This is a genomic window from Staphylococcus sp. MB377 (assembly GCF_001922505.1).
GTDB classification, from domain to species: Bacteria; Bacillota; Bacilli; order Staphylococcales; family Staphylococcaceae; genus Staphylococcus; species Staphylococcus haemolyticus.
The window spans coordinates 57,672-101,220 of the sequence record NZ_MAON01000061.1; the positions used below are offsets into that span (position 1 = coordinate 57,672).

37 protein-coding genes and 2 pseudogenes (1 of these 39 running past the window's edge) are annotated in these 43,549 nt (G+C 32.9%); 2 read left to right on the top strand and 37 right to left on the bottom strand.

Going from position 1 to position 43,549, the window contains the following annotated elements; translation table 11 throughout:
• The 20 genes and pseudogenes from rseP to ylqF all read right to left on the bottom strand — a co-directional run.
• Positions 1-1,214: the 5' portion of an RIP metalloprotease RseP gene (rseP, locus tag BB045_RS10630; RefSeq protein ID WP_070442319.1), read on the bottom strand. 73 nt of this gene lie to the left of the window's left edge; 1,214 of the gene's 1,287 nt are visible here — the first part of the coding sequence; it begins with the start codon at positions 1,212-1,214; the stop codon falls past the left edge of the window.
• A 210-nt stretch (positions 1,215-1,424) separates the two neighbouring features.
• Entirely contained in the window at positions 1,425-2,207 is a 783-nt protein-coding gene (locus BB045_RS10635) for a phosphatidate cytidylyltransferase (protein WP_070442317.1), read from the bottom strand.
• A gap of 3 nt (positions 2,208-2,210) precedes the next feature.
• The gene (locus BB045_RS10640) at positions 2,211-2,981 is read right to left on the bottom strand and encodes an undecaprenyl pyrophosphate synthase (protein ID WP_037551640.1); all 771 of its coding nucleotides are present in this window, start codon (positions 2,979-2,981) and stop codon (positions 2,211-2,213) included.
• Between the two features lie 225 nt (positions 2,982-3,206).
• Positions 3,207-3,761, bottom strand: a complete 555-nt coding sequence (gene frr, locus BB045_RS10645; protein ID WP_070442314.1) for a ribosome recycling factor — start codon at positions 3,759-3,761, stop codon at positions 3,207-3,209.
• Between the two features lie 17 nt (positions 3,762-3,778).
• Positions 3,779-4,501, bottom strand: coding sequence for a UMP kinase (pyrH, locus tag BB045_RS10650; protein ID WP_011275942.1), 723 nt, complete (start codon positions 4,499-4,501; stop codon positions 3,779-3,781).
• Positions 4,502-4,637: 136 nt separating this feature from the next.
• Positions 4,638-5,516: a translation elongation factor Ts gene (gene tsf / locus BB045_RS10655; RefSeq protein WP_070442311.1), complete on the bottom strand. Its 879-nt coding sequence runs from the start codon at positions 5,514-5,516 to the stop codon at positions 4,638-4,640.
• A gap of 164 nt (positions 5,517-5,680) precedes the next feature.
• Positions 5,681-6,469 (bottom strand): 30S ribosomal protein S2, encoded by a 789-nt coding sequence (rpsB, locus tag BB045_RS10660; RefSeq protein ID WP_011275944.1) that lies wholly within the window; start codon positions 6,467-6,469, stop codon positions 5,681-5,683.
• Between the two features lie 269 nt (positions 6,470-6,738).
• Complete coding sequence (gene codY, locus BB045_RS10665) at positions 6,739-7,512, bottom strand: GTP-sensing pleiotropic transcriptional regulator CodY (protein WP_070485026.1); 774 nt, start codon at positions 7,510-7,512, stop codon at positions 6,739-6,741.
• Between the two features lie 21 nt (positions 7,513-7,533).
• Positions 7,534-8,937: an ATP-dependent protease ATPase subunit HslU gene (hslU, locus tag BB045_RS10670; protein WP_075140749.1), complete on the bottom strand. Its 1,404-nt coding sequence runs from the start codon at positions 8,935-8,937 to the stop codon at positions 7,534-7,536.
• 58 nt (positions 8,938-8,995) lie between these two features.
• On the bottom strand, positions 8,996-9,541 hold the full coding sequence (gene hslV / locus BB045_RS10675; RefSeq protein ID WP_070442306.1) for an ATP-dependent protease subunit HslV: 546 nt from the start codon (positions 9,539-9,541) through the stop codon (positions 8,996-8,998).
• On the bottom strand, positions 9,542-10,405 hold the full coding sequence (xerC, locus tag BB045_RS10680) for a tyrosine recombinase XerC (RefSeq protein ID WP_276311345.1): 864 nt from the start codon (positions 10,403-10,405) through the stop codon (positions 9,542-9,544).
• Positions 10,406-10,606: 201 nt separating this feature from the next.
• Entirely contained in the window at positions 10,607-11,914 is a 1,308-nt protein-coding gene (trmFO, locus tag BB045_RS10685; RefSeq protein ID WP_037537326.1) for an FADH(2)-oxidizing methylenetetrahydrofolate--tRNA-(uracil(54)-C(5))-methyltransferase TrmFO, read from the bottom strand.
• Between the two features lie 23 nt (positions 11,915-11,937).
• Positions 11,938-14,007 (bottom strand): type I DNA topoisomerase, encoded by a 2,070-nt coding sequence (topA, locus tag BB045_RS10690; RefSeq protein ID WP_075140750.1) that lies wholly within the window; start codon positions 14,005-14,007, stop codon positions 11,938-11,940.
• Between the two features lie 178 nt (positions 14,008-14,185).
• Entirely contained in the window at positions 14,186-15,052 is an 867-nt protein-coding gene (gene dprA, locus BB045_RS10695; RefSeq protein WP_070442298.1) for a DNA-processing protein DprA, read from the bottom strand.
• Between the two features lie 218 nt (positions 15,053-15,270).
• Positions 15,271-16,501: pseudogene (locus BB045_RS10700) on the bottom strand (aminoacyltransferase).
• A gap of 30 nt (positions 16,502-16,531) precedes the next feature.
• Positions 16,532-16,775 (bottom strand): annotated as a pseudogene (locus tag BB045_RS12470) (CHAP domain-containing protein); the annotation flags it as partial.
• A 355-nt stretch (positions 16,776-17,130) separates the two neighbouring features.
• Complete coding sequence (sucD, locus tag BB045_RS10710; protein ID WP_037551652.1) at positions 17,131-18,036, bottom strand: succinate--CoA ligase subunit alpha; 906 nt, start codon at positions 18,034-18,036, stop codon at positions 17,131-17,133.
• 21 nt (positions 18,037-18,057) lie between these two features.
• Positions 18,058-19,224 (bottom strand): ADP-forming succinate--CoA ligase subunit beta, encoded by a 1,167-nt coding sequence (sucC, locus tag BB045_RS10715; protein ID WP_053017080.1) that lies wholly within the window; start codon positions 19,222-19,224, stop codon positions 18,058-18,060.
• Between the two features lie 111 nt (positions 19,225-19,335).
• Positions 19,336-20,103 (bottom strand): ribonuclease HII, encoded by a 768-nt coding sequence (locus BB045_RS10720; RefSeq protein ID WP_070442293.1) that lies wholly within the window; start codon positions 20,101-20,103, stop codon positions 19,336-19,338.
• Entirely contained in the window at positions 20,087-20,971 is an 885-nt protein-coding gene (ylqF, locus tag BB045_RS10725; RefSeq protein ID WP_070442290.1) for a ribosome biogenesis GTPase YlqF, read from the bottom strand. The genes BB045_RS10720 and ylqF overlap by 17 nt, the downstream gene beginning before the upstream one ends.
• Positions 20,972-21,208: 237 nt before the next feature.
• Between ylqF and BB045_RS10730 the strand changes: the two genes are divergently transcribed.
• Entirely contained in the window at positions 21,209-23,803 is a 2,595-nt protein-coding gene (locus tag BB045_RS10730; RefSeq protein ID WP_075140751.1) for a YfhO family protein, read from the top strand.
• Position 23,804: 1 nt separating this feature from the next.
• Complete coding sequence (locus BB045_RS10735) at positions 23,805-26,414, top strand: YfhO family protein (RefSeq protein ID WP_075140752.1); 2,610 nt, start codon at positions 23,805-23,807, stop codon at positions 26,412-26,414.
• 156 nt (positions 26,415-26,570) lie between these two features.
• On the opposite strand, the gene rplS is transcribed toward BB045_RS10735, so the two are convergent.
• The 17 genes from rplS to BB045_RS10820 all read right to left on the bottom strand — a co-directional run.
• Positions 26,571-26,921 carry a 50S ribosomal protein L19 gene (rplS, locus tag BB045_RS10740; RefSeq protein ID WP_011275959.1) on the bottom strand — a complete coding sequence of 117 codons (351 nt, stop codon included), beginning with the start codon at positions 26,919-26,921 and terminating at the stop codon, positions 26,571-26,573.
• 104 nt (positions 26,922-27,025) lie between these two features.
• A complete protein-coding gene (gene trmD / locus BB045_RS10745) occupies positions 27,026-27,763 on the bottom strand; it encodes a tRNA (guanosine(37)-N1)-methyltransferase TrmD (protein WP_011275960.1) in 738 nt (245 codons plus the stop codon).
• Positions 27,763-28,266, bottom strand: a complete 504-nt coding sequence (gene rimM, locus BB045_RS10750) for a ribosome maturation factor RimM (protein ID WP_011275961.1) — start codon at positions 28,264-28,266, stop codon at positions 27,763-27,765. Before rimM ends, trmD begins: the two co-directional genes overlap by 1 nt.
• Before the next feature lie 118 nt (positions 28,267-28,384).
• Positions 28,385-28,660, bottom strand: coding sequence for a 30S ribosomal protein S16 (rpsP, locus tag BB045_RS10755; RefSeq protein WP_011275962.1), 276 nt, complete (start codon positions 28,658-28,660; stop codon positions 28,385-28,387).
• A gap of 246 nt (positions 28,661-28,906) precedes the next feature.
• Positions 28,907-30,277: a signal recognition particle protein gene (ffh, locus tag BB045_RS10760; protein ID WP_011275963.1), complete on the bottom strand. Its 1,371-nt coding sequence runs from the start codon at positions 30,275-30,277 to the stop codon at positions 28,907-28,909.
• Positions 30,278-30,302: 25 nt separating this feature from the next.
• Positions 30,303-30,635: a putative DNA-binding protein gene (locus BB045_RS10765; protein WP_011275964.1), complete on the bottom strand. Its 333-nt coding sequence runs from the start codon at positions 30,633-30,635 to the stop codon at positions 30,303-30,305.
• Positions 30,622-31,845 carry a signal recognition particle-docking protein FtsY gene (ftsY, locus tag BB045_RS10770; protein ID WP_075140753.1) on the bottom strand — a complete coding sequence of 408 codons (1,224 nt, stop codon included), beginning with the start codon at positions 31,843-31,845 and terminating at the stop codon, positions 30,622-30,624. Before ftsY ends, BB045_RS10765 begins: the two co-directional genes overlap by 14 nt.
• Positions 31,842-35,411, bottom strand: a complete 3,570-nt coding sequence (smc, locus tag BB045_RS10775) for a chromosome segregation protein SMC (protein WP_075140754.1) — start codon at positions 35,409-35,411, stop codon at positions 31,842-31,844. Before smc ends, ftsY begins: the two co-directional genes overlap by 4 nt.
• 84 nt (positions 35,412-35,495) lie before the next feature.
• Positions 35,496-36,248, bottom strand: a complete 753-nt coding sequence (gene rnc / locus BB045_RS10780) for a ribonuclease III (protein WP_210423027.1) — start codon at positions 36,246-36,248, stop codon at positions 35,496-35,498.
• 70 nt (positions 36,249-36,318) lie between these two features.
• Positions 36,319-36,552 carry an acyl carrier protein gene (locus BB045_RS10785; protein ID WP_001830184.1) on the bottom strand — a complete coding sequence of 78 codons (234 nt, stop codon included), beginning with the start codon at positions 36,550-36,552 and terminating at the stop codon, positions 36,319-36,321.
• Positions 36,553-36,664: 112 nt separating this feature from the next.
• Entirely contained in the window at positions 36,665-37,402 is a 738-nt protein-coding gene (gene fabG / locus BB045_RS10790; protein WP_070442271.1) for a 3-oxoacyl-[acyl-carrier-protein] reductase, read from the bottom strand.
• A complete protein-coding gene (fabD, locus tag BB045_RS10795; RefSeq protein ID WP_011275969.1) occupies positions 37,392-38,321 on the bottom strand; it encodes an ACP S-malonyltransferase in 930 nt (309 codons plus the stop codon). Before fabD ends, fabG begins: the two co-directional genes overlap by 11 nt.
• Positions 38,314-39,300: a phosphate acyltransferase PlsX gene (plsX, locus tag BB045_RS10800; protein ID WP_070678516.1), complete on the bottom strand. Its 987-nt coding sequence runs from the start codon at positions 39,298-39,300 to the stop codon at positions 38,314-38,316. The genes fabD and plsX overlap by 8 nt, the downstream gene beginning before the upstream one ends.
• Before the next feature lies 1 nt (position 39,301).
• Positions 39,302-39,862 carry a transcription factor FapR gene (gene fapR, locus BB045_RS10805; protein ID WP_070678513.1) on the bottom strand — a complete coding sequence of 187 codons (561 nt, stop codon included), beginning with the start codon at positions 39,860-39,862 and terminating at the stop codon, positions 39,302-39,304.
• Positions 39,863-39,997: 135 nt separating this feature from the next.
• Entirely contained in the window at positions 39,998-42,049 is a 2,052-nt protein-coding gene (gene recG / locus BB045_RS10810) for an ATP-dependent DNA helicase RecG (RefSeq protein ID WP_075140755.1), read from the bottom strand.
• A 154-nt stretch (positions 42,050-42,203) separates the two neighbouring features.
• A complete protein-coding gene (locus BB045_RS10815; protein ID WP_075140756.1) occupies positions 42,204-43,001 on the bottom strand; it encodes a thermonuclease family protein in 798 nt (265 codons plus the stop codon).
• Between the two features lie 170 nt (positions 43,002-43,171).
• A partial coding sequence (locus BB045_RS10820; RefSeq protein ID WP_142236936.1) for a transposase occupies positions 43,172-43,549 on the bottom strand: 378 nt, incomplete at its 5' end.

The following is a 43,549-nucleotide window of genomic DNA, read 5'->3' on the forward strand; positions in this document are numbered from 1 at the left end:
GCTATTATAATTGTCTCTGCTTTTTTATTAACTGGCCTTCTGAAAATTGCTTCATAGATAACAAATAAAATTCGACCACCATCAAGTGCTGGAATTGGTAATAGGTTCATTATACCTAAGTTAACACTTAATAGTGCAGTGTAGTATGTTAATGCAATGATACCCTGTTTAACTACAGAGTCAACATTATGATAAATACCCACTGGACCATTTAACATATCAAATGAGAATTGACCTGTGAATATACTTGCAATCATTGTTCCTACAGCTTTAAAGATTAATGTACTGGCACTAACAAACTGATCAAACCCTAGCGCAATTGGTTTTATTAAAGTATGTTCTTTCTGAGGTTGGAAACCTAAAATGTACGTCGTCTCAGAATTTAATTTAGTTTGCTTAATAACTTGCTTTTTAGGAGTTATATCCACTGTCTTTGTTTGATTATCTCTTTCAAATTTTATCATTGTTTTATTATCTTTAATTTTATTTGCTGCAGACTGAATGTCATCAAAACTCTTAGTTTTATATTGACCTACTTGAACGATTTTATCTCCAGATTTTAATCCTGCTTGTTGAGCTGGATAGTTATCAGCTAATTGTCCCACTGAGGTAGTAGGTGTTCCTTGGAAATAAGCTAATGCGATAAATAATATTAAGGCTAATATAAAGTTAAATAATGGTCCTGCAAATAACGTTAAAAATTTGGGTAAAGGTTTCTTATGTGCAAATTGTCGATGTCGTGGAGCGATTTGAATTAAACTACCATTCTCAACAAAATATGCTTTTTCAGCAATATTAAAATGATGTCGCTCATTATCATATGAAGTAATACCTTCAATGTACAAATCATCCTTGAAGTCACATTGTTTAACTTCAATTGCTTCTATCTTTTGAAATTTATGCTGATCATCTAAAATTATATGCGTAATCTCATCTTTATCATTAAGTTTTACTTTAACATTCATACCTGGTTCAACTGGTGGTTCTTCTAAACCGTCTCCAGCCATTCTTACATAACCACCTACAGGTAATAAACGGATGGTATACAAAGTTTCGTTCTTACGGAAACTAAATATTTTTGGTCCCATACCTATCGCGAATTCAGGACACATTATTCCAGCACGCTTCGCAAAGAACATGTGACCATATTCATGTACCGTAACAAGTACACCGAACACGATCATAAATGAGACAATAGTGATTAAATAGCTCACATGATACACCTCAATTAAATTAAATTTCTACTTTTTTCATTAGAACGATGTAGATTATCTATGATTTGGTTAAATTATTCAAGAATTTTACTTTTAATAAAAGGAGTTAAGAATTACATCATCTACTATGTCTAGTCAAATGTGCACTCAATAACTCCTCAATTATAGCACTATACATTTTTCATATATAAATAAAACATTAAAATCGCACTACATTTGTATTAATAAAATGTTGAGTAATGGTAAAACAAACATGAAACTATCAAATCGGTCTAATATACCACCGTGACCCGGTAAAATTCTACCAGAATCTTTAACACCAAAATGACGTTTAAATCCTGATTCAACTAAATCACCAAGTTGACCAAAGATACTCAAGATGATTGTTACTAATAATAGTAACCAAATATTTAAGTTGAAATCAACAAAGAACAACATAACAATTGGCACAATTAAACTACAAATTAATCCGCCAATAAAACCTTCAATAGTTTTGTTCGGACTAATTACTGGCCATAATTTATGTTTACCCATTAGTCGACCGAAAATATAAGCACCTGTATCTGTTAACCACACCACTAAGAATGCATAAAGTATGTAATGTAATCCATCTGAACGTGTTGCATAGAAATACATAAATCCAATACCGACATATGCAACTGACATAAGACAGAAAGCAGCATCCATAAAACTAAATCTGTTTTTTGACAGTACAGTGTAACTTAGTAAAATAAAACTCATTGCGATTAAACTTTTTAACTGAATGTCACTAACCCAGTCACCTGCTGATTGAGGTAACATAATAATAATTAATGCTAAAGCACTAAAAATACCAGGGACTGAAATTAATTTAATCATATTCATATTTAAAAGTTCTTTTAATGCAATTAAAGCTAGTAAGAACGCAAACAACATTAAGGTTGTACCACCCATTAATAGAATGGGTAGAAAAATTAACAATGCTATAATTGCGGTTAAAGTTCTAACTTTCATACGCTACTCCTTACTTAACCCTCCAAAGCGTCTTTGGCGAGATTGATATATTTTTAAGCAATTTTTAAATTCTTCACCGTCAAAGTCTGGCCACAATTTCTCATTGAATATAAATTCACTATAAGAAGACTGCCAAATAAGGAAATTACTAATACGTTGTTCACCAGAAGTGCGAATTAATAACTCAGGATCTGGGTATGAATGCGTCATTAAATGATTGTTAATCATTGATTCATCAATATCTTTACTGTCTTGACCATTGCGTTGAAGTTCATCATAAATTGATTTCATACTTTGAACAATTTCAGCTCGTCCACCATAATTGATGGCAAATATTAATTTCAGACCTGTATTATTTTTTGTTTTTTCTTTTGCATGTTGTATTGCTTCAATCGTCGATTTAGGAACTGCATCTAAAAATCCAATCGTTTCTATTTGAACATTTTTTTCAATGAGTTCGGGTAAAAATGTTTTTAAAAAATTAACAGGCAAATTCATGATATAATTAACTTCATTTTCAGGTCTAGACCAATTTTCAGTTGAAAAAGCGTATAGTGTTAAGTATTTAATGCCCAAATCACTTGCTTCTCGCGTTACAGTTTTGATGGTTTGCATACCTTCGTAATGTCCTTTAATTCTAGGCATTTTACGCTTTTTGGCCCAACGTCCATTTCCGTCCATGATTATCGCTACATGTTCAGGTAAATTATGTAAATCTAAATCATCGTTATGACTGATTTTAGTCTTATTTCTTTTTATTAGCTTTTTAAACATGGTCTTTCCTCCGAGCCTGATCATCTCTATTATATTATATTAGTTATTTAAGAAATCATCTATCATTTTATCATACTCGATAATGGCATTGAATAAGCAAATGAAAAAACTGTACCAAAGTCTGAATTGGCACAGTTTAGACTAAAATAATTTATAGTAATGTAGAAAGTATATTTATAATAATACTTAAACATTATTAAATGAATTAATTTATTGTCGAACTAATTAAACAGACATAATGTCTTTTTCTTTGTCCTCTACTAATTGATCAATTTCTTTAATAGAATTATCTGTAGCTTTTTGAACATCTTCTGTTTGACTTCTTAAATCATCTTCAGTAATGTCCCCATTTTTTTCATCTTTTTTCAATTGATCATTAATATCACGACGGATGTTTCGGATAGATACTTTCGCATCTTCACCAATTTTCTTAACGTTTTTCACTAATTCTTTACGACGTTCTTCTGTTAAAGCTGGGACAGTGATACGAATAACTTCACCATCACTTGTAGGATTTACACCTAAATTTGCTGCATAAATTGCTTTTTCAATATCAGCTACTGAAGATTTATCATAAGGAGAAATAACTAATAAACGTGCTTCAGGCACATTGATGCTCGCTAATTGTTGAACTGGTGTTGGTGCACCATAATAGTCAACAGTTACGCCACTTAATAAATTTGAATTGGCTCTTCCAGCACTGATATTTGCTAATTCTCTTGATAAATTATCGATAGATTTGCTCATTCTAACTTTAGTGTCTTGAATTATGTCACTCATATTGTTTACACCTCTAATTATTTAGTTATTAACGTACCTATTTTTTCACCCATAACTGCACGTTTAATATTGCCTTCTTCCATGATTGAAAATACATTTAAAGGAATATTATTATCCATACAGAATGATGATGCAGTTGAGTCCATTACTTGTAACCCTTCTTGTAACATTTGAATGTGCGTCAAGTGTTCATATTTAACTGCATTCTTATCTACTTTAGGGTCTGCTGAATATACTCCATCAACATTATTTTTACCCATTAAAATAACATCGGCTTCGACTTCTGCTGCACGTAACGCTGCAGTTGTATCTGTAGAGAAGTATGGATTACCGATTCCTGCTGCAAAAATAACAACACGTTTCTTCTCTAAATGTCTAATAGCTCTTCGACGGATATATGGTTCAGCAACTTGTTTCATTTCAATTGATGTCAACACACGTGTGTCACATTCTAATTGTTCTAAGCTATCTTGGAGTGCAAGAGCATTCATAACTGTAGCAAGCATACCCATGTAGTCCGCTGTACCACGGTCCATACCTAAATCACTACCTGTTTTACCTCTCCAAATATTGCCACCACCAACGATAACTGCAATTTCGCAATCCATCTTAGCAACTTCAGCTACTTGCTGTGCCACGCTTTTAATAATGATTGGATTAATACCAAAACCTTTGTCTCCTGCGAGTGCTTCACCACTAAGTTTTAATACTACACGTTTATATTTAGAAGTTTGCGCCATTGTTTTTTCCTCTCTATTGTAAAAATATGTAATATATACAAGTAAAGAAGACACTGACGCGCCTTCTAACATAAAGTATCACTTTATAATAGAAAACCTCAAAGGTGTCTTCTTTCTTGTAAATCTTGTCGACAGATTATTTCATTTGACCTTTAACTTCATCTGCGAAGTTTTCTTCACGTTTTTCCATACCTTCGCCTACTTCATAGCGAACGAAGTCAACAAGTTTACCACCTTTAGATTTTAAGAAAGCTTCAACTGTTTGATCTGGATCTTTAACGAAGTTTTGATCAACTGCACAAATTTCTTGAAGATATTTACGTAAACGACCTTCAACCATTTTTTCAACGATGTTTTCAGGTTTACCTTCATTTAATGCTTGTTGTTTTAATACTTCTCTTTCGTGATTGATTTCTTCTTCTTTAACTTGTTCTGAAGAAACATATTTTGGATTGATAGCTGCGATGTGCATAGCAACATCTTTAGCAGCTTCTTCATCAGTAGAACCTTCAACTACAGTTAACACACCGATACGTCCACCCATGTGTAAGTATGCACCAAATGCATCGTTATCAGATTTTGTTCTCATTTCGAAACGACGGATACTTAATTTTTCACCGATTGTTGAGATTGCTTCTTTCATTCTTTCATCAACTGTTTTACCACTTGATAATTTAGTTTCTAATAAAGCATCTACTGTTTCAGCTTTGCTATCAAGAACTTGATTAGCAATTTCTTTAACTAATTCTTGGAAGCCTTCATTACGAGCTACAAAGTCAGTTTCAGAGTTGATTTCAACGATAGCAGCTTCATTTCCTTTAACTTCAACATGTACTAAACCTTCAGCTGCGATACGGTCTGCTTTTTTAGCTGCTTTAGCGATACCTTTTTCACGTAAGTAATCAATCGCTTTATCGATGTCACCATCAGTTTCTGTTAGCGCTTTTTTACAATCCATCATACCAGCGCCAGTTCTTTCACGTAATTCTTTAACAAGTTTTGCTGAAATTGCCATTAATTATTCCTCCAATATTTCTAATTGTAATAATAGATGATACCTAAATATTACCATTAAAGTCACTATAATTTCCAATACTCTAGTAAACTTTAATTATTATTTTTTATTATTTGAAAAAAGGGCGATAAGCATTACATCTTATCACCCATTTAAACTATATCTTAGTTTGATTCAACAGTAGTATTTTCTTCAGTTGATTCTGCTTCTTGAGATTCTTCTTTTTCATCTAAATTGATGTTTTGCTCTGCAGCTACTTCATCGTTAGAAACACCTTGTTGACCTTCTAAGACAGCGTCAGCCATTTTACCAGTTAATAATTTAACGGCACGAATAGCATCGTCGTTCGCTGGGATAACGTAATCAATTTCATCTGGATCACAGTTAGTGTCAACAATACCAACGATTGGAATATTTAATTTACGTGCTTCAGCAATCGCGTTACGCTCTTTACGAGGGTCAACTACGAATAATGCTTGAGGCATAGATTTCATATCACGAATACCGCCTAAGAATTTGATTAAACGGTCGTATTCTTTTTTAAGTTCAACAACTTCTTTTTTAGGTAAAACGTCAAATAAACCGTCTTCTTCCATTTTTTCAATTTCAGAAATACGTTTAATACGTTTAGAAATTGTTTTGTAGTTAGTTAAAATTCCGCCTAACCATCTTTGGTTAACGTAGAATTGTCCAGCACGTTCTGCTTCAGCTTTAACTGACTCTTGTGCTTGTTTTTTTGTACCTACGAATAAGACTCTACCGCCATCTTCAGATACTTGTTTGATGAAGTTATAAGCTTCTTCAACTTTTTTCACTGTTTTTTGTAGGTCAATGATATAGATACCATTTCTCTCAGTGAAGATATATTTTTTCATTTTTGGGTTCCAACGGCGTGTTTGGTGACCGAAGTGAACACCGGCTTCTAGTAATTGTTTCATTGAAATTACTGCCATTTTAAATTCCTCCTAGTGGTTATTTACCTCCATAATAAACTCATATAAAGACAATTAATTTAATTGCACCCTTTAAATGTACGTTTATCATGTGTGTATTGGCTTTTATAGCCGAAAACAATAATATCATATTTCTATATAATGCGCAATGTTAATTTCATTAAAGAAATAATGCAATACACATTTTTCATAATAAAAACTGTTACAAATAATATTACATACTTGCAACAGTTGAATGTTGGTTATTGCATTATCGATTTAAATCAAAATTATTTATTTCGTTCTAATTCATCAAGGAATTTTTCTTTTTTAACTTTTATAAAGGTACCCTTCATCCCTAAGGATCGTGATTCGATTACACCAGCACTTTCAAGTTTACGTAACGCGTTCACGATTACTGAGCGAGTGATACCTACTCTATCTGCTACTTTTGAAGCTATCAATAGGCCTTCATTACCACCTAATTCTTCAAAAATATGCTCAATTGCTTCTTTTTCAGAATAAGATAATGAATTAATTGCCATAGTGATTGCCGCTTTATCACGCGCCTCTTTCTCTACTTCATTATGTTTCTCACGAAGTATTTCCATTCCAATAACAGTTGCAGCATATTCGCCTAATACTAAATCATTTTCGTTAAAGTCATCTTTAACACGACCAAGTACTAATGTTCCTAATCTTTCGCCACCACCAAGTATTGGAAATACAGTTGTACGACTGCTACTAAATACTTCTTTATCTTCAGGTGGGAATACAGTTAATTCATTATCAATATCAATATTAGATTCAGTTTGTTTAACGTCCATTAATAGTTTTGTATATTCACTAGGAATGTGTTTACCTTCTAACATTTCGTTAATTCTTTGACTTTTTAAAAGTTCATTTAAACTTGAACCTAGAATCTTACCTCTACGTGAAACAATAAATACGTTCGTTACTGTAACGCTACTAATTGTTTGAGCAACGTCTTTAAAGTCGACTGCAATACCTTTATGTTTTTGTAATAGTGTATTTAATTCTCTAGTTTTAGATAATAAGCTCATAAAATTTCTCCTTTATTTATATTATAAAATAAATGCACTTAAATCTTTATTTGTTGAAATAGATTTCAACTTATCATCAACATATTGTGGTGTTATATCAACTACAGCATTTGGCATGCTAGGGGCTTCGAAAGATAAATCCTCAAGCATTTTCTCTAAGATTGTGTGTAAACGACGTGCACCAATATTATCAGTGTCTTGGTTAACTTGATATGCCATTTCAGCTAATCTTGTAATCGCTTCCTTAGTAAAGTTCACAGTGACCTCTTCTGTTTGAAGCAATGCCTCATATTGTTTGATGAGTGATAGCTTAGGTTCAGTCAATATTCTGTAAAAATCGTCAACAGTTAAACTTTCTAATTCTACTCTAATTGGGAAGCGTCCTTGTAATTCAGGTATTAAATCACTTGGTTTCGATACGTGAAACGCGCCAGCACCGATAAATAGCATATGTTCAGTATTTACAGTACCATACTTAGTTTGAATCATGCTACCTTCTAAAATTGGTAAGATATCTCGTTGTACACCTTGTCTTGAAACATCTTGACCACTATTAGCGTTATTCGTTGCTACTTTATCAATCTCATCGATGAAGATAATACCCATTTGTTCTGCTAACTCAAGCGCTTCTTGATTTGCAGTTTCTTGATCAATTAATTCATCGGCAAAATCATCGGCCAAAATCTTACGAGCTGTTTTAACTGGCACCTCACGTTCAACCTTACGTTTAGGCATGAGTTGATTCATCATGTCTTGCATTTGTTGGTTTTGATTTGTACCGAGCATGCCTAGCGCACCTGGATCTTGTTCTACCTTAATTCTAACTTTCTCTTCTTCAAGTTTACCATCTAATAATTGTTTTTTGATTTCTGAACGTTTAGTTTTAATTTCTTCTGTAGGTGTTTCCTCTTCATCATCATCATTATTACCAAAGTTTGGAATTGCACCACCAAGTAATGACTCTAAAGGATTACTATTATTTGACGCTTTTTTCTTCATACTAGGTACAAGTAATTTAACTAACTTTTCATTAGCTTTATTAACTGCTTCGTCTTTAACCAAATCTTTCTTTTGATCTTTAACAAGTCTTACAGCTACATCGACTAGATCACGAACCAAACTCTCAACATCGCGTCCAACGTATCCTACTTCAGTAAACTTAGTAGCTTCCACCTTAATAAATGGCGCTCCTACAACTTTAGCCATACGTCTTGCTATTTCAGTTTTACCAACACCAGTTGGACCGATCATCAAAATATTCTTAGGTGCGATTTCTTGTTTGGTTTCTTCATCAAGCAAACTTCTTCTATAGCGATTTCTTAGAGCAATGGCAACTTTTCGTTTAGCATCATCTTGCCCAACTATATATTCATCTAATTTAGATACGATATCTTTAGGTGTTAATTTTATACCGTTTGCATCCATATATTTTACCTCCAACCTAATTAACATCCATTTATATTCATTTCCATATTTTTAAAAGTTAAAGTGTTTCCACTATAATATTATCATTTGTGAACACACAAATGTCAGATGCAACCTTTAAACTTTCGTAAGCCATTTTTTTAGCAGATAATTGGCTTGCATGACGCTTCAATGCTCTTCCAGCACTTAAAGCATAGTTGCCTCCTGAGCCAATCGCAATTAAATCATCATCAGGTGCAATGACTTCTCCAGTTCCGCTAACCACTAATATTGCATCTTTATCCATTACAATTAACATAGCTTCCAATTGACGTAATTGTTTATCACCACGCCACTCTTGAGCTAGTTCAACAGCTGCACGTTCTAAATTACCACTAAATTGTTGTAATTTTGTTTCAAACTTCTCAAACAAAGTGAAGGCATCAGCTACACTACCAGCAAATCCAGCTAACACTTTACCTTCATATAATCTGCGGACCTTGCGCGCTGTTTGCTTCATAATAACTTGCTCACCTAGTGTAACTTGTCCATCACCAGCCATCGCTGCTTCACCGTTATGTCTAACGGCATAAATAGTTGTTGCATGTAATGATGTTTTACTCATTTATTTACTCTCCTTTTTCGCTCGAGGATGTGCATTTAAATACACTTTACGTAATTGTTGGTTAGAAACATGTGTATATCTTCCAGTTGTCGAAAGATTAACATGTCCTAACAAAGATTGTACCGTTCTTAAATCTGCACCTTGATTAAGTAAATGTGTTGCAAACGTATGTCTTAATTTGTGGGGGTGAATTTCCGTAATCCCTGCTGTACGTTTAACAACATCATTTAAAACATACCTAACACCTCTCTCTGTTATAGGGGCGCCATTCATGTTAACTAATAAAAATGAATGTTTGGTATGTTGTATAGGCTTAAATTCGCTTAAGTATTGTTCAATGCTTTGACGACAAAATTCTCCAAACGGAACAAACCGTTCCTTATTTCCCTTTCCTAGTACTTTCACACCAGGTAAAGACATATCAATATCTTTAAGTTGGATATTTACTAACTCAGAAACACGTATACCCGTTGCATATAATAATTCTAGAATAACGCGATCCCGTAATCCTTTTTTTGTATCTTTTGCTACAGTTTCGAATAATGCTTCCATCTCTTCTTCATAAAAAAACTGTGGCAAGTAGTTCTCCTTCTTAGGATGAACGAGTTGTACAAAAGGATTTATAATTGTCTCATCTTGTGTCATCCAAAACTCATAGAAAGTTCTTAAAGTTGAAATCTTCCTTGATACAGTAGTACGTTTCAAATTCTGTGAATATAAATAGCTTAAATAATTTCTAGCATCTTTATATTCAAATGTTCTTAGATTTAGTAATTCTTGTTCTAAAAAATGATTAAATTGTACTAAATCATCATGATATGATTTTAATGTATGGGCGGAGAAATTTCTCTCAACTTTGAGCATATTTAAGAATGTAACTTGGATTTCTTCCACTTAAAAATCCCCTCCATCATATGCATTGTAGCATATAACATGAAAGGGACTAAAATAATTAGCTATAGAATTCAAAATCTTTTGAGAATTACTTAAAAGATTGAAATAACTTGAACGTGCGACTAAAACAATGAATTCGAAATAAATTCTATTCTAGTTCAATCACTATAATTATAGTGTTTTCTTATAATTCTCTAAATATTCGAGCGCTCTGTTAGCTTGTGCTTCGTAACGCTCTTTTTTATCTTTAATCCGTTTTTCAAGTGAAGGTAATAAACCAAAGTTAGCGTTCATAGGTTGGAAGTTCTTTTCATTTTTAGCATGGGAGATGTAATAAGCCATACTTCCTATCATTGTCTCTCTAGGGAAAATAACTTCACCTTTATCAAGTAATTTGTGAGCTAGGTTAATCCCAGCAACAAGTCCACTTGCTGCGCTTTCAACATATCCTTCAACACCAGTCATTTGACCTGCGAATTGAATTCTATCTTCTTTAATCAACTCATATTTCTCATTTAATACATCTGGAGAATTTATAAATGTATTTCTATGCATCACACCATACCGTACGATATCAACATTTTCTAAACCAGGGATAAGTTGAATTACTTCTTTTTGTGCGCCCCATTTTAAATGAGTTTGGAAACCTACAATATTATATAGCGTTCCAGCTGCATCATCTTGTCGTAATTGAACGACAGCGAATGGACGTTTACCTGTTTTTGGATCTTCAAGACCAACAGGTTTCATAGGACCAAATAATAGTGTTTTGCGTCCACGTTCAGCCATTACTTCAAAAGGCATGCATCCTTCGAAATATTTTTCTTTTTCAAATTCATTTGTTGGTGCAACTTCTGCTTCAAGTACTGCATCATAAAAGCGATTAAATTCTTCTTCTGTCATAGGACAATTAAGATAGGCTGCTTCACCTTTATCATAACGTGATTTTAGATACACTTTATCCATATCAATCGATTCTTTTTCAATGATTGGAGCAGCTGCATCATAAAAATAAAGTTGATCCTTACCTGTAATATCTACGATTTCTTTAGCTAAATTTTCTGTAGTTAATGGACCAGTAGCAATAATTGTATATCCTTCAGGGATACTATTAATTTCTTCATTAATAACAGTAACATTAGGATGATTTCTTAAAGTTTCAGTAATATAACCAGAAAAATCATGTCGATCAACTGCTAATGCACCACCAGCAGGAACTCTTGCTTTGTCAGCAGCAGAGATAATTAATGAGTCTAATCTTCTCATTTCTTCTTTTAATACACCCACACCATTAGTTAATGCATTGCCTCGTAGTGAGTTAGAACATACTAATTCTGCAAATTTATCAGTATGGTGTGCTGGCGTTTGCTTAACTGGGCGCATTTCAATCAAATTCACTTTGATACCTCGTTGAGCTAATTGATAAGCGGCTTCTGAACCAGCTAGTCCAGCGCCAACTATATTTACAGTTTGACTCATGGTTTTCCTCCTTAATTTATTATCTATTTTTGAACTTCTTCTTTATAGTCACAGTTTGAGCAAATAACTTGTGAACTGCGTCCTTTCTTATGTTCCATTAAATAATGATTACATTTAGGACAATCACGACCAACAGGTTTGTCCCAAGAAATAAAGTCACATTCAGGATAGTTTGAACAACCATAGAAAAGTCTATTTTTCTTAGATTTTCTTTCAACGACATCTCCATCTTTGCATTTAGGGCAAGTTACGCCAATAGTTTTCACGATTGCTTTCGTATTTCTACAGTCTGGGAAATTTGAGCACGCCATAAACTTACCATATCGTCCCATTTTAATAACCATAGGAGAGCCACAAACTTCACAATCTTCGCCAGCAGGTTCATCTTTAATTTCAACTTTTTCCATTTCTTCCTCAGCACGTTCAACGTCTAATTTGAAACTTCCGTAAAAGTTATCAATTACTTTTCTCCAGCCGATATCTCCTTCAGCAATTTTATCCAATAGCGTTTCCATATTAACAGTAAACTCTACATCAATTATTTCAGGGAAATAGTCTTTTACTTGTTCATATACAATTTCACCTAATTCAGTAGGTACAAATCGTTTACTTTCAAGTTTTACATAATTACGTTTTTGTATTGTGTCAATCGTAGGTGCATAGGTAGAAGGTCTACCAATTTTTAATTCCTCTAACGTTTTAACCAAACGTGCTTCTGTATAACGTGGAGGTGGCTGAGTGAAGTGTTGCGCTGGTTCAATTTGAGTTGCAGTCACTTCATCACCTTTATTCAAGTTAGGTAATTTATTTTCTTTTTCATTATCTTTATCATCTTTGGCTTCTACATAAAGCGTCATGAAACCTTTGAATTTGATTGTTTGACCATTAGCTCGGAATTTAATGTTGTTTTGGGTAACATCTAAAGCAACAGTGTCTAAAATTGCTGGTGCCATTTGACTTGCTACAAATCTTTCCCATATTAATTTATACAAATGATGCTGATCTCTAGTTAAGTATGCTTTCATTTCATCAGGTGTACGTAAAGTACTTGTTGGTCGAATTGCTTCATGGGCATCTTGGTCACCCTGTTTACCCTTAGCAGTTCTATTTGAAAGATAATCTTTACCATACTTATCTTCAATATATTGTTTCGCTTCGTCTTTAGCGGTTTGTGATATACGTGTAGAGTCAGTTCTCATGTATGTGATTAATCCAACTGTACCTTGTCGTTTTAGATCAATACCTTCATATAATTGTTGCGCGAGCATCATAGTTTTACGCGCTTTGAAATTTAATTTACGAGCTGCCTCTTGTTGTAATGTTGAAGTGGTAAATGGATTAGCAGGATTTCTAGTTTTTTCTTTTTTATTAACATTTGTAATTTCAAATTTGTCTCCATCTAATTCAGCTGTAACTTTTTCAACATCTTTTTTTGTTTTTAATTTAAATGGTTTATTTTTATAATGAAGAAACTTAGCAGTAAATTTAGATTTCTTATATCTAAACTCACCTTCTATAGACCAATACTCTTCAGGCTTAAAGTTACGAATCTCATTCTCTCTATCTATTACTAATCTTAAAGCTACAGATTGAACTCGCCCTGCAGACAGCCCCTTTTTCACTTTCTTCCATAATACTGGTGAAATATTATATCCAACTAATCTATCTAATATACGGCGTGCTTGTTGTGCATCGACTAAATCCATTTCAATGCCACGTGGATGTTTAAAACTTTCTTTTACCGCATCTTTTGTAATTTCATTAAATACTACTCTGTTTTCTTTTGAATCATCAAGTTCTAAAATTTTTGATAAATGCCAAGCAATCGCTTCACCTTCACGGTCAGGGTCACTCGCAAGAAAGACATTTTTTGCTTTCTTAGCATATTTCTTTAAGTCTTTAACAACTGGACCTTTACCGCGTATCGTAATATATTTCGGTTCATAATTATCTTCTACATCGACACCCATTTGACTTCTTGGTAAATCTCTAACATGTCCCATAGAAGCTATAACTTTATATTTTTTACCTAAATATTTTTCAATGGTTTTCGCTTTTGCAGGCGACTCAACTATGACTAAATTATCTGCCAAAGTGAATTCCCCCTTGCTATTTCAATTACTAAAGATAAATGATAAACGGTCAATTTTGATTTTGTCAATGTTTAAATTCTATTAACGTTCATTTTAAACACTTTTTAATATTATTTTTAGCTATCAATTAGAATTAAATATAGATTTTTAATACTCTAGAATGAATCATTAATGATATCTATTTATAATCACATAGGATATCATCAGCAGAGGTTACAATCATCGCACCTTCTTGAGCTCGTTTCAAATTACCTTTTGTTAGTGGATTAAATATTGAACCTGGTAATACATATATATTTCTATTTTGCTCTAATGCACAATCAATTGTAATTTGACTACCGCTTCTAACACTTGCTTCAGTTATTAAAACCCCTTTTGAAAGACCGCTTATCAAACGATTGCGTTGCGGAAAGTGATATCGCCTAACACTAGTAAGTGGCGGATATTCACTAATAACTAAACCTTTTTCTTCAATTATGTTGCGTAATTTTTGCGTTTCTCTAGGGTAATGCATCATATGACCAAAACCTAAAACAGCTATTGTAGGTAATTGATACTCTATAGCAAAATGATGTGCTATGCTATCAGCACCTTTTGCCAAACCAGAAATAATAGTTAGTGGAATTTGTTTAAATTTAGGAAATAAGTATTGCATGGCTTTAGCTGAGTATTCTGTTGCATTTCTTGAGCCCACCACACCTAATGTATTGGAGAATGTTAATAAAAGGGGGTCACCTTGGTAAAATAGGACAAACGGATAATCATAAATTTCTTTTAACAGTCGAGGATAATTAGTGTTAAACGGTGTTGTAAAACTTACTTTGTGATTCTGCAAAAATGACAAAATATCTTTTTCATTTAAATTATTAAATTTATCAATAAAATCGTCATTATGAAACATTCTGTCCCAATTTCTTATTGTATCTATTTGATCAGTATAAGAGAATTTAAAAAAATCAGGATTTAATTTTAATAAATGATGAATATGTTGGGTCGTATAACCTAGCCAAATTAATTTCAAAAGTAATATGTTGTTGTTAGTCATGAAGTCGTCTCCTTTAAAAACATTATAAGACAACTATGTCGTATATCACATTTCAATTAAAAGACATTTGATGGATAAAATTTAATAACTTTTAATGAGTAATTTTAATATTGAATTATGTAAACTGTCTTCATGCTCATTTTATACATAAATCTGAAACCTAAAATCCCCAGATTACTTTAAATTTTGTTACCTTAGCACTAAATAAATCGATTCACTTACTTTTGATATAATTTATAGAGCAATTTATTTACTGGCTTAATAAAATTACCAACATATTCTTCTATAAACGCATTGAATCCTTTTTTAAATTGTTGGACACCATAATCTTCTGCATTCTCACCAAAGTCGCCAGTTATGCCGTAGAAATTATAACGCTCTAAGCCTTTCTCTTTTGCGTAGCGTATCATATCCCATTGCAGACAATAGGCACCCATAAATTCATTGTATTTAGGATTAGAACCACTTGATAAATAGCACATTTCGTGATTGTTATAAATAAACAATGCAGCAGCTAAATCAAGTAATGTACCATCCGTAATGATTACTTGTTCAGTTTTTGCTATTTTATTATAAAAGCTCTCTAGTTGTTGATTGAATTGGTGATATTTTATTTTTGCCTTTTTTGAATTAGCATTCACTTTAAATGATTGTTTAATTTCAGTCACTTTCTCTTCTAATTCTATCGCTCGTTGCTTTAATAAATTTATATACTTATTTAAATCAATAAAAGCTAGCTTCATACATGCTTTACCACCATAAATATCAAGCATTTGTTTGAAATAAGGTTCTTCTTGAAAATGAAAACCATATTTTTCTTCAGCCATGTGAAACAGTCGATAAAATCTATTCGTTTCTTTAATTGATAAAGTTTTTATTTGCACACCCATTTCAATTGTCTTCATAATGTTACGTCTAGTTTGATATGACATATCTTTTAATAATTGTTGTTCACTTTTATCTTTTAAATCTAATATAGAATGCCATCTTATTTGACTCATAGCTGAATAGCCAGTTGTAAAACCTTGATGTTGGTATCCTAATTAATTCATCACCTTGAATCACTGTTTATTGTTAAAGTGTTCTATAATCTCACCATCAGCACTTCTTATATTCTCCAAGACATAAGGGTCAACTAGTATAAAAACATCTCTTCGCATATTTACATAATGCGTAAATTTTTTAAAGAAAAATTCAACTAACTCTAAATTAGTAAAATCCATCACCGGTCCTCGATGGGTATATAAGTATTTAAACACCTTAAATATACGAGCATCAGTTAATATACAGGCAGCAACTACGTTACCGTTTTCTTTGACACCGACAATATGAACCACTAAATTTCGAGCTTTCCTATATTTATATAACTCTACAATCTGAGTATAATGCGAAAAATTATTTTCTCATAAAAATTTCAAATTCATTTAATTCTAAAGTTGTAAAATTCAAATCATTAATACTCTCTTTCCTCAAATTCATTTATGCCTCTTTATTAGACCTTATAAAAATCATATCGTAGTTATAATTATGTATCACACGATGTGCTACTACTTTTTTTATAACCACCTAAATTCCAATTTTGATCTAAACTTTGAAACTACATGAGTTTACCATCATAATTACCATCCAACACTATTGCTGTATGTCCAAATCCACCATCATACCTTCCACTAAAAACTACAACATCTCCAGGTTTAGCTTCTAAAGTAGAAGTGTTTTTATATTCAATTTTCACATTTCCATATTGTTTTTTAGAACTTGTTTCATTTATCACAACTATATTTTTATTAAAATCATCCTGTGAAGTTATTACTACTTTATCGTTAGATTTTATCTCACTTGCATATGCACTATAATTTTGATTAATAAAAAATAAAGAACCTACTACAAAAGACACTACACTGATAGTTATTTTCCGAATAGAAAAATTTGATGATATGATATTTTATTCATGATGCTCACTCCTTTTATCAACGCACCATCATTATATATTTTATAATAAATTAAACAAAAGACCTGATTTCCAATATTAGAAATCAGGTCTTAGACAATAAAATCAATTCAAATTTTAATGATGATTATTTAATTGTTAATAATTCCTCATAAATACCAGCTTCTTTAGCTGCTTCGATTAATGTAGTACCGATTTCTGAAGGTGTATCCGCAGTTTTAACACCACATTCATTTAATGTTTTAATTTTTTCATCTGCAGTACCTTTACCACCAGAAATAATCGCACCAGCGTGACCCATACGTTTACCTGGAGGTGCTGTTTGACCACCAATGAAACCAATAACTGGTTTGTTCATATTCGCTTTAATCCATTCAGCTGCTTCTTCTTCAGCAGTACCACCAATTTCACCAATCATTACAACAGCTTTAGTATCTTCATCTTCATTAAACGCTTTAAGTACATCGATAAAGTTAGTACCGTTGACAGGGTCGCCTCCAATACCTACAGCTGTAGTTTGACCAATGCCTTCTTCAGTTAATTGATGAACCGCTTCGTAAGTTAACGTACCAGAACGTGATACAACACCTACATGACCTTTTTTATGAATATATCCTGGCATGATACCAATTTTACATTCATCAGCAGTAATAACACCTGGGCAGTTTGGTCCAACTAAGCGTGTTTTTCTTCCTTCTAAGTAACGCTTAACTTTAACCATGTCAACAACAGGAATATGTTCAGTAATACAAATAACCATATCTAAATCTGCATCTGCTGCTTCCAAAATAGAATCTGCTGCAAAGGGCGCTGGAACATAAACTACAGATACGTTAGCACCTGTTTCTTCTTTAGCTTCTGCAACAGTATTATATACAGGTACGCCTTCAACAACTTGTCCACCTTTACCTGGTGTTACCCCTGCAACAATTTGTGTACCATAATCAAGCATTTGTTTTGTATGGAAAAGGGCAGTAGACCCTGTAATACCTTGTACCATTACTTTAGTATTTTTATCTATAAATACACTCATCTTAGTGTTCCCATCCTTTCCTTACGCTTCTTTAACAAGCTTAACAATTTTTTGAGCGCCTTCAGCCATTGTAGCTGCTGGTTCAATTGCTAAACCTGATTCGTTTAAGATTTCTTTACCGCGTTCTACATTTGTACCTTCTAAACGAACTACTAATGGTAAAGTTAATTCAACTTCTTTAACTGCTGCTACGATACCTTCAGCAATAACATCACATTTCATGATTCCACCGAAGATGTTTACAAAGATACCTTTAACATTGTCATCACCTAAGATGATTTTGAATGCTTCAGTAACTTTTTCTTTTGTAGCGCCGCCCCCTACGTCTAGGAAGTTAGCTGGATTTCCACCAAAATGATTAATAGTATCCATTGTAGCCATCGCTAAACCAGCACCATTAACCATACAACCAATATCTCCATCTAATGCAATGTAAGATAAGTCATATTTAGATGCTTCAATCTCTTTAGGATCTTCTTCTTCTAAATCACGTAATTCTTGGATATCTTTATGTCTGAATAATGCATTGTCATCGAAGTTGATTTTAGCATCTAAAGCTAAAACTTCACCTTCACCAGTAGTAACTAATGGGTTAATTTCAACGATAGAACAATCTTTTTCGATAAATACATTGTATAAAGAAATTAAGAATTTCGCTGCTTTATTAATAGATTCTTTTGGAATGTTAATGTTGAAAGCAATACGACGCGCTTGATAAGGTGATAAACCTACAACTGGGTCGATTGTTTCTTTAAAGATTTTTTCTGGTGTTTTAGCAGCTACTTCTTCAATTTCAGTACCGCCTTCTTCTGAAGCCATTAAAGTAATACGATCAGTTGCACGGTCAATTACAAAACCTACATAATATTCTTTTTGAATATCGCAACCTTGTTCAATATACAAACGTTTAACTTCTTTACCTTCAGGTCCAGTTTGATGTGTAACTAATTGTTTACCTAATAATTCATTGGCATAAGTTTCAACCTCAGATAATGATTTAGCAATCTTAACTCCACCTGCTTTACCTCTACCCCCAGCGTGGATTTGTGCTTTAACCACATAAACCTCTGTGTCTAATTCTTTAGCCTTTTCCACTGCTTCTTCAGCAGTAAATGCAACTCGTCCTTCTGGAACGGCTACGCCCATAGAACGAAATATTTCTTTACCTTGATACTCGTGGATATTCATCTTCCATCCTCCTACTTCTTAGGTTAAGTTCAGTTATAATTATAGAAAATGAAAGCGCTATTGTAAACTGAAAGTGTTCCACTTTTTGCAATTAATTAAAAATTCAAATAATTACATCATAGATTTGATTGGTTCAAAGCTTTTACGATGATACGGTGTAATACCGAGTTTATTTAGGCTTTCTAAATGTGCTTTAGTTCCGTAACCCACATTTTTCTCAAATTCATATCCTGGATATTCATCTGCAATCTCTTTCATTAAATCATCTCTGTATTCTTTTGCCATTATACTTGCTGCAGCAATAGACACACTCTTTGCGTCGCCTTTAATAATAGATGTTTGAGGAATTGTTGTATCTAAAGACATTGCATCTATTAATAAATGATCTGGACGATTTACTAATTGACTCAAAGCTCGATTCATTGCTACTTTAGTTGCATTATATATATTCAGTTCATCGATCTCTTCTGGTCTAGCTAAACCATAGGCATACTCCAACACCCCGTCTTTAAGCTTTTTATTAAGTATTTGTCTTTTTCTCGCTGTTACTTTTTTAGAATCATCAAGTCCTAAATAGCGATGCCCTTCATTTAAAATCACTGCACATGCAACAACAGGACCTGCTAGCGGACCACGTCCAACCTCGTCAATACCACAGATTAATGCTTGAGGATTGTTATTCAGCAACTCATTTTCAAATTGATTCATTGTATTGTAATGGTCTAAAATTTCTTGTTCTTTTAAAAGTTGTTTACGACGTCTTGTAATAGCTTGTTGTACCCCTTTACGAGCGTCTTGATTTAATTCATGTTGTTCTAAAACTTCAATTGAGTTAATTTCAGATAATATGTGCTTTGCTTCATTAATTGTTTGTGTCATTATCTAATTCACTCTTCATTTCTGAATATAAGTCAAAACAGTATGTTCCAATTTTGGCATTTCTAACGTCATTAATTATCAGTTCAATAACCGCTTCGTAATCTACTTCATTGCCTCTTTGTAAAAGTCCACGTCGACGTCCAATTGCATCAAACCATTCTAATATTTCAGCATCTGCAGGTAAATCAATCTTATAATGTTGCTTAAAACCTTCTAAATCATGGTTAATTAAAAACTGTAAACCATAGATAGCAACTTCATCTAAATGTACAATACTGTCTTTTATTGCGCCTGTTAAACTTAATTTTTTACCAACAATTTCATCTTCAAATTTAGGCCATAAAATTCCAGGTGTATCTAATAATTGTAAAGATTGCCCAACTTTAATCCACTGTTGTTGTTTGGTTACACCTGGTTTATTACCAGTTTGTGCAATATTTTTTCGTGCTAATTTATTAATCAATGTTGATTTACCAACGTTAGGTATGCCAACAATCATTGCTCTAATTGCTCTAGGTTTAAGTCCTTTAGCTTTCTCACGTTCAAATTTTTCTTTTGTTGCTGCTATGGCTGCAGTTTCTACACCTTTTAAATTTTTGCCATGCTTAGCATCTACTGACACAGGATAATATCCTTTATCTATAAAGAAGCGTTCCCATTTTTGCATTTCATTTAAATTGGACATATCTTTTTTATTAAGAATAACTACGCGCGGTTTTTGTTTAATTACTTCATCAATCATTGGGTTACGAGAACTATATGGAATACGTGCATCAACTAATTCAAATACAACATCTACTTTTTTTAATTGTTCTGTTACCTCTCGTTTAGCTTTTGCCATATGTCCTGGATACCATTGAATTGCCATTAATTGTCACCTTACTTTCGATATATTTTAATTCAACTTGTTGATTATAATTGAATTTTTATTTGAGAGCCACTTTTTTTCTAAGTTCATCATTTATTTTATCATTCATTAATTAAAACGATAAAGTACAATAAGTTTATAATGTCAGAAAAGCATAATTACTTTTAATCGCACAATCTATCCCCTACAATTTAATTATACTGTTACAATTATAATCCTATCGCTTAGAGGTAAATTATGAAGAAAATATTAATATATATAGGTATATTCTTAACTCTGTCTTTCATAGGACATAACTATATAATTTTTCGCTTTATTCACGACGGCGTTTTATTTACAGGACCCAACGATGGTATCGAACAGATGATACCTATTCAAATGTTTCTATTTGATAAATGGAGCGTTGGCAATCTTTTTTATGCTACTGATTTTGGTCTAGGTGGAGATTTTTTTACGGATTTAAGCTATTATTTCTCAACAAACATACTATTTATTATTAATGTACTATGTATCATTCTATTAAAAACAATTATTCATATAAATACTCAGGGATTACTATTTTGGATGGTAAATGCGCTAGTTATTTCCATTATTAAAGCTGCATTAGCGATGTATTGTACCTATCTCTATAGTAAATTTATTTCACGTAATACTTGGATTAGTATTATTATGGCATTTCTATTTGTTATGTCGCCGCTTTATTATCGCTTTACTGTTTATTGGCCATTCTTTAGTGATGTATTTATTTGGATGCCATTGTTACTATTTTCTATAGAACGCACACTTCAAAAACAAAAGTTTGGTCTATTTATTGTCACAATTACACTAATAATGATAAATAATTTCTACTTTGCATATTATCTTTGTCTTATAGGTGCAAGTTACATACTTCTTCGTATAATTTTTAGACACTCTAAAGATATTATTCCACGTGGCAAAGCTTTACTATTATTTGCTATCAGTGCCATTTTAGGATTAGGTAATAGTTTATTTATGTTCTTCCACGGTGTTCAAAGTTTTTTAAATAATCGTCGTGTCCCTTTTTCAGGAACAGTAAATACCTTCGAAAAGCTAGATATTAACACAAATATCTTCTTTGATAATTATTTAATCGTATTGTTATTTCTAACTATTCAAGCATTATTATGTATTAAACTTTATAAACACTTTTATTATCGCTTATTCGCAATTTTAACTTTCGCATTTATTCTATTAAGCTTTGTACCATTTATCGATCAATTGTTTAATGGATTTTCTGCACCACAAAAACGTTGGCATTTTATATTGTCTTTTAATTCAGCCATATTAATTGGTCTATTTCTAAAATATTTTAGAACACTAAAAATCAAATCATATTTAATTAGTAATATTATTGCTGAAATTATCATTTTCGCTAGTGCTATTACCTATCATAAATTTGTAGCTTGGCTTGTACTTGTACCAATCGTTTCTTTAATAGGGTTACTTATTTTAATTTTAAAAGATAGACGTTATCGCATTAATCTAAGCTATATATTCGGCATTTCTATAATCTTACTCAATTTAATGGTTTCTTTCGTCTTTATTAAAAATCAAATTTATTTTAAAGATCATCAAGAACGAGCTAATACATTTTATATTAACTCAAGTTTATATAGTTCAGACTTACAACGTTCATTAGTTAATACAATGGAGAATAGTAAGCGAGAAGATGAACGTATCGATTGGCGAGTGAATGAGCAAGATAACACACCTATGTACCAACACTTTAAAGGACTAAGTTTATATTCAAGTATCTTCCATCATAATATTCTCGAATACTATTATGATGCACTAAAAATTAATCTTGCCGAGGAGTCACTAAGTCGCTATCAATCAATAAATGGTCGACAAAATATAGCAAGTCTTTTCTCAGTACGTTATATGATGCTAAAAGATTATCAGGGAAATTTACCCGCCTATTTTAAAAAGGTTAAAACAAGTGGACAATATTCTATCTATGAAAATACACTTAATTTGCCGAGTGTTAAAGTTACGAAAAATGTTTATAATAGTAAATCTTTAAAAACATCTATAGATCGTGAGCATGCGATGTTAAATGGTGTGATCATGGATAATGCAGGAAAATCTTTCAAACAACCAGCATCTAATTTACTATCAAAAGTTGATATGCAACAACAAAATATTAAGCAAATTGGAAAAAATCGCTATAAGGTTATTGGTGGCAAAGGTGGTACTATAAAATTACATCTTCCAAAACAAATACGTGATAAATATGATGATTTTTATTTAACGATGAAGATTAAGAGAGGTAATCCAGATAGTAATTACACAGTCGCTATCAATAATTACGCTAATCATCGATTGTTTAATAATTCTACCTATCGAACAGGTGTAGACACTCAACTTTATCGCACTCATCCAGATAAAAATGGTGATATCACTATTACCCTTTCGCCTGATGGTGAATTTTATGTCGATTTACAACAATTAAATGGCGAAAATTATGATACGCTTAAAAAGGTGCATGATAATGCTAATTTTGATACAAGTTATCATGATATTAAAAATGGTATACAAGTCCAACTCAGTCACCATGAGAGTGGTATAGCCTCAATAAACATTCCTTATCGAAAAGGAATGCGTGCATATGTTGATGGACAACCTGCAAAAATCCAAAAAGTAAATTATATGATGACCGGTGTTCCAGTCGAAAAAAATGCAAAACAAATTGTCATTAAATATCAACCTCCTTACTGGAATACTATGATATTCATTTCATTAATGAGTATGATTCTTAGTGCTGTTTTTGTAAAAATTATTAATTCAAAAAAACGAAAGATGAGGAAGTAATTTGATTAAAAAAATATGGTCAAAACCCTTTTGGACGTTTGGTCTCATTTTCATCATAGCTAATATCGTAACACTAACCATTTATTATCCATTTATCCGAGATTACATAAAAGATGGCGTGGTATTTAGTGGCTCTGGTGATGGTTTTAGACAAATGATGCCGTTCCAATTATATTTATATGAACACTTCACACAATTAAAAGGATTTTACGATCATTCATTTGGACTAGGCGGTGATTATGTTAAAGGGTTAGCCTATTATTATTCCCTTACACCAATTATGTGGGTCAATTTTATTATTGTATGGATTGGTGAACATTTATTCCATTGGCAACCGCAAAACATTCGCTTTTGGCCAACGAATCAATTAATTGTTGCTTATGTACGAACAATAATTACTTTTATTTGTGCATTTTATTATTTTAGATATTTAAAGTTAAGTTCTACACCTCTGTTGATAGCAACAATTTTATATGGGGCATCAACAGTAGTGTTATATTACAATTTTACTTGGTCATTTTATGGAGATTTGTTAATTATATTGCCATTATCATTATGGGGAATGGAACGTTTCTTTCAACGTAGAAAGATAGCTTTGTTCATCTTTGCAGTGGCAATCACACTATTTTCAAATTTTTACTTTACTTATTATCAAGCCATTGTGTTAGGTATTTATTTTATATTACGTGTCGTATTCCAGTATCGCTATGACATCGTATCTCGTTGGCAAAAATGTTATTTACTAATTATAGGGGCTATGTTTGCGCTCCTATCAAGCATATTAGGTTTTTACACTGGTGTATCATCTTTCCTAAATAATGATCGCCAACAAAATTCTGATTTCAACCTCTCTCTATTTACTGATCTAACTAAAAATAATTATTATATATTTTCAAATGGCTTTTATGTAACAATATCACTTATTGCATTGGTAGCATTATTAACGCCAAAGTTATATAAACACTATTACTATAAAATTTTTGCTATTATAACGTGGTTCTTACTTATTGGTTCATTATCACAGTACTTTGACAGTGCTTTTAATGGATTCTCATTACCACAACGACGGTGGGTTTATTTCTTAGTGTTATCTACAAGTGGACTGATTGCTTTATATATTTATCACTTATCAGAGTTGACTATGAAACAGTTTCTATTTGCAGCTGTGCCCGTATTTATTGGTGGTTTGTGTAGATATATCATAGCTGACAACTTTGTAGATTGGATGGTAATTGCTTTAATTATCATCGTTGTGCTAGGAATATTTATCTATCACAAATCTTTACTGAAACAACCAATTATTATGTTATCGTTGATTGTGCTATTTTTCGGTCAACAAATTATAATGACACATGATTCAAGACAAAGAACGATAGACCCATATTCAACGACAATCAATACATTGAGCGATCCTTCATACTATAATGATACTATTGCTAAAAAAATTGATTCTATCAAAGAACATCATGATGATCCATTTCATCGTATTGATTATATGTCGGCATATGCATTAAATTCTCCTTTTCTTTATCACTACAATGGTATTTCGTTATACTCAAGCATTTTTGATGGAGGAATTTTGAAATATTATGATAAATTAATGCAAATTAATATGCCTGTTGATAAAAATAGTACGTATCGCTTTTTAGGAAATCGTGCAAACTTAACTGCTTTATGGAATGTTCAAGATCGACTACGTCATCCTGAAGATCAAAATATGACTTACGGTTTTGAAAAGAAAGATATGATATTGAATGGTAAAAATACGCTTATCCATTCTAAAAACATGATTGACTATCCATCAGCTCATGTAACTAATCATATATATAATAGTGATGATTTAAAGTCACCTTTAGATCGTGAACAAGCTATGTTAAAAGGGATCGTATTAAACGACAATTCAGAAAAAGCAAATACTTCATTTAAAGCTAATAAAAACCTTTTAAACAAGTCAAAAATGTCTACAAAAAATGCGACTTGGAAAAATCAAAATCATCTTAAAGTACACAAAGATAATGGTGGGGTTACATTAAAATTACCTGAATCTGTCGCTAATCAGTATAAAGATATGTACGTAGAAATGGATGTTGAACTACTTTCGCCTGACAAAGCGCATTCAGTAGGTGTTAATGAATATTCGCAAAATCGAAATGAACTGAGCTACAAATATCGTCGCTTAGTTACACCAGTTACAATGCGTGTTAAAGCGTCTGATAAGCTAAATATTCATCTATCTAAAGGGAATTATCGTTTATCTGTAAAAGGTATTTATGGTGAGGACTACAGCACACTTAAAAAAGCTTCAAAAGAATTAACACCTGTGAAAGTTAAAGACATGAGAAATGGTTATGTCGTCAAGAAACCAAAGAACGCAACAGGCTATGTCATTTTACCAACAGTATATGCAAATGGTATGCATGCGAAAGTCGATGGGAAAGAAATACCTGTTCACCAAGCTAATGGTATCATGACAGCAATATCAGTTAATAAAGGAGATAAAGTGATTAAACTCACATACACCCCTCCTCAATTCTATCTACTTGCTATTATGAGTTTCATTGGTGTTATCGGTAGTATATTATTTAGTTTATGGGTTAAGAAAAAACGATAAATTAAGATAGTTAATAAATTAAACTTTAATTGTTTTAAATGTGAATAAAAATAATAAAGCTTCCAATCTCAACTTGAAAGAAGAAGATTGGAAGCTTTATTTGTAAGACAAACGTTGTATCTAATCTCTGTCTTATTATTATACTCAGTTTGCTGATTAACGAATTTCTTGGATTCTAGCAGCTTTACCACGTAAACTACGTAAGTAGTATAATTTAGCACGACGTACTTTACCACGACGTTTAAGTTCGATTTTTTCGATTTTTGGAGTGTGTAATGGGAATGTACGTTCCACGCCTACACCTGAAGAAATTTTACGAACTGTGAAAGTTTCAGAAATTCCTCCACCACGACGTTTGATTACAACACCTTCGAATACTTGGATACGTTCACGTGAACCTTCTACGATACGTACGTGTACACGTAAAGTATCACCAGTACGGAATGTTGGTAAGTCTGTACGTAATTGTGATTTTGTAACTGCTTCGATTAACTTATGATTACTCATTGATATACTCTCCTTCAACCTATGTTCTTGCCTAGACATTCATATAGCAGCGGATCATAGTGATAATTAGTGTCTTTTCACACTTGATATATATTAGCATAATACTAATTGTTTTTCAATTGCTTTTTATAGCTTTCTATAAATTTTTCATCGTCTTCTGTTAAAGGATATCGATCAAGTAAGTCCGGTCGCTTATGATAAGTACGGATTAATTTTTGTTCATGTCGCCATTGTTCAATATTTGCATGATTACCTGATAATAATACATCTGGAACGGTCATATTTTCAAATTCTCTTGGACGCGTATATTGAGGGAATTCTAATAGACCATCTGAGAACGAATCATCTTGATGTGATTGTTGATTTCCTAATACACCTGGTATTAATCGCACAATCGCATCTGTCATCGTCATCGCTGGCAATTCTCCTCCAGTTAATACATAATCCCCAATTGAAATTTCATCCGTCACTAGGTGCGTTCTTATACGTTCATCATAACCTTCATAATGTCCACAAATAAATACGATATGCTCAGCTTCGCTTAATTCTTGTGCAATTTCTTGTGAAAAAGGTCTACCTTGAGGACACATTAAAATGACACGCGTTTGATCAGTTCGTTGTAAATCTTTCATAGCATTGAAGACTGGTTCAGGTTTTAGGACCATACCCTGTCCACCACCAAATGGGTAATCATCCACTTGATTATGTTTATTAATGGCATAATCTCTAAAATTCACAGTATTCACACTAATGATTTCTTTATCCTGTGCCCTTTTTAAAATGGAGTGATTGAGCACGCCATCAAACATCTCAGGAAATAAAGTTAAATAATCAATTTTCATTAATCTAACAACCCTTCCATAGGTGTTATACGAATCGTTTTATTTTCAATATCAATTTCTTTAACTACATCAGCTATATAAGGAATGAGATATTCCTTTTCTCCTTTAACAACCCAAACATCATTTGCACCTGTTTCAAAAATATTGATAACTCTGCCGATAGGTTGATTGTCATTATCAAATACAGTACTTCCAATGATGTCAGAGTAGTAATATTCATTTTCAGCTAATTCAATATCTTCATGATCGCGTTCTTGGTACAAATAGTCACCTTTATATTGTTCGACGTCATTAATGTTATTTATTCCCTCAAATTTCAACATATGAAATCCTTTATGAACACGGTAAGATAAGACCGTCAATTGTTCTTCATGATTTTGATGATTTACCGTCAATACTTCACCTGGTTGGAAACGGGTATCCGTAAAATCGGAATTAGATTTCACTTTAACTTCACCTTTAATTCCATGTGTATTTACGATTTGACCAACTTCAACTTGCATATTTGCACCTCATTTAATCCATTAATGTCATTTTGTTTATCATATCATGATTTTTCAGTATTTAAAAAGGCGCCATCAGTTGGCGCCTCTATTACTTTACTTATAAAGTTTAAGCTAATTATTTAGCGTGTTTTTGTTCATCAAAAGTTTTTAAAATACCTTGTTTAGATAAGATATTATGAACTGTATCAGTTGGTTTAGCACCGTCTTTTAACCATTTTAATGCTAATTCTTCATCAATTTTAACTTCTGGAGCATTAACACTAGCTGGGTTGTAAGTACCGATTTGTTCGATAATACGACCATCACGTGGTGAACGTGCGTCTGCTACTACGATACGATAGAATGGATTTCTTTTTGAACCTAAACGAGTTAAACGAATTTTAACTGCCATATATAAAACTCTCCTTTATATCTTTTACTTTTTATTTTCTACAAGAAATAATATTAACAGTAACTTGATATTTTGTAAAGACTTTTTTCTTTACCAAATCTAGGTTTTTTTAAAACCGTAGATTTGGTTATGGACTAGCTTTAGCTAGGCCGAACCTTTTGCTAAATGTTTGGTAGTACATTTATTTTTTCAATAAACATCAAAATATCGAACACTATTTGAGAAGCGTTCGATATTTTCACTTAATTAAAATGGTAAGTTCATACCTTTTAACATATTTTCCATTTGACTACGTTTGCCTTTTTTACCTTTACGGCCAGCACCACTGAATTGCTTCATCATTTTCTTCATATCATTAAATTGTTTCATCAAGCGATTCACTTCTTGTAGTGAACGCCCAGAACCTTTGGCGATACGTTTTTTTCTTGAAACATTTAGTACTGCTGGGTTTTCTCTTTCACTTGGTGTCATAGACTGGATAATTGCTTTAATATGGTCAATTTGCTTTTCATCCATATTTAACTTATCCATGCCTTTCATCTTATTCATTCCTGGAATCATTTTCATGATGTCATCAAGTGGGCCAAGATTTTTAACTTGATCCAATTGTTCAAGGAAATCGTCCAATGTGAACGTAGAATTACGCATTTTTTGTTCTAAATCTTTAGCTTTTTCTTGGTCAACATCTTGTTGTGCCTTTTCAATAAGACTTAAAACATCTCCCATACCAAGTATACGAGAAGCCATTCGCTCTGGGTGGAACAGTTCAAGTCCATCCATCTTCTCACTCATACCAACAAATTTAATTGGTTTTTGAGTTACTGAACGAATAGATAAAGCAGCACCACCACGAGTATCTCCATCTAATTTAGTCAACGTAACACCAGTAACGTCTAATTGGTCATCAAATGATTGAGCAACGTTAACAGCGTCTTGCCCAGTCATAGCATCTACAACTAACATGATTTCATTAGGTTTAGAAATTTCTTTAACTTCTTGAAGTTCATTCATTAACGCTTCATCAATATGCAAACGACCTGCTGTATCAATGATTACAAAATCTAAATGTTCTTCTTTGGCATGTTTTAATGCATTTTCAACGATTTGTTGCGGTTTAACTTGGTCCCCTTCACTATAAACAGGAACGTCAAGTTGTTTACCTACCGTTTGTAATTGGTTAATTGCCGCTGGACGATAAATATCCGCTGCAACTAACATTGGCTTTTTATTATATTTTTTACGCATTAATAATGCTAGTTTACCGGCTGTTGTTGTTTTACCTGCACCTTGTAAACCAACCATCATAACAACAGTAGGTGGCTTGTTTGCCATTTTAATCGTTGAGTTTTCGCCACCCATTAATTGAGTTAATTCATCTTGTACAATTTTAATGACTTGTTGACCAGGTGTTAATGATTGCATTACATCTGATCCTAAGGCACGATCTGACACTGTCTTAACAAATTCTTTAACTACTTTAAAGTTTACATCGGCTTCTAATAATGCTAATCGTACTTCACGCATCATTGCTTTAATATCCGCTTCAGTAACTTTACCTTTACCACGCATTCTCTGTATCGTAGCTTGCAAACGATCAGATAATCCTTCAAATGCCATATCAATTGCCCTCCTTTATCTCTATTTATTCTAATTCTTCTAATTGATTAATGTATTGTTCTAACTTCTTAGAATCATTTAATGTTTGTTTCATATCGTCATAAATTTTACGACGTTGTTCAAATTTTTCATACAAATTCAATTTAGCTTCATAATCTTCTACTAAATCGCCAGTTCTTCTTATATTATCATAAACTGCTTGTCTACTCACATCAAATGTCTCTGCAATTTCACTTAGTGAATAGTCTCTCAAATAAAACAGTTCCATATAATTTCTTTGTTTTTCAGTTAATAATGTTTGATAAAAATCAAACAAATAATTCATTCGCAAAGTTTTAACTAAATCATTTTTCCCCATTTGGATTATCCTCATTATTAAAATCTAATTCAGCAACTTCATCTGGAATATCTTCATTTTGTTCAATCATATCTGCAAATAAGCCATATACATAACTTTCTGGGTTAAATGGTTGTAAGTCATCAAGTTTCTCACCTAATCCTACATATTTCACAGGTATGTGAAGTTCATTTCTAATCGCAAGTACAATACCACCTTTAGCAGTACCATCTAATTTAGTTAATACTATACCTGATACGTTTGTAACTTCTTTAAATGAACGTGCTTGAGATAATGCGTTTTGACCTGTTGTTGCATCTAAGCATAATAAAGCTTCATGTGGCGCATCTGGCACAGCTCGGCTAATGACACGTTTCATTTTATCCAATTCTTGCATTAAATTAGATTTGTTTTGTAAACGTCCTGCAGTATCACAAATTAATATATCGACACCTTTATTTTTAGCGGAATTAATTGCATCATATACAACTGCAGCAGGATCTGAACCTTCACTTTGACGAATTACTTCAACACCTACACGGTCACCCCAAACTTGTAGTTGATCAATTGCACCAGCTCTAAATGTATCTCCAGCGGCAAGCATTACTTTTTTTCCTTCCATTTTATATCTGTGTGCTAATTTACCGATTGTAGTTGTTTTACCAACACCATTTACGCCAACCATTAAAATGACATTCAAACGGCCGTCTTCAAGATTCATTGCTTCTGATTGGTCATCTTCTTGATGATAGATTTCAACAATCTTTTCAACAATAACTTCACGTAAATCTTCAGTTTCTTGTATATTTCGACGTTGTGCTTCAGTACGTAACTCTTCTGTTAATTGCATTACTGTGTTGAAACCAACATCTGCAGTGATTAACATTTCTTCAAGTGCTTCGAAGAAATCTTCATCTACTGTTCTATAACGTGCGATCAAATTATTAAGTTGTTCTTGGAAGTTCTGACGTGATTTTTCAAGACCTGCTTTAAATTTAGCCCCCATTTTTTGTGCTTCAATTTCTTCAAAATCTTCAATTGAAATTAATCCATCGTCATCAAAATCCGCTTCACTTAATTTACGCGGTTTTTTCTTCGGTTCTATCTGTTCTTCATCATTGTCATCATGAATTGTGCTACTCTGATTGCCTTCTTCTTCTGATAACTCTTGTTCTATATCTTCAGTAGATTTCGTTGAAAATTTGTCTTTTAATCGTTTAAAGAAACTCATGCTTGTTCCTCCTTCATAACCTCATCAATTGTATTTAAGTTGACACTTACTAATTTTGAAACACCTGACTCTTGCATCGTCACACCATATAAACGGTCTGAATATTCCATAGTTCCTTTTCGATGTGTAATAACAATAAATTGAGTTTGAATAGATAATTCTTTTAAAAATTGAGCGTATCGAATTACATTCGCTTCATCGAGTGCAGCCTCTACTTCATCTAATATAACAAATGGAGCAGATCTTACTTTCAAGATAGCAAATAGTAGTGCAATAGCACTTAATGCACGCTCACCACCACTTAATAAAGATAAGTGTTGCAATTTCTTACCAGGTGGTTGAACAATAATATCGACACCAGCTGATAAATAATCATCATCTGTTAACTCTAATTTAGCATGTCCACCTCCAAATAACGACTGAAATACTGTCGTAAAATGAGCTTGCACTTGTAAAAACGTTTCTTTAAAACGACCTTTCACTTCTTGGTCCATCTCACTTATAATTTGTTCAAGTGTTTGTTTCGCTTCACGCAAGTCTGTACGTTGTTCATCTAGGAAAGTATAACGCTCATTTAATTCTTCAAATTGCTCAATAGCATTAATATTTACTGGCCCTAGTTCTTCAATTGACATTTTAGTTAGTTTGACTTTCTTTCTCAGCGCATCAATTGGCGTTTCTGAAGAGAATTCACTTCTAGCCCGCTCAACAGTTAGTTGATATTCATCATTCAAATGATCAATTGCATGGTTAATCAATACATCTAATTTCGATTGTTGTGCTTTTATATCTTGATAAAAACTTTCAATTGACAATAAATCTTGATGACATTCTTGCAATGTAGCTTCATGTGACTCAACATCTTCATTGACATCAATACGTTCTTTTTTCAATTGTTTTAACTGATCAGTGATGGATTGTCGGTCATTTTCTTTAGATTTTATCTGTTGTTGTAATTTTTCAAATGCTTGTTCCCCCATCATTTCGTCAGAATTGAAGAGTTTAATTTTATCGTCAACATTTGTTAATTGTTTGTTAATCGTCTCTATCTGTTTATCTGTACGTTCTAATGACGCTTTTTGAGCATTTATTCGTTCTTTAATTACAGCTAAGTCAGAGCGTTTTTGGTTTAATTGTTGTTGCACTTGAGTGGTATTCTCTTTACCTTCTTTAGATAATTGAGTATAACGTTCAATATCTGTTTCAAGTTGTTTTAACTTACCTTGAATAATAGTTAATCGCTCTTGTTTTTCAGTTAAAGTAATGCGACTATTTTCACTTTGGTAGCCATCATTTTTCTCGAATTCAAATTCCTCATGTTCATCTTTAATGTGCGCTTCTTGTGTTTTAAGTCGATCTAATTCTAACGCTTCATTATGAGATTGTTCTTTTACTTCGTTATATTGCTGACTCATTTTAAAATAAGTTTCGCTGAGATGTTCAACTTCATTTTTGTGTTTTTGTAACTGTTTCTCGAAATCTTGTGTTTGTGATTCATAATCTTTTAATTGATTACGCATAGTTGTCAGTTCATCTTTTTGTGATAGAATACTCTTCGTCTTGCGCGCACCACCACCGGTCATAGAACCACCAGGATTAACAATATCTCCTTCTAAAGTTACAATGCGTGTTTTATATTGGATAGCTCTTGCCAGTTCATTAGCATGTTTCAAATTGTCTACGATAATAGTAGTACCTATTAAATTTTCAACTACAGCTTGATATTGTGAATTAACTTTAATCGCATCTGAAGCTACATTGATAAATCCATTTGTATTTTCAGCGATGTGCCTAATATTATTAGATAATTGTCTCGATTTTATAACATTTAATGGTAAGAATGTAGCTCTACCAAGACCCTTTTGCTTTAAAAATTGTATTGCCTGGCGTCCATCTTTTTCACTATCAACTATGATATGTTGTAATGAAGCACCTAATGCGGTCTCAATCGCTTGAGTCAATTCAGATGGCACATTTATCACTTCTGCAACAGCACCATGAATACCTTGTAGGTTATCATTTTTAGCTTTTAACACATGTTTAACACCATTAAAGAAATAAGTATAATCCTCTTCTTGAGTTTCTAAACTCTCTATTCTAGCTCTCATTTTATCAGTGTATCGATAAGCCTGATAAAGTTTATCTTCATATTCAGTTTGAGTTTGTTTAGCTTTTGATAACTGCTGTTCTAGTTGACTTATTTGAGTCTCAATATCGCTCAATTGTTTAACAGTAGCTTGATGGTTGCGTTCTGTATTAGAAATTTCACTTTGCAACGCTTTAAGTTGATTGAAAGCTTCAACCAAGCGAGAATCTAAGCGTGATTTTTTCGCTTCATTCTCTTTAATCGTATGCTCTAAAAAGCGAATGTCATTATTTACATCTGATTGTTCAGACATTAATTCATAGTATTCATTTTTGATTGATTCCAATTTTTCGTCATGTTGTTCATCAGAAACATACAGTTGTGATTCTAATTGATGAATACTATTATTCAACTCTTTTTGTTTTTCTTTTAAAGCAGTAGTTTGTTGAGTAATATCAGCTTTTTCATTATGAGCATTTTTTAATTCTTGATGTAAATTATCTAACTCTTCTTCAAAACGAGCATTCGTTTCTGATTGATTTCGTTTTCTTTCTTCTAAAACATTCAATCGACCTGTGAACTTTTCATATTCTTCAGTAGCTTTGATTAAATTATAGTTTAATTGTTCAATGTCATTATCAATTTGTTGACGTTGAGACTTTTGCTTTTGAATATATTTATTAATCTGAGCTTGTTTTGCTTCTTTATCCGCTTGTTGGCTTTTTAAATCATTTAATTTTTGATCCAGTTGACGATTATCCTCTGAATATTGGTCGATATCATTTACAGTAACAATAACATCACTTTGTTTCATCTCTTCAGACAATTTTAAATACTCTTTTGCAATTGATGCTTCAGCTTTTAATGGTTCAACGCGTCCTTCTAAATCATATAAAATATCTTCTACGCGCGTAAGATTATCTTCAGTGTGGTCTAACTTTTGTAATGATTCAGCTTTTCGCTTCTTATATTTTAATACACCAGCTGATTCTTCAAGTATTTGTCGTCTATCAATAGGTTTAGCATTTAAAATTTCATCTACTCTACCTTGAGATATAATACTAAATGCTTCTTTTCCTAAACCAGAATCCAGGAATAGTTCAGTGATATCCCTTAAACGCGCTTTATCATTATTAAGATAGTATTCGCTCTCACCACTACGGTATAAACGACGTGTCACGACGATATCATCTGAATCAACTTGTAACTTTCTAGCTTTATTGTCAAGTTTCAATTGTACTTCTGCATAATTCTGAGCGTTTCGATGTTCTGCTCCTGAAAAAATAATATCTTCCATTTTAGAGCCACGTAATGATTTGGCGGACTGTTCACCTAATACCCATTTAATGGCATCAGTGATATTACTTTTTCCGCTACCATTAGGCCCAACAATTGCAGTTACACCCTTGTCAAATTGAACATCTGTGTGATCTGCAAATGATTTAAAACCTATGGCATCAATTGATTTTAAATACACCATACTATTCTCCTTGTTAATCATTCCACTCATTCTAGTTGAGAGGAGGACAATATTTTACCGTTTAATGGTTTTCTTTAATATATGTTAAAGATTATTATTGCTTTTTAATTTTGAATAAGCGCTCTCTGCCGCTTTTTGTTCTGATTCTTTTTTAGTTTTACCTTGACCTGTTGCTACTGCTTCATTCTCTAAAATGACTTCCGACGTAAACAATCGATGATGCGCTGGACCTTCTTCTTTAATTAAACGATAAGTCACATCTCCACGATTTTGACTATGAACATACTCTTGAAATTGTGTTTTAAAATCAACAACACCAACCAATTCATCATCCTCAACATATGGAAAAATCACTTTCTCAGCAAATTGCCAAACTACATCTAATCCTTGATCAAGATATAAAGCCCCGACAAAAGCTTCAAAGGCATCGGACACTAATGAAGGGCGTGTTCTCCCACCCGTTTTTTCTTCACCTTTACCTAATAAGATAAGTTGATTTAACTCGATTTTGTTAGCAAATATTACAAGTGAGGGCTCACATACAATTGTTGCACGCATTTTTGTTAAATTACCTTCTGGTAGATCCGGATGTTTATCAAAAAGGTAGCGTGATACCGTCAATTCTAATACCGCATCGCCTAAAAATTCGAGTCGCTCATTATGCGCCAAACGGTCCATATTAAAGTCATTGATAAAACTTGAATGAGAAAAAGCTTGTTGATACAAGTCAATATTTGAATATGTAAATCCCAACTCATTCATTTTCTTCGCAAACTGTTGTTGAAAGTCATTAACCATTTCTATTTTTTTTGGATTTGTCACATTAGAACCTCCCATATGTTTATTCTTTGTTTGATTCTTAAGAAAAAAATCTGAGCCATCTTGTAGACGACTCAGATGTAAGTTTTTATTTTTCAAGACTATTGATGTATTTAACTGCATCACCAACAGTATTGATTTTTTCAGCTTCTTCATCAGGAATTTCAGTACCAAATTCATCTTCTAATTCCATCACTAATTCAGCGATATCAAGTGAGTCAGCGCCTAAATCATCTTTGAAAGATGCGTCTTCAGTTACTTTATCAGCATCTACACCTAAACGGTCAACGATGATATCTTTTACTTTATCGAAGTTTTCCACGTCGATTCACCTCCTTTAAAAGTGTCTATCCATAGACTACTTTATTTTCCCATTTTAATGGGTAAAATACAAGCATTTCTTAAACACTGATAATAAAATTCAAGTACTTCATTTACATGTACATGCCACCATTGACATGGATTGTTTGGCCAGTAATATATTTCGCTCTATCAGATGCTAAAAATGCTACTGTATTCGCTATATCTGTATCTTCACCAAATCGAGATAGTGGTATTTGTTCCAACATTTGTGATTTTAAATCATCACTCAGTGCGTCTGTCATATCCGAAACAATGAAACCAGGTGCTACCGCATTGACTGTAATACCACGTGATGCAAGTTCACGTGCGCTTGATTTCGTTAAACCTTCTATACCTGCTTTAGTAGCAACATAGTTAGCTTGTCCTGGATTACCCATGGCACCTACAATACTTGATAAGTTAATGATTGCACCACCACGTTGACGAAGCATTTGAGGTGTAGCTTTTTGAATGCAATTAAATGTACCTTTAAGGTTAGTATTGATAACATCATCCCATTCATGTTCTTTCATGCGCATTAATAAGTTATCACGAGTGATACCAGCGTTATTCACAAGTACATCTAACGAACCAAATTGACTAACGACTTCTTTAATCATAACTTTAACTTCGTCGCCTTCAGCTACATTTGCTTGAATCGCAAAACTTTCAACACCTTTAGCTTTAATTTCAGAAACAACTGCTTCAGCTTTTTCTTTATTACCTGCATAGTTTACGGCTACATTGAAACCATCTTCAGCCAATTGTAATGCGATACTACGACCTATACCTCTTGAAGCACCAGTCACTAATGCATTTTTATTCGTCATGATTATTCCATCCTTTCACATCTTCTAATGTTTGAATTGATGTCAATTTAACATCGCGATTTATTTTCTTAATTAAACCAGATAAGACCTTACCAGGACCAATTTCTATAAAATGATCTACACCTTGAGCAATTAACCATTCTGCTGAATCGATAAATTCAACGGGTGAATATAATTGCTTAATCATATTAGACTTAATTGTTGTTGCATCAGTTTCACCTTGTGCATTAACATTTTGAACTATCGGGAACGATGCATCATGCCACTCGAATTGATTAATGAAAGACTCAAAGTCTTTTTCAATCACTTGCATCATTGAAGAATGGAAAGGTCCAGAAACCGCTAAAGGTAAGACGCGTTTAGCACCTAACGATTTACCTTCTTCAACAAATTTATCAATAAGTGATTTGTGACCTGACACTACAATTTGACCTGGACAATTAATGTTTGCTGGTTCGACCAATTCATCATTTGTAGATAATTCTTTACAAATTCGGTCTACTTCTTCATAACTCAAACCTAATACTGCTGCCATACTACCAACACCATTTGGAAAAGCTTGAGCCATTAATTGACCACGTTTGCGAACAATCTTAACTGCATCCTCAAATTTTAATACTCCCGCAGCAACTAAACTAGAATATTCACCTAAGCTGTGTCCCATAGTATAATCAGCATTAATATTATCTAATGCACTATATAACGCTATACTATGCGTCAATAAAGCTGGTTGTGTATGTTCAGTTTCACCTAGTTTGTTCTCATTATCTGTAAACATCGTTTCCAATAAATCAAAGTCCATTGCTTCTTGAGCTGAATTTAGAATATTTGTCGCTTTCTTATCCTCATTAAACAAATCACTTGCCATGCCAACTTTTTGTGCACCTTGACCTGGGAAAATAATTGCTACTTTACTCATCCTTACCACCTACCGTCTCTCTCATAATATCGACAATCTTTTCATCGCCAGCAATTTTAGCTTGTCGAATCGCAGAATAAAACGCGCGAGCATTAGATCCACCATGCGCTTTAACAACCGTTCCGTCAAGACCTAATAATACTGATCCACCGTATTCTGCATAATCCATCTTCTTAGTAAAAGTGTCTAAGTCTTTTTTTAATACTAAAGCTGCTAGTTTGTTTTTTAAACTTCCTAAAAATGTTTCTTTCAACATTTTACCTATTGATTTTGCAGTACCTTCGATATTTTTAAGTACCATGTTACCCGTATATCCATCAGTTACCACTACATCAGTATTACCTTCCATTAACGTTTTAGCTTCAATATTACCATCAAAGTTAAAGCTTTGATCGTCTTTAAGTAGTTGGTAAGACTTCTTAGTCAATGTATTACCTTTAGCTGGTTCTGTACCGATATTTAATAATGATACTTTAGGATTTTGAATGCCACGTATTTTTTTAGCATAAATATTACCAAGTTGTGCATATTGCAATAAATGTTCAGGTTTCGCATCTGCATTGGCACCCACATCTAAAAATACAAATCCTTTTCCATCAATTGTTGGTAAAGTGACTACAAGTGCTGGTCTTGCCACACCTTTAATACGACCAACAATGAATAAACCTGCTGACATAAGCGCACCGGTATTACCTGCAGACACACATCCATCCGCTTCACCATTTTTCACTGCTTCTGCCATTCTTACCATTGAACTGTCTTTCTTACGTTTAATAGCTCTTACAGGTTCGTCTTCCATTTCTATTTTCTCATAACAATGTCTAAATTCTATACGTTCATGATTGAGTGTGTATTGATTTTTATCACCAAATAAAATAATCTCTAAATCTTTAAAATCATTAACTGCTTTCTCAACAGCTTCTAAGACGATACCGGGTGCGTCATCTCCACCCATCATATCAATAGCAATTTTAACCATGTCATTCATCCTCGCTTATATAAAACATTTTAAACGTTCCTTTAAACACTATTGTGTCTCTTACGTATGAGTTTACTTCTATAACAAAATGGTGCGAAGTTTTATTTACAACGTGTGCTTCTGCCCTTACTGTATCATTAAGTTTAACTTTCTCAATGAATGCTACATTACTTTCCTGTGTTAACACTGTTGATTTATGTATTAAAGCTACACAAAGCGAATTTGCCTGAGCAAATAACACATGACCTCGTGCTATCTGAGTCTTCGTAAAAACGGATTCTTCAGTAATTTCAATGAGGGATTGAGCGGATATATTTGGTTCAACTTGAATTAAATCTCCAACCACTTCATTTGCCTCTAGAGCACGAATTTGTTCATAATTTTGCTCAGCTACTAATTTAATACGCTTTCGTAGTTCTGGAATACTTAGGTTTGTTCTATCTAACCGTATGGTTTGAATACTAACTTCAAACTGTTCACATAATTCACTATCCGTAATAAAGGGATTTAATTCAATTGCTTTTTGAATCGCCTGACGACGTTTTGCTTTTTTCAATTTCAATTAAATCCCTCCTTAAAAGTGAAATTAGTACCAAGTCTTAAACATTCCTCACATATCATAACACTTTCCGTTTGATAAGCTCAACAAATATCATAGTGCTATATTTTATTTTTTGACAGTAGTGACTTTTAAGCATCAATCAAAACTCATATGTAGCAAGTTCTGATTAATGAATTCACGTAAGTGCTGATATGTTTCTGTAAAAAATTCACCTGATTGTATCAACTCTGCCGCCTCGTCTCGAGCTACTTCAAGCATTCGATAATCTTCAACAATGTTCGCTACCATAAATTCAGGCAAACCACTTTGTTTAACTCCAAAGAAGTCACCAGGACCACGCATTTCTAAATCACGCTCACTCAATTCAAAACCGTCCGTTGTTTGCGTCATAATAGTCATGCGTTCTATGCCATTTTCTGTCTTGGGAGATGCGATAAGGACACAGTAACTTTGGTGTTCACTACGTCCTACACGACCTCTTAATTGATGCAACGTTGATAAACCAAAGCGGTCTGCATCATATATCATCATAAATGTCGCGTTTGGTACATTGACGCCAACTTCAACTACAGTTGTTGAAACTAGTATATCTATATCATGTTGACTGAATCGCATCATAACCTCATCTTTTTCTTCAGCTGACATTTTACCATGTAATAACCCTACTTTTTCCTCTCCATAATGTAGTTTAAGTGATTCATACAACTCGACTACATTTTGCACATCTTCAAGATGCTCTGAACTCTCAATCAACGGACATATTACATAGGCTTGACGTCCTTTCTTAAGTTCAGACGTCATTTGTGATAGCACTTGCTCATATTGTTCATGCTTTGACCAATTTGTAATAATTGGCTTGCGTCCTTTAGGTAGTTGCTTAATTGATGACACATCCATTTCACCAAATACAGATATAGCAAGTGTTCTAGGAATTGGTGTTGCTGTCATAAAGAGTACATTCGTCATCGCACCCTTTTCTCTTAAAAGTTGACGTTGATTGACTCCGAAACGATGTTGTTCATCTGTTATGACAAGTCCTACATTTTGAAATGTTACATCATCTTGAATAAGCGCATGTGTACCTATTAAACAATCAATAGTACCATTTTCTAATTGCTCTAATAGAACTTTTCTTTTTTTACCTTTAACAGAACCTGTCAGCAATGCTACATTCATGTACTCACCGAACAGTTTAATTAAACTATTTGCATGTTGTTCAGCTAAAATTTCCGTAGGGACCATTAATGCTGATTGATAGCCCGCTGTTTTCAACGCATACATACATATTGCTGCAACAACTGTTTTACCTGACCCTACATCACCTTGTAGTAATCGGTGCATACGTATCGGCGCTTTTAAATCTCTAAAGATTTCATTCACACTCTTTTTTTGTGCATCAGTTAATTCAAAAGGTAAAGTTTCTATAAAATCTTTCACTTTTTGAATATCGTAATTTATCTCAATAGCTTCGTCAGATGACTTTTCTAAACGATTTAACCACTGCATTCTTAATTCAAACATAAATAACTCAGTAAAGGCATATGTTCTTCTAGCACGTAATAAGTCCTGTCGATCCTTGGGACGATGTAAGGCATATAGTGTATCCTCTAAAGATTCTAATTTATATTTCTGTTTAAGTTCTTCTGTAAGCCATTCATGGATTGTAACATCATCTAAAGTTTGATAAATCATATCTCGCATTTGTTTTTGTTTAATGCCCTCTTTAATACGATAAATAGGTTCTAACTTAATTTCATTTGTATCTTGAGATTTTTCATTAAAAAACATCCTGTTCCCATTTATTTCTTGTTTTGCACGATTCCATTTTCCTTTAACAGTTACCGTCCCATGAAGTTCAATTTTCTTTTTCAAGTATGGTTGATTAAAGAAGATACACTTGACCGCGATGTTATCTACCATCAAGTGTACTGTTAACTTTGATTTATTTCTGCCGAAAAATGCGACAGTTGGCATCGAATAAACTTCTCCGACAATTGTGACTGTAGATTGATCTTCAGCCATATTTAAATCTACAACTGTATTATCTTCGTAACGAGTCGGTAGATAGAGTACTAAGTCTTCAACCGTGTTAATATTCAGTTCTTGCAATAAAGCAATTCTTTTTGGTCCTAGTCCTTTGATACTTTGAAGCGGATACGGACTTTCTATTAAATTGACTTTAGTCATAACTTCTCACCTAGTATTTGTAATATTAATCTTTATTTTATCATGATTAGGCTGATTAATTGATTGTTACGCCTTTTGCACTATAAAAAAGGTACGAAACAATATTCATTACGAATTCATTGTTTCGCACCCTAATTCACTATATGATTAATGTTTATCTTTCACATGCCCATCCATCTTTATCACGGTCTAACTTAGATTGATAAGCAGGATGTCCTTTTTTAACTCCATTGGGATATTTCTTTCTCATCAAAGTACAATTTTTATAATATTCTTTAGATTGCTTTTTTGTTGTTTTTGAAGGCGAGGTCTTTGGTGTTGTTGGCTTCACAGTAGAGTTGGCAGTAGATGTCTGACCTGTCTTGGTTTTAGAGTTCGATGTTGTCGTACTCCAAATATTTAACTTTTCAGCTTGAGCTTTCGATTGACTCACCTTCAACATCTGTTCGAACGTATTATTAGGTGGATAAATGTATGTTACTCGTGCTAATCCTTGTCTTACAACGGCTTCGTTAACCATTCTACCATCAGCATAAACATACGCTAAATAACGACCATATTTATCTGTGCGTTGCCCTCTATCAAACTGCACTTGAATAGTACGAGCATTCGCTAACATATTTGTCGTGAAACGACTAGCTTCTGGACCATATTTTTGAACAGGTTTACGTGGATCTTTAGTTTCAGGTGTATCGATAAGCAACAATCTAAAAGTCGATTTCTTCCCTTTGTAAAGTAGTTGAACAGTATCTCCGTCAATACCCTTCACAAATTTAACTTTCTCTTTCGTTAATACATTACTTTGCGCATTAACAATGTGCTGTGGCATTACTACTAATAATGAGGTAAACGCTATTAAAATCGACAAACTTGCAATGGCAACCTTCTTTTTAAAAAGAAGTAACATAAGACTAATAACAAGACAAATAAATACTAAATATAAATCCCCCATAAGTATTCTCCTAATATTTAATATACATATTTTTTATACTAAACATCATAAAAAATACTATTAAAATTTTAATATTTTTATCACTTAAATCATTTATAAGAAAATGAAAGTTTAGCTCCATATAAAAAAGGCTCTACGTCAAATCGGACTGATGAGTCCAAATATTGAGATTAAGCAACCTTAGGTTGTTTAATATCTTTTTTTGTTGTTGAGGCAAATAGTCGCGAAGTTATAATAATTCGATTACGCAAATTATCATAATTTCTATAACCAAAAGATACCCTTTTAATGAGTTTGATTTTATTATTAATTCCTTCTAACGGACCGTTGGTCAGGTTAGAATATGTCATAGTATTTTCAATGAAAGCTGCTAATCGTATTAAAGTTCTACTGACTGGGCGTAATTTAGGACACACATCTGAAAGATGAATAGAAAAGAGTTTATGATTAAATTTCTCTATTTGATTTTCTTTTAATAATCTTCTTAGCTCATGAACGTAGTGATATGTATTAAATAATTCTACATCTACACCTAATAAGTAATTTAT

What these genes read in the sequence shown, in the direction of transcription:
- BB045_RS10635 (WP_070442317.1), bottom strand. Translation starts at nt 2,207, where the DNA reads ATGAAAGTTAGAACTTTAACCGCAATTATAGCATTGTTAATTTTTCTA.
- BB045_RS10640 (WP_037551640.1), bottom strand. Translation starts at nt 2,981, where the DNA reads ATGTTTAAAAAGCTAATAAAAAGAAATAAGACTAAAATCAGTCATAAC.
- frr (WP_070442314.1), bottom strand. Translation starts at nt 3,761, where the DNA reads ATGAGTGACATAATTCAAGACACTAAAGTTAGAATGAGCAAATCTATC.
- pyrH (WP_011275942.1), bottom strand. Translation starts at nt 4,501, where the DNA reads ATGGCGCAAACTTCTAAATATAAACGTGTAGTATTAAAACTTAGTGGT.
- tsf (WP_070442311.1), bottom strand. Translation starts at nt 5,516, where the DNA reads ATGGCAATTTCAGCAAAACTTGTTAAAGAATTACGTGAAAGAACTGGC.
- rpsB (WP_011275944.1), bottom strand. Translation starts at nt 6,469, where the DNA reads ATGGCAGTAATTTCAATGAAACAATTACTAGAAGCCGGTGTTCACTTC.
- codY (WP_070485026.1), bottom strand. Translation starts at nt 7,512, where the DNA reads ATGAGCTTATTATCTAAAACTAGAGAATTAAATACACTATTACAAAAA.
- hslU (WP_075140749.1), bottom strand. Translation starts at nt 8,937, where the DNA reads ATGGATGCAAACGGTATAAAATTAACACCTAAAGATATCGTATCTAAA.
- hslV (WP_070442306.1), bottom strand. Translation starts at nt 9,541, where the DNA reads ATGAGTAAAACATCATTACATGCAACAACTATTTATGCCGTTAGACAT.
- xerC (WP_276311345.1), bottom strand. Translation starts at nt 10,405, where the DNA reads ATGCTCAAAGTTGAGAGAAATTTCTCCGCCCATACATTAAAATCATAT.
- trmFO (WP_037537326.1), bottom strand. Translation starts at nt 11,914, where the DNA reads ATGAGTCAAACTGTAAATATAGTTGGCGCTGGACTAGCTGGTTCAGAA.
- dprA (WP_070442298.1), bottom strand. Translation starts at nt 15,052, where the DNA reads ATGACTAACAACAACATATTACTTTTGAAATTAATTTGGCTAGGTTAT.
- sucD (WP_037551652.1), bottom strand. Translation starts at nt 18,036, where the DNA reads ATGAGTGTATTTATAGATAAAAATACTAAAGTAATGGTACAAGGTATT.
- sucC (WP_053017080.1), bottom strand. Translation starts at nt 19,224, where the DNA reads ATGAATATCCACGAGTATCAAGGTAAAGAAATATTTCGTTCTATGGGC.
- BB045_RS10720 (WP_070442293.1), bottom strand. Translation starts at nt 20,103, where the DNA reads ATGACACAAACAATTAATGAAGCAAAGCACATATTATCTGAAATTAAC.
- ylqF (WP_070442290.1), bottom strand. Translation starts at nt 20,971, where the DNA reads ATGGCAATTCAATGGTATCCAGGACATATGGCAAAAGCTAAACGAGAG.
- BB045_RS10730 (WP_075140751.1), top strand. Translation starts at nt 21,209, where the DNA reads ATGAAGAAAATATTAATATATATAGGTATATTCTTAACTCTGTCTTTC.
- rplS (WP_011275959.1), bottom strand. Translation starts at nt 26,921, where the DNA reads ATGAGTAATCATAAGTTAATCGAAGCAGTTACAAAATCACAATTACGT.
- trmD (WP_011275960.1), bottom strand. Translation starts at nt 27,763, where the DNA reads ATGAAAATTGATTATTTAACTTTATTTCCTGAGATGTTTGATGGCGTG.
- rimM (WP_011275961.1), bottom strand. Translation starts at nt 28,266, where the DNA reads ATGCAAGTTGAAGTTGGTCAAATCGTAAATACACATGGAATTAAAGGT.
- rpsP (WP_011275962.1), bottom strand. Translation starts at nt 28,660, where the DNA reads ATGGCAGTTAAAATTCGTTTAACTCGTTTAGGTTCAAAAAGAAATCCA.
- ffh (WP_011275963.1), bottom strand. Translation starts at nt 30,277, where the DNA reads ATGGCATTTGAAGGATTATCTGATCGTTTGCAAGCTACGATACAGAGA.
- BB045_RS10765 (WP_011275964.1), bottom strand. Translation starts at nt 30,635, where the DNA reads ATGGGGAAAAATGATTTAGTTAAAACTTTGCGAATGAATTATTTGTTT.
- ftsY (WP_075140753.1), bottom strand. Translation starts at nt 31,845, where the DNA reads ATGAGTTTCTTTAAACGATTAAAAGACAAATTTTCAACGAAATCTACT.
- smc (WP_075140754.1), bottom strand. Translation starts at nt 35,411, where the DNA reads ATGGTGTATTTAAAATCAATTGATGCCATAGGTTTTAAATCATTTGCA.
- rnc (WP_210423027.1), bottom strand. Translation starts at nt 36,248, where the DNA reads ATGGGAGGTTCTAATGTGACAAATCCAAAAAAAATAGAAATGGTTAAT.
- fabG (WP_070442271.1), bottom strand. Translation starts at nt 37,402, where the DNA reads ATGACGAATAAAAATGCATTAGTGACTGGTGCTTCAAGAGGTATAGGT.
- fabD (WP_011275969.1), bottom strand. Translation starts at nt 38,321, where the DNA reads ATGAGTAAAGTAGCAATTATTTTCCCAGGTCAAGGTGCACAAAAAGTT.
- plsX (WP_070678516.1), bottom strand. Translation starts at nt 39,300, where the DNA reads ATGGTTAAAATTGCTATTGATATGATGGGTGGAGATGACGCACCCGGT.
- recG (WP_075140755.1), bottom strand. Translation starts at nt 42,049, where the DNA reads ATGACTAAAGTCAATTTAATAGAAAGTCCGTATCCGCTTCAAAGTATC.
- BB045_RS10815 (WP_075140756.1), bottom strand. Translation starts at nt 43,001, where the DNA reads ATGGGGGATTTATATTTAGTATTTATTTGTCTTGTTATTAGTCTTATG.